The sequence below is a fragment of the Staphylococcus sp. FSL W8-0774 genome, from assembly GCF_038006785.1.
Lineage (GTDB): Bacteria > Bacillota > Bacilli > Staphylococcales > Staphylococcaceae > Staphylococcus > Staphylococcus pasteuri.
The window spans coordinates 230,687-288,357 of sequence record NZ_JBBOVW010000001.1 but is presented as its reverse complement, the minus strand read 5'-3'; the positions used below and the strand labels follow the sequence as shown (position 1 = coordinate 288,357).

Annotated in this window: 49 protein-coding genes (2 of these 49 running past the window's edge); 16 read left to right on the top strand and 33 right to left on the bottom strand. The window is 30.9% G+C overall.

From position 1 onward, the window contains the following. The 17 genes from NSQ15_RS01255 to NSQ15_RS01175 form a co-directional block, all read right to left on the bottom strand. Nucleotides 1–1,547 carry the 5' portion of a BCCT family transporter gene (locus NSQ15_RS01255; RefSeq protein WP_017636654.1) on the bottom strand. Its footprint begins 76 nt before the window's first position, so only the first 1,547 of its 1,623 coding nucleotides appear in the window; the start codon lies at nt 1,545–1,547; its stop codon lies beyond the left edge, outside the window. Between the two features lie 349 nt (nt 1,548–1,896). Then, nucleotides 1,897–3,189: an anaerobic C4-dicarboxylate transporter family protein gene (locus NSQ15_RS01250; protein WP_070453286.1), complete on the bottom strand. Its 1,293-nt coding sequence runs from the start codon at nt 3,187–3,189 to the stop codon at nt 1,897–1,899. 432 nt (nt 3,190–3,621) lie between these two features. After that, nucleotides 3,622–4,185: an anaerobic ribonucleoside-triphosphate reductase activating protein gene (gene nrdG, locus NSQ15_RS01245; RefSeq protein WP_340746880.1), complete on the bottom strand. Its 564-nt coding sequence runs from the start codon at nt 4,183–4,185 to the stop codon at nt 3,622–3,624. Further along, the gene (gene nrdD / locus NSQ15_RS01240) at nt 4,182–6,032 is read right to left on the bottom strand and encodes an anaerobic ribonucleoside-triphosphate reductase (protein WP_340746879.1); all 1,851 of its coding nucleotides are present in this window, start codon (nt 6,030–6,032) and stop codon (nt 4,182–4,184) included. The genes nrdG and nrdD overlap by 4 nt, the downstream gene beginning before the upstream one ends. A gap of 283 nt (nt 6,033–6,315) precedes the next feature. Continuing rightward, nucleotides 6,316–7,107: a CHAP domain-containing protein gene (locus NSQ15_RS01235; RefSeq protein ID WP_017636659.1), complete on the bottom strand. Its 792-nt coding sequence runs from the start codon at nt 7,105–7,107 to the stop codon at nt 6,316–6,318. Nucleotides 7,108–7,462: 355 nt separating this feature from the next. Continuing rightward, entirely contained in the window at nt 7,463–8,680 is a 1,218-nt protein-coding gene (locus tag NSQ15_RS01230; RefSeq protein ID WP_046467181.1) for an ArgE/DapE family deacylase, read from the bottom strand. Nucleotides 8,681–8,931: 251 nt separating this feature from the next. After that, entirely contained in the window at nt 8,932–9,549 is a 618-nt protein-coding gene (locus NSQ15_RS01225; RefSeq protein ID WP_017636661.1) for an NAD(P)-binding protein, read from the bottom strand. Nucleotides 9,550–9,569: 20 nt separating this feature from the next. Beyond that, nucleotides 9,570–11,435 carry an assimilatory sulfite reductase (NADPH) flavoprotein subunit gene (locus tag NSQ15_RS01220; RefSeq protein WP_154835639.1) on the bottom strand — a complete coding sequence of 622 codons (1,866 nt, stop codon included), beginning with the start codon at nt 11,433–11,435 and terminating at the stop codon, nt 9,570–9,572. Between the two features lie 528 nt (nt 11,436–11,963). Then, a complete protein-coding gene (locus NSQ15_RS01215; protein WP_070453374.1) occupies nt 11,964–12,731 on the bottom strand; it encodes a zinc-ribbon domain-containing protein in 768 nt (255 codons plus the stop codon). 177 nt (nt 12,732–12,908) lie between these two features. Further along, nucleotides 12,909–14,030: a 5,10-methylene-tetrahydrofolate dehydrogenase gene (locus NSQ15_RS01210; protein ID WP_124760346.1), complete on the bottom strand. Its 1,122-nt coding sequence runs from the start codon at nt 14,028–14,030 to the stop codon at nt 12,909–12,911. After that, nucleotides 14,030–15,214, bottom strand: coding sequence for a 5,10-methylene-tetrahydrofolate dehydrogenase (locus tag NSQ15_RS01205; RefSeq protein ID WP_017636665.1), 1,185 nt, complete (start codon nt 15,212–15,214; stop codon nt 14,030–14,032). The genes NSQ15_RS01210 and NSQ15_RS01205 overlap by 1 nt, the downstream gene beginning before the upstream one ends. 358 nt (nt 15,215–15,572) lie before the next feature. Then, on the bottom strand, nt 15,573–16,367 hold the full coding sequence (locus NSQ15_RS01200; RefSeq protein ID WP_029055924.1) for a DUF4064 domain-containing protein: 795 nt from the start codon (nt 16,365–16,367) through the stop codon (nt 15,573–15,575). Between the two features lie 122 nt (nt 16,368–16,489). Continuing rightward, nucleotides 16,490–18,496 carry an FtsX-like permease family protein gene (locus NSQ15_RS01195; protein ID WP_124760341.1) on the bottom strand — a complete coding sequence of 669 codons (2,007 nt, stop codon included), beginning with the start codon at nt 18,494–18,496 and terminating at the stop codon, nt 16,490–16,492. A 5-nt stretch (nt 18,497–18,501) separates the two neighbouring features. Further along, nucleotides 18,502–19,254: an ABC transporter ATP-binding protein gene (locus NSQ15_RS01190; RefSeq protein WP_107999988.1), complete on the bottom strand. Its 753-nt coding sequence runs from the start codon at nt 19,252–19,254 to the stop codon at nt 18,502–18,504. 106 nt (nt 19,255–19,360) lie between these two features. Next, a complete protein-coding gene (locus NSQ15_RS01185) occupies nt 19,361–20,254 on the bottom strand; it encodes a sensor histidine kinase (protein WP_046466949.1) in 894 nt (297 codons plus the stop codon). A gap of 5 nt (nt 20,255–20,259) precedes the next feature. Beyond that, nucleotides 20,260–20,925: a response regulator transcription factor gene (locus NSQ15_RS01180; protein ID WP_046466948.1), complete on the bottom strand. Its 666-nt coding sequence runs from the start codon at nt 20,923–20,925 to the stop codon at nt 20,260–20,262. A 21-nt stretch (nt 20,926–20,946) separates the two neighbouring features. Further along, nucleotides 20,947–21,114 carry a hypothetical protein gene (locus NSQ15_RS01175; protein WP_017637236.1) on the bottom strand — a complete coding sequence of 56 codons (168 nt, stop codon included), beginning with the start codon at nt 21,112–21,114 and terminating at the stop codon, nt 20,947–20,949. Nucleotides 21,115–21,380: 266 nt separating this feature from the next. On the opposite strand from NSQ15_RS01175, the gene NSQ15_RS01170 reads away from it, so the two are divergent. Continuing rightward, the gene (locus tag NSQ15_RS01170) at nt 21,381–22,835 is read left to right on the top strand and encodes an alkaline phosphatase (protein WP_029055919.1); all 1,455 of its coding nucleotides are present in this window, start codon (nt 21,381–21,383) and stop codon (nt 22,833–22,835) included. Nucleotides 22,836–22,925: 90 nt separating this feature from the next. Here NSQ15_RS01170 and NSQ15_RS01165 read toward each other — a convergent pair whose 3' ends face one another. Next, complete coding sequence (locus NSQ15_RS01165) at nt 22,926–23,027, bottom strand: SE2200 family small protein (RefSeq protein WP_017637237.1); 102 nt, start codon at nt 23,025–23,027, stop codon at nt 22,926–22,928. 233 nt (nt 23,028–23,260) lie between these two features. Next, nucleotides 23,261–23,710: a MarR family winged helix-turn-helix transcriptional regulator gene (locus NSQ15_RS01160; RefSeq protein WP_070453304.1), complete on the bottom strand. Its 450-nt coding sequence runs from the start codon at nt 23,708–23,710 to the stop codon at nt 23,261–23,263. Between the two features lie 166 nt (nt 23,711–23,876). Here NSQ15_RS01160 and NSQ15_RS01155 point away from each other — a divergent pair, with 166 nt between their 5' ends. Then, entirely contained in the window at nt 23,877–25,517 is a 1,641-nt protein-coding gene (locus NSQ15_RS01155) for an alpha-keto acid decarboxylase family protein (protein ID WP_124760339.1), read from the top strand. 86 nt (nt 25,518–25,603) lie between these two features. Here the strand turns inward: NSQ15_RS01155 and NSQ15_RS01150 are convergent, their stop codons facing one another. The 5 genes from NSQ15_RS01150 to NSQ15_RS01130 all read right to left on the bottom strand — a co-directional run bounded on the left by NSQ15_RS01150 (nt 25,604) and on the right by NSQ15_RS01130 (nt 30,902). Next, nucleotides 25,604–25,816: a hypothetical protein gene (locus NSQ15_RS01150; RefSeq protein WP_070453311.1), complete on the bottom strand. Its 213-nt coding sequence runs from the start codon at nt 25,814–25,816 to the stop codon at nt 25,604–25,606. Nucleotides 25,817–25,839: 23 nt separating this feature from the next. Continuing rightward, nucleotides 25,840–26,847, bottom strand: a complete 1,008-nt coding sequence (gene argF / locus NSQ15_RS01145) for an ornithine carbamoyltransferase (protein WP_070453314.1) — start codon at nt 26,845–26,847, stop codon at nt 25,840–25,842. Between the two features lie 411 nt (nt 26,848–27,258). Beyond that, entirely contained in the window at nt 27,259–28,782 is a 1,524-nt protein-coding gene (locus NSQ15_RS01140) for a M4 family metallopeptidase (protein WP_070453317.1), read from the bottom strand. Nucleotides 28,783–28,942: 160 nt separating this feature from the next. Further along, nucleotides 28,943–29,506, bottom strand: a complete 564-nt coding sequence (gene isaB, locus NSQ15_RS01135; RefSeq protein ID WP_154873984.1) for an immunodominant staphylococcal antigen IsaB family protein — start codon at nt 29,504–29,506, stop codon at nt 28,943–28,945. A 160-nt stretch (nt 29,507–29,666) separates the two neighbouring features. Then, nucleotides 29,667–30,902: an ArgE/DapE family deacylase gene (locus NSQ15_RS01130; RefSeq protein WP_070453323.1), complete on the bottom strand. Its 1,236-nt coding sequence runs from the start codon at nt 30,900–30,902 to the stop codon at nt 29,667–29,669. 137 nt (nt 30,903–31,039) lie between these two features. Between NSQ15_RS01130 and NSQ15_RS01125 the strand changes: the two genes are divergently transcribed. Further along, on the top strand, nt 31,040–31,564 hold the full coding sequence (locus NSQ15_RS01125; protein WP_029055911.1) for a hypothetical protein: 525 nt from the start codon (nt 31,040–31,042) through the stop codon (nt 31,562–31,564). A 285-nt stretch (nt 31,565–31,849) separates the two neighbouring features. Here the strand turns inward: NSQ15_RS01125 and NSQ15_RS01120 are convergent, their stop codons facing one another. Next, nucleotides 31,850–34,711, bottom strand: coding sequence for a YhgE/Pip domain-containing protein (locus NSQ15_RS01120; RefSeq protein WP_070453327.1), 2,862 nt, complete (start codon nt 34,709–34,711; stop codon nt 31,850–31,852). A gap of 252 nt (nt 34,712–34,963) precedes the next feature. On the opposite strand from NSQ15_RS01120, the gene NSQ15_RS01115 reads away from it, so the two are divergent. Next, entirely contained in the window at nt 34,964–37,021 is a 2,058-nt protein-coding gene (locus NSQ15_RS01115) for an amidase domain-containing protein (RefSeq protein ID WP_340746878.1), read from the top strand. 64 nt (nt 37,022–37,085) lie between these two features. Here NSQ15_RS01115 and NSQ15_RS01110 read toward each other — a convergent pair whose 3' ends face one another. After that, nucleotides 37,086–39,104: a cell wall anchor protein gene (locus NSQ15_RS01110; RefSeq protein ID WP_154873981.1), complete on the bottom strand. Its 2,019-nt coding sequence runs from the start codon at nt 39,102–39,104 to the stop codon at nt 37,086–37,088. 230 nt (nt 39,105–39,334) lie between these two features. Here NSQ15_RS01110 and NSQ15_RS01105 point away from each other — a divergent pair, with 230 nt between their 5' ends. The 6 genes from NSQ15_RS01105 (at nt 39,335) to NSQ15_RS01080 (ending at nt 46,600) form a co-directional block, all read left to right on the top strand. Next, complete coding sequence (locus NSQ15_RS01105) at nt 39,335–39,763, top strand: organic hydroperoxide resistance protein (protein ID WP_017637249.1); 429 nt, start codon at nt 39,335–39,337, stop codon at nt 39,761–39,763. Between the two features lie 479 nt (nt 39,764–40,242). Continuing rightward, nucleotides 40,243–42,957 (top strand): MMPL family transporter, encoded by a 2,715-nt coding sequence (locus NSQ15_RS01100; RefSeq protein WP_070453336.1) that lies wholly within the window; start codon nt 40,243–40,245, stop codon nt 42,955–42,957. Between the two features lie 23 nt (nt 42,958–42,980). Next, on the top strand, nt 42,981–43,907 hold the full coding sequence (locus NSQ15_RS01095) for a glycine betaine ABC transporter substrate-binding protein (RefSeq protein WP_154873977.1): 927 nt from the start codon (nt 42,981–42,983) through the stop codon (nt 43,905–43,907). Between the two features lie 212 nt (nt 43,908–44,119). Next, entirely contained in the window at nt 44,120–44,710 is a 591-nt protein-coding gene (locus NSQ15_RS01090) for a TetR/AcrR family transcriptional regulator (RefSeq protein ID WP_154873974.1), read from the top strand. A 51-nt stretch (nt 44,711–44,761) separates the two neighbouring features. Further along, entirely contained in the window at nt 44,762–45,319 is a 558-nt protein-coding gene (locus NSQ15_RS01085; RefSeq protein WP_017637253.1) for a TetR/AcrR family transcriptional regulator, read from the top strand. Nucleotides 45,320–45,406: 87 nt separating this feature from the next. Continuing rightward, nucleotides 45,407–46,600 (top strand): MFS transporter, encoded by a 1,194-nt coding sequence (locus NSQ15_RS01080; protein ID WP_017637254.1) that lies wholly within the window; start codon nt 45,407–45,409, stop codon nt 46,598–46,600. A 50-nt stretch (nt 46,601–46,650) separates the two neighbouring features. Here the strand turns inward: NSQ15_RS01080 and NSQ15_RS01075 are convergent, their stop codons facing one another. Next, on the bottom strand, nt 46,651–47,337 hold the full coding sequence (locus tag NSQ15_RS01075; protein WP_017637255.1) for a flavin reductase family protein: 687 nt from the start codon (nt 47,335–47,337) through the stop codon (nt 46,651–46,653). 162 nt (nt 47,338–47,499) lie between these two features. Then, nucleotides 47,500–48,675, bottom strand: coding sequence for an MFS transporter (locus NSQ15_RS01070; protein ID WP_070453348.1), 1,176 nt, complete (start codon nt 48,673–48,675; stop codon nt 47,500–47,502). 249 nt (nt 48,676–48,924) lie between these two features. On the opposite strand from NSQ15_RS01070, the gene NSQ15_RS01065 reads away from it, so the two are divergent. Together NSQ15_RS01065 and NSQ15_RS01060 are read left to right on the top strand one after the other, a co-directional pair. Next, complete coding sequence (locus tag NSQ15_RS01065; RefSeq protein ID WP_070453351.1) at nt 48,925–49,977, top strand: LLM class flavin-dependent oxidoreductase; 1,053 nt, start codon at nt 48,925–48,927, stop codon at nt 49,975–49,977. A 14-nt stretch (nt 49,978–49,991) separates the two neighbouring features. Next, the gene (locus tag NSQ15_RS01060; protein ID WP_029055901.1) at nt 49,992–50,351 is read left to right on the top strand and encodes a hypothetical protein; all 360 of its coding nucleotides are present in this window, start codon (nt 49,992–49,994) and stop codon (nt 50,349–50,351) included. Nucleotides 50,352–50,389: 38 nt separating this feature from the next. On the opposite strand, the gene NSQ15_RS01055 is transcribed toward NSQ15_RS01060, so the two are convergent. Continuing rightward, nucleotides 50,390–50,866, bottom strand: a complete 477-nt coding sequence (locus NSQ15_RS01055) for a peptide-methionine (S)-S-oxide reductase (RefSeq protein ID WP_029055900.1) — start codon at nt 50,864–50,866, stop codon at nt 50,390–50,392. 215 nt (nt 50,867–51,081) lie between these two features. On the opposite strand from NSQ15_RS01055, the gene NSQ15_RS01050 reads away from it, so the two are divergent. From NSQ15_RS01050 to NSQ15_RS01035, 4 genes are all read left to right on the top strand, one after another. Next, on the top strand, nt 51,082–51,381 hold the full coding sequence (locus NSQ15_RS01050; protein ID WP_340746877.1) for an LPXTG cell wall anchor domain-containing protein: 300 nt from the start codon (nt 51,082–51,084) through the stop codon (nt 51,379–51,381). Nucleotides 51,382–51,673: 292 nt separating this feature from the next. Beyond that, the gene (locus NSQ15_RS01045) at nt 51,674–52,558 is read left to right on the top strand and encodes a trypsin-like serine peptidase (protein ID WP_070453360.1); all 885 of its coding nucleotides are present in this window, start codon (nt 51,674–51,676) and stop codon (nt 52,556–52,558) included. A gap of 54 nt (nt 52,559–52,612) precedes the next feature. Continuing rightward, a complete protein-coding gene (locus tag NSQ15_RS01040) occupies nt 52,613–53,803 on the top strand; it encodes a C47 family peptidase (protein ID WP_017637262.1) in 1,191 nt (396 codons plus the stop codon). A 40-nt stretch (nt 53,804–53,843) separates the two neighbouring features. Further along, a complete protein-coding gene (locus tag NSQ15_RS01035; RefSeq protein ID WP_017637263.1) occupies nt 53,844–54,167 on the top strand; it encodes a cysteine protease inhibitor staphostatin B in 324 nt (107 codons plus the stop codon). A gap of 83 nt (nt 54,168–54,250) precedes the next feature. Here the strand turns inward: NSQ15_RS01035 and NSQ15_RS01030 are convergent, their stop codons facing one another. The 4 genes from NSQ15_RS01030 to NSQ15_RS01015 all read right to left on the bottom strand — a co-directional run. After that, nucleotides 54,251–54,592, bottom strand: a complete 342-nt coding sequence (locus NSQ15_RS01030; protein WP_017637264.1) for a hypothetical protein — start codon at nt 54,590–54,592, stop codon at nt 54,251–54,253. 122 nt (nt 54,593–54,714) lie between these two features. After that, the gene (locus NSQ15_RS01025; protein ID WP_070453363.1) at nt 54,715–55,752 is read right to left on the bottom strand and encodes a glycosyltransferase; all 1,038 of its coding nucleotides are present in this window, start codon (nt 55,750–55,752) and stop codon (nt 54,715–54,717) included. Between the two features lie 100 nt (nt 55,753–55,852). Continuing rightward, entirely contained in the window at nt 55,853–57,064 is a 1,212-nt protein-coding gene (locus NSQ15_RS01020) for a glycosyltransferase family 4 protein (RefSeq protein ID WP_340746876.1), read from the bottom strand. 48 nt (nt 57,065–57,112) lie between these two features. After that, a protein-coding gene (locus tag NSQ15_RS01015; protein WP_029055892.1) for a hypothetical protein crosses the window boundary here: on the bottom strand, nt 57,113–57,671 show its final stretch. Its footprint extends 761 nt past the window's final position; 559 of the gene's 1,320 nt are visible here — the last part of the coding sequence; its start codon lies beyond the right edge, outside the window; its stop codon occupies nt 57,113–57,115.

Sequence of the window (57,671 nt, the reverse complement as noted above, 5' to 3'; positions counted from 1 at the left end):
TCAGCACGCGTTTGTAACTTGATACGATCGTTACCTAGAGTAATCAAGAATGAAATCATCATAAATATAAATATAACTATAAGCGGTACACTGGCTAATATGGAAGCTGTTTTTAGAACTTCTAATGCTCGCTCCCCGCCTACTAACATTAATGAGAATGGTAATAGACATAATGCAAATGCCCAAAATAAACGATTGGCTCTTAATGGTTCGCCTATTACTTTTTTCTGAGATGCAGCAGCTAAAATATATGATCCTGAATCAAATGTTGTTGCTAAGAATAAGAACGCTGATACTAGGAATAGAACAATAATCAGTGATGGGAATGGTAGTTGATGCATCACTTCAATAATTGTCGACTCTGTACTGTGATGATTTAAAAAATCTACTACGTTAAATTGTCCTGAAATTTGTAAATAAACAGCATAATTACCAAAAATACCGAAGAATAGAACACAACCTAAGGTACCATATAACATTGTACCCAGTACTACTTCTTTTAATGTTCTACCTTTTGAAATTCGAGCAATAAATAACCCTATAAATGGTGCGTAAACTAACCACCATGACCAATAGAAAATAGTCCAATCTTGTGGGAAATGAGACTCTTTACGGTGCCCTATTCCTCCAAATGGTTCAACCCAAGTTGCCATATGGAAAAAGTCATTAATCATATTCCCTAATCCAGTAACTGTTGTTTCCATAATAAATATTGTTGGTCCTACGATGAATACAAATGCTAATAGTAGGAACGATAACCAAACGTTGACGTCACTTAATTTTTGAATACCTTTTTTCAGTCCAGTATAAGAGCTAACTGCAAAGACAACAGTAATCGTCAAGAGAATGATTGAACGCATAATCATGTTATGACCATCAAGTCCTGTAAGTCTTTCAATACCTGCTGAAATCATAGGCACACCTAATGCTAAGGATGTTGCCGCGCCGCCTAATAATCCAAAGATAAATAAGATATCAACTACTTTACCGACAAATTTGTCAGTTTGGCCTTTTAAAATTGGACGGCATGCTTGGCTAATTTTATAAATTGGTTGCTTTTTAACAAATACTAAATATCCAATTGGTAATGCTGGTAGCACATAAATTGCCCACGCTATGGGTCCCCAATGGAACATGCCATATTGAGTCGCGTATTGGAGAGCCTCATCAGACATACCTTTAGCACCGTTTGGTGGCACTTGATAATAGAATGCCCATTCAATGACACCCCAATATAAAATATCTGAACCTATTCCTGCACAGAACAACATTGCTGCCCAAGTGAAAGTATTAAATTCTGGTTTATCAGTTGCTTTACCCAAAGTAACATTACCGTACTTGCCAAATGCTATGTATAATACGAAACAAAATATAACTAAACCTAAAAACAAATAAACAGAACCAATGGAATTTGAAATAGCACTATTGATATCTGTAATAATTGTTTCACTTGCTTTCGGGAAAACCATCATAGGTATAACAGCTATAAGTAATACTACGACTACACCTATAAAGGTCGTCCAGTCCATAACTTTTTCCTTTTTCAATCGTGATCCCCCTAATACTAAATGATTTATGAATCTTGATGTTCTATAAGTTACACGCTCAAAATTATTCGATTCACAAAATTGACAATAACGAACATTTAATAATAATGCAAATTACATACAAACAATAATAGCAGTCAAATTGAATATTTATATAATTTTCGTCATATAATTCATCACTATTAATTGTCTTGACAACAGTGTTAAGTTTAGATTTAACGTATTGAACAAACTTTACTTTAGTTTAATATTGAATTTTTATACACAATAAAAGAATATTTATTTATTTTAAACAAAAAACTATCTTCCATACGAATGATGAAAGATAGTTGCTATATTTATATATTTGTTAATAACCTAATAAGAATTTTAATGCAAAACCAATGATGATAGATACGACAATGACAAAGAATCCTGGAATGATGAAACTAGTTGGTCTTGTTCTACCTGTTTCATCTAATTCAACTGCAAACAGTAATGTTGGTTGTGCAGGAATTACAAAGTTAACATTAAGTGTTTGGATCATTGCGACAAAATAAATAGGCGGAATACCTAAACTCATAACGATAGGTACCATTATAGATGCAGTCGCAGTTTGAGAAATAACAATCATCGCAACAACTGAAACTAAAATAATAACTAACCAGGGTGTATTACTAATTGTTGCGCCAATATCTTGTTTTAATATTTTCAAGTTATTCGGTGCATTAAATATAGTTGCACCTAACCAACCTGGCCCTAACACAGCAAATAAAGCACCAAATGCTGACTGTGTAATATGAGAAGTTAAAATGTCAGAAGTGTTAATTTTCGCTAGTAATAAGTTTGTTGCTGCACTTAAATACATAAAGAATTGAACAATATCAGTCATTTCAACATTAACGGTTTTACCATTCACATTAAATGATGGCATCAAATTCGGAAAAATGCCGAATGTTAAAATACACAATACACATAATAAGAATGCTAGCACGCCAAATTTAACCTTTTTAGAAAATTGACTTTGCAACGTTTCTTCAGGTAACTCAACTAACTTATGTGATGGTATTGGATCTTTTTTACCGACAAACGTACAAAATACACTTAATAAAAGCATACTCAATATAGCAGTAGGTAATACGATACTTAAATATTTACCCATTGAAATTTCATAACCTGCTAATACAGAAATGATGTATGCTGTAGCTGAAGCAGCTGGACTACATAAAAGTGCTAAATTAGCTGTCAAAACTGATGCAGTTAAAGCATTTTTAGGCTGTATATGGGCTTTTTGGGCAGTCTTTGCAATAATTGGTTCTAATGATAAAGCAATATTTGCAGTACCTATACCAAAAACAAAGATAAATACAATCATAGGTGCGATAAAAATGATTGATTTAGGAAATCTTTCGATAACTTTTGATGCAATATATACTAGATAATCAATCCCGCCAGTAGCTTGTAACGTACCTCCTGCTATACCTATTGAAAGTATAATTAATACTGCAGTTACTGGTGCTGAACCTGGTGGCAATTGAAATCCGAAGATCATAATAAGTTGGGCTACGATGGCAAAGATTCCACAGCCAAGCGCGCCAGCTGTTCTTAAACCGAGTAGCACTGCTAAAATCATAATGATGATTTCTATTATAAATAGTAGCAATTCATGAACCCCTAATCTTTATTGAAGTTAAATTTTGGAACATTAATATTTTATCACTTTAATATGTGATAAGTATATATTTTCATATTTGATTATAAAATCAAAATCATGTTTTTTTATGTATAAAATATCTATCAGAACTGTTGTATCAATGGTTTTAATACAGTCAAAAATTAGTAACAATTGAGAAAATACATAATTTTAACCTGAGACATTGGCGTATGTCTCAGGTATGTCTCATTTCACTTATTCATTTATTCTGTTTCTTCGCTTGACGTCGCTTTTTATAAATAGTTTCTTCGATGATTGAACCTGCGATAAGACCGATGGCGATAATCCATTTACCAATTAGTAACCACATAATGTCTCACCTTCTCTATCATTGACTTACTATTATATTTCCCTATTCAACTATTTTAATTCATCACATGATTATACATACTCAAATGTTGATGGACCGCTATAAATATATTCAACTACATGATGGTTCTTTAAAGAAAGTGGCACATCAATGACTCTTTGATTTAATGATCCTTTATAAGGTAAGTTAGGACGATACAATTGTGTTATAAACATTCCATCCACTAAAACGTCTACATATTCTAATAATTGATGACGTTTACCTTTATTTTGCGCTAAATATTCATATTGAAACCCAGTCCATACCCATATAGACTTTTGCTGTCCAAAATGTTGTCGAAACGTTTGTACTAACTTCAAGGTTACGTCTAAATTACAAAATGGTTCTCCACCTAAAGTACTTATGCCACTTATAAAATTAGGTTCACAATATGTGATAATTTCTTCTAATATATCATCTGTAAAAGGTTCTCCATATCTAAAATTTTGTGCAGCTTCGTTATAACTATTAAGACATTGAAATGGACAACCAGAAACGTAGACACTACAACGTACGCCTTCTCCATCTACAAAACTATGCGTCTCTATTTTAGCGATATATCCACGCCCATTTTCAATTTTCAAATAAGATTTCATGCTTTAGATTCCTTCATATGTTTAACACGGGCGCACATTTCTTTATGTCTACCTTCAATGACAGGACGTTGTACTGGATTACCTAAATAGCCACATGTACGTTTAACTACATCTACTGTTTCTGGGTTATCATTGCTGCATTGTGGACATTTATAACCTTTCTTAGTAGACTCAAAATCTCCATCAAAGCCACATTCATAACAATGGTCAATAGGAATATTGGTTCCTAGGTACCCTACTCTTTCATAAGCGTAATCCCATACTGTCTCTAATGCCTTAATATTATGATTCAATTTTGGGTATTCGCAATAATGTATAAAGCCACCGCTCGCATAATATGGATAATCCTTTTCAAAATCAATTTTTTCAAATGGTGTAATATCTTTTCTTACATCATAATGAAATGAATTTTGGTAATAACCTTTATCTGTGATATCTGGAATGTCACCGAACCGTTCTTTATCTAATCGACAGAAGCGATCTGTCAAAGATTCACTCGGTGTACTATAAATACTGAACCAAATATCATATTGATTGGTCCATTGTTCTTGAAGACGTTTCATTTCCTTTAATATTTCTAGCGTAAATGCTTTTGCTTCTTGATTATGCTCCCATTCAGGGCCATAAAAAACTGTTGCAGTTTCATATAACCCAATGTAACCCATAGAAATGGTAGCTCTTTTATTTTTGAATAAAGTATCGACTTGTTCATCATCGTTAAGTTTGTATTTAAATGCACCACTTCTATACAGAATAGGAGCATTATTGACTGTAGCACTTTTTAGTCGTTCAATTCTATATACTAATGCATCATGCATTAATGTCATTTTGTCGTAAAATAGTTTCCAAAACGTCGTCATATCCCCTTCTGATTCTAAAGCTATTCTAGGTAAATTTAATGTCACAACACCTAAATTACAACGACCATTATTTTCAAATTCTCCTTTGTCATTGCGCCAACTTGGTAAAAATGATCGACATCCCATTGGTGCCTTAAAATCACCTAATAATTCAACAATTTTATCGTAATTTAAAATATCTGGATACATACGTTTCGTTGAACATTCTAATGCGAGTTGCTTAATATCATAGTTAGGATTATTTTGCTTCAAATTCACACCATCTTTAATCGAAAATACTAATTTTGGGAAAATAGCTGTTACCCTATCTTTACCTAGTCCTTTAATTCTTGTATTCAAAATAGCTTGCTGTATTTTTCGACTTAATCGATCAGTTCCTAATCCAAAACCTAAAGTCACAAAAGGTGTTTGGCCATTTGATGTATATAAAGTATTAATTTCATATTCCAAACTTTCTATAGCATCGTTAATATCTTTTGTAACTTGTTCGTCTATATACTTTTGAATCTGGTCTTCTTTCACATAATTATGAGCCATTTCACTATGATGCCGTTCATTACTTTCTGCGTATTTACTAAGTAATTCGTCTACACGATCAACTGTACAACCACCGTATTGACTACTAGAAACATTAGCAATAATTTGTACAAGTTGTGCTGACGCTGTTTGAATGGATTTAGGAGAAGTTACATTAGCATTACCGATTTCAAAGCCATTTTTTAACATACTTTCTGCATCTATAAGACAACAATTCGTTATAGGTTGAAATGGATGATAATCTAAATCATGAAAATGAATATCACCACTTTCATGTGCTTGCGCTATATGTTTAGGTAATAAGTAATTTAAAGCATATGATTTAGAAACAATTCCTGCTGTTAAATCTCTCATTGTGGAAAAAGTATTACTATCTTTATTAGCATTTTCATTTACTATAGTTGGGTCTTTTTCTATAAGTCCAGTTAATGATTGTTCTAGTTGATTCATCTTTTCACTCTTTTCTATATATAGTGTCTAATTTAAACTTAATCCACTATATATAGTTATTCAATGGATAACTCGACACTTAACCAAACTGTCATAAAGTTTTTACCAATTAATGAACAACTATAAAATAATTCTTACATTATTGATAGCAATCCAATTGATAACAATTCGTGCGCTACTATATTAGTACTCTTATTTTAATCAGCATAAATAACTTATTTTTTAAAATAAAAAAAGACAAACCCACCTCATGGTAAGTTTGTCTTAATAAACTCAATCTATATTATGAAATATAGTTGTATGAACCAGCTTGGCTAGCTGAAATTGTACGAGTTGATACGTTACCTGGTCCACCATTATAGTTCATTTCTGAAACTTTAATTGAACCGTCAGAATTTACATTTTCAACATAAGCAACGTGACCATATGCACCTTGTGATGTTTGCATGATTGCACCTTGTTTAGGTGAATTACTTACATTATAACCATCTTGTGCAGCAGCGTTTGCCCAGTTGCTAGCGTTGCCCCAGTTAGAACTAATTTTTCCGCCAACTTTGTCATATACATAATAAGTACATTGACCAGCTGTGTATGCATTTGAACCAGAGCTTGATTGACCTGAAAATGCAGTTGAATTATTTGATGATGGCGCATTTTGTGTAGTTACTTTAATATTTTTATCTGATGTTGAATAATCAGCACCTAATCCGCCACCTTGGTTATTTGAATTATTTGCTGTATAAGATTGTGTAGATTGATTATTATTTGTTGTAGCGTTATTTGAATTGTAGCTTTGAGTTCCTTGGTTACCATATGAATAACTATAGTAATTACCTTGTTGTGGTTGTTGAGCTTGTTGTTGATTTTGTTGGTTCTGTTGGTTAGGACTCCAATTACCTTTCCAATCGTAATTGTAATTACCTTGTTGGTCTATTGTGTATGTGTATTCATATGAATAAGGATCATTAGGATTATATCCATTATTATTGTTTTCTGCTGCATCTGCATCATGTTGCATTAAACCAAAAGTTGCGAAACCTGCTGTTGCGATTGTAGCTGTAGCGATTTTTTTCATTTTAAATATCCTCCTAAAGATTGATATAACTGTTTATTCTCTTTATCTCGTGGCTACCTTCAATTTTCAATTAATAAAAGTTTTTTACTCGTTAAATAACGACAAGTCACACTCTAACAGACATACAAGAGTTTGTGGTCAATGTTAATGTTTTGTAAATGAATCATAATAATCCAACATTTTTTGTAAAATTGTTGGATATCGTTGTAATGGCTTTCAATTCATTGCCTAGGCTATTATTTAATTATATTTATATTATTTATTACTGTTTATGTAATTTATCTGACAATTACAGACATAAAAATACTAAGATAATAGCTTTATTTCTACTATTATCTTAGTATTTGATAATCTATTAATGTTGATTCAAATAATTCAATATAACTTGTTGATACATATCTATATAATCTAAATATCTAGATTTATAAACATATTCGTCTGTTTGATGTGCCAACGTTATATGTCCTGGTCCAATAATAGCTAAATCAAAATCTTCATCTTTATCCCCTAGTAATTCTGCTGCATCTGTTGCACCAACCATACCTGATACTTTGAAGTCGTGATTATATTCTAAAAATGTGTTTATTAAACGATTATCTTTATGCGTATAAACTGTAGGATGATTAACAGTGACTTCTACAGATAATCTTTCACTGTCTATTTCTTTTACAGTATCTTTAAATAACTTTTCAATAGCAACATTATCATATTCTGGCACTGTTCTTATATTAAATTCTGCGTAGGCAGATTCTGGCACTGTATTGAATTGCTCGCCTCCTCTAATAATTGAGTTTACAATTACTAGGCCTGCTGCCACATCTTCCTTTAGGTCACCATCATTATAATGACCTTGCTCTCTAATACATTCATCAATATAAGGATGAACATCAAGCGAATGTTCTTTTTCGTTCTTTTTGATTTCAACATATTTTTCTTTAATCCTTTGTATGAATGCAATTAATGAATTGATTGCGTTGTGCCCTAATGATGGTAAAGATGAATGTGCCGGTATGCCTTTAGATGTTACTTTTAATCCCATAGATCCCTTTGTTGCGTAAAAAGCGAAACCATCTGATGGTTCAGCAATGATCATTCCATCTAAATCATTAACATATCCTTGTTCTTTAAATAATTGAGCACCTGACATTTCTTTTTCTTCTGCAGCAGTAGCCATTAATCTAATTGTCCCTTTTTGTAAACGACCCGATTCCTTAATCTCAATCATGGCTATAATTAATGCTGCTAATCCACCTTTCATATCTGTTGTTCCACGTCCATACAACTTGTCATCTTCTTCAGTTAATTTAAAAGGATCATATTTCCATTCATTATAATCTCCTGCGTCAACTACATCCATGTGTCCTGATATAGCAATTTTAGGCTTTCCTTCACCTATTTCAGCAACTAAATTAGCACGACGATTGTCAACTTTTATTATTTTCGAATCAATATCATATTTGTTCAATAATGCTTTAAAATAATTACAAACCTCAAGCTCATTATCATTTTCAGTATTTATTTCTACAATATCAGCTAAAATTTTTATTTTATCTTCTTCTGAAAATACACTCATGTCATCATCCCCATTGTATTCCATGTAATTAATCACTTTACATTAAATATTTCACTTACAACCAATAAATAAACACTATTTTAAATATGTATTTTACTGTGTACCGATTTTTTGGGAAAAAACGAAGAGGATACGATGAAATGTCAACTTTCTTCATCGTACCCTCTATTAATTAAATAACGAATTATTTACTGTTTATAAACATAGTTAAATGTATTATTAAAACTCTTATACATACTTCAAGACGTCCTCTATCTATATGAATTCATAGATTCAAGCCAACTTATAAATGATTGTTGTTCTGCTTGATTAAAATATTTTTTAGACAAAATATCTTTAAGTAGTTGCTGTTTCTTAGACGAATCTATTACTTTCGCCTTAATTAATTGTCTTGCCTCATATAAGAAATCAATATAATTCTCATAAGATTTGTCATATGTTTCAGATAAATCTTGAATAATTTGTTTTCCTAATTTGGGACTTGCACCTTCTGTGGAAACACTGATAGTTAATCTTCCTCTTCTAAGTTGATTAGGAAACGTTATATTACCTTGTTGGGCATTACCAACATGATTAAATAGTGTGTGAGGGGATATATGATTTTTAATTTCATCGTTAACATGCGCTTGATTTGTAGCGGCAATCACTAGGTCGGCATTGTTTACATCTGATGCTTCAAAAGATTTTTCTTCCCACGTAATCTGTTGCTGTCGTACTAGTTGTTCCAATATATCTGTAATATGCGGACTGACTACATGAATTTGTGATGTATATTCAAGGAGCAAACTTACGCGACGAGTGGCAATTTTTCCGCCTCCAATAACAACTACATTCATATTTGTTAAATCAATCATTATTGGCATTTGCATGCGTAATCCCCATTTCTATTTTAATAGACATCTCTTTGATATCTATTTTCTTTTTTCATTTGTTTTAGATAATCTTCAGCTTCTGTTTCAGATAAATTTTGTTCTTTTATCAATACTTCTTTAATTGTTTGATGTACATCTTTAGCCATTTGTTTTTCGTCTCCACAAATGTAAATAGCCGCTCCGTTTTGAATCCATTCATTAAATTGCTCACTATTTTCTAAAATACGATGTTGTACGTACACTTTGTGTTCAGTATCTCTAGAAAAAGCAACATCTAGTTGAGTTAGATAACCTTTATCCAACCACTCTTGCCAATCTTCCTGGTATAGAAAATCCGTTTCAAAATGTTGTTCACCGAAGAATAGCCATGTATTTCCTTTTAACCCAAGTTCTTCTCTTTCTTGCATATAACTTCTAAATGGTGCAATGCCTGTTCCTGGTCCAATCATGATAACTGGAATATCACTATCTTGAGGGAATTTAAAATTCGGATTACGTTTTAAATAAATTGGTACTGTATCACCCGGTTGAAGGCGTTCTGCAAATTCTACAGAGCATACACCTTTTCTATTACGACCATGTGATTGATATCTAACTGCACCGACCGTAATATGTACTTCATCAGGTATCGCTTTATAACTACTTGAAATTGAATACTCTCTAGGCGGTAATTTTCTCAATAATTGGAATAGGTTTTCTGGTTGTAATTCTGTTGTATCAAAATCATTTAATAAATCGATAAGGTCTCGACCGTCAATATAATTTTGAATCCATTCTTTATCTTGAACTTTCTCTTTTAAATCATCATTATCAAATAACACAGCAGCATTTTCTAACAATGGCTTTGTTAGTTTCGTAATTTCAAAATAGGATGATAAGGCTTCTTCTAAGTTAAGTGTATCTCCATCATCGTTGATAAGTACTTGATCTTCATAATCCCAACCTAATGTACTGATTAATAACTCTACTATAGCTGGATCGTTTTGTGGTAACACAACAATACAATCCCCTGGTTCAAAGTCTTCACCAAAATTATCTAATAGTAATTCAACATGACGTGTTTCTTTATTTGATCCTTCACCATTTAAATTAATATTTTCTAATACTTCCGCTTCATAAGGATTTGATTTAGAATATTTTCTTTCTTTTGCTAATTTTATAGACTCACTTACCACCTGTTCACTCTCTGTATCTTCAGGTTTAGAACCAATTGAATTAATCACATTGGCCATCCATTTTTCAGCGTCTTCTTCATAATCTACATCACAATCTATACGGTCATAGATACGTTCAGCACCTAATTCATCTAATCTAATGTCAAAATCTTTACCAGCTTGACAGAAATATTCATAGGTTTGATCACCTAAAGCTAATACTGAAAATCTTACACCATCTAATTTTGGTGCTTCGCGTCTATGTAACGCTTCGTGAAATTCAAATGCATTGTCTGGTGGGTCACCTTCGCCATATGTTGAGGTAATAATAAATAAGTCTTCTACTTTCTTAAGATCAGAAGTATTGAAATCTTCCATTGATTTTAATGTGACATCGTTCCCTAGGTTCACAAGTCTTTCTTCAAATATTTCAGCCAAACTTTGTGCATTTCCTGTTTCAGAACCATATAAAATGGTAATTGTTCGCGATTCTGGAGTAACTTCTGGTTCCTTTTCAGCTAGTAGCGCTTCAGTCTGTTGGTTACTTTGTACTGAATCACTTGAGTTCAACGTGGAAGTTGATTCTTTTTCATTATTTGACACTTGTTCACTAGCTAAAATGTATCCACTTAACCACATTTTTTGTTCGGGTGATAGTGTTTGAAGTAATTCATTAAGTTGTTCTGCTTGTTCCTCATTGAAAGGACTATTTGTGATGTTAATCTTCACTGTTTCCACCTCTTATCTTCAATACTAAATTCTTTAAATCCGTACTTTATATATGAAATGATTTGTCGTTCTATATTTTTTATTAATTTTAAATTTAAACGTTCAATCTGTAAGCGTTCAAATACTAATAGCTAATCATCTTAAAATTCTATTATACATATTAATTTTTAAGTCGGATTCGATTACTTTCATTATGTACCAAAACGTTAAAACAGTAAATGATAGTGTAATTACATCTCTTTTTTAGTACCATTTGATACGATTTGATTTCAAATTTAAAGATAAGTGGTTTATAAACAGTATCTTACTTAACATTTCTCAGGAAATATAATACCTTTATTGGTAAGAGTTATGCACTAAATCCCTCATAAATAATGTTAATACTCTAGTCATTTTAATAGATGTAACTTTGTAGAATGCTAATCTAAGATAGTTTCTACGAAAACGAGAGTATAAAAAAACTGCCCACAAAGTCATATACTTTGTCGACAGTCTGATTCAACCAGATTTAACTGATTATTTATCCAATTACAATTGATCCATATTTTCAATTAAAGTGATTTTGCCTTTTTTACTATGCACAACGACTGAGAAATCATTATTTTTATTACTATCGTAAATCAATTCATCGCCTTTACGTTCATCTGGCTCATTATATACGTCTGTAAAATCATCTTCTGATACATTCGAAGGTGCTACACCCACTCGATCAACTTTATCACCAGAATATAACACGGCTAAATCACCATATTTTTCATAATATGTTTGGCCCCCATCAACTTTGCCTGTAGGCTTGCCAAATTTACTTTCAACTTCTTTTCTCGTCATATCTTCATAAATGCCTTTGTAACCATCAGTAGAAGCAGATTTCATATAACCTTGATCGAAGTTACTACTAAATACATCAATCGTTGGTGCTTTTTCTGAACCTTTTTTATCATTTGATGCGTTATCATTTGATTTACTAGTATCTTTAGATTTTTTATTTGTCTCTGTAGTTTGATTATCGTCAGAACTATTATTGATTACATTGTTATAAAAATAATAAGCGCCATATAACAATGCTGCTATCAATAGAATAAAGATAATTGATAAAATCACGATCCATATCGGTTTTTTAGTCTTTTTATTTTGTTGAGGGTTATATTGATTACGATCTGGATACTGTTGATTAGTTTGTTCATTTTGTGATGCCGATGAAGTTGCTTTATCCTGATTATTTAAAGACTTCCCACATTTATTACAAAATGCTTGCCCAGACTTTAATTCATTTCCACAATTGGGACAATATTTCATTTTCATCGTTCCCTTCTCTCAATAATCGTTCACAGTTTATAGTTTTAAAAATATTGTTATACAATATTTTAAATTAATTTATGTAAAATGACTATCTTTTCTTTTACATTTTTAAAATTAATTGTTTTAATCCTATCAATTAATAAAAAAGTACCGCTCCAAAAAGGGCGATACTTTTTATGAATCCTGGTCTTGATGTGTGTCTTCATATCGAATGCGTTGTCGATAACCATACGTACTTTCTTTTATTAATTTTTCATCGAGTAATCCAGCACCAATAGCACCTGCTACTGTGGAAATAGATGCTGCAAACCAAGGAATGCTTAAATATAAATCATGGCCAGCTGGACCTTTAAGACTAATTTGTTTTCCTAAGAAATCTGCTGGTAAAAGAACTAATTCTGCGAATAAAAACATTAAATAGAGAATAATATAATATATGATAATTGCAATAAACAATGTCATAACAGTTGTTAAATTATATAATAAGGTGATTCTTTTATTTTTGCTGTGCTTTGAAGATTCCCACAGATCATGTGACACCATAATCCATAGCAACATACCTAATATTGCAATAATAGAGATACCAAATAATCGCCACATTGAGAAATTGTCAGCCATCTGCCACATGGTAGTAAATATTAAACCAAAGGCGCCTGTAGTAAAAGCGATAGCTACAATATTACTTAAACTAGCCATCATATTGAGTGGATTGTTCGCAAATGTCATGCCGCTAACTAACCTAAACATACCTCTTGTTCTAGAGCTTGATAAATATCGTGTATGATGAGTCTCTGTATTTTCTAAATATACTTGCGTTTTATCGATTTTAGATAAAGGAAACTGTTGCTTTATACTTTGTTCAATATTGTTATTTTCATCATAGTCACGATGATCTTGTTCAGCATGATGCACTTCATTGATAATTGTTAAAATCGCACTTTTAAAACGCTTTTTAACTGGTCTCCAACCAAATGCAGGATAAGAAAAGATAGCAGCACCATTTTTCATATTAATATCTACAGCCATCACACGATGTTGATGAAAAATAGGTAAATCTGTAATTGCAAGAACGTAATCCCACTCACGTTCATCGTGATACTCTTGAACTTTACTAAATATATCTTCTACATTTTCAGCATAACCAGTCAGAGGATCGACAACTAAGTCAATTTCCCATTCATATTGATTTTCATTTTGATCAGATAAAATATCAGGAACATCTTCCATTATTTTTTCTGCAAGTGCTTCTGTAACACCAGGTGCTACTACTAAACCAATCATTTTTCGTTGCGACATTAGCGTCCCTCCTCTCTGTGCTCTTGTTTCTTGCCTTTGTTTAAATCATCATTACGATCATCACTTGAAGATTGCTGTTCCACTTCTTGATGTGATGGATCATGTTGCTGTTCTTCCTCTTGTTGTTCTTCTTGAGCTTCTTTATAACGTTGGTACTGACGATATGAATAAGTAATCTTACGGATTTTTTCTTCATTTTCAACTGTTGATCCCATTGCACCAGCTAATAAACCAAGTGAGGAAACAAACCAAATTAATCTAACGTAATTCATAAATGTAAATTCAGCTTGTGCACTTGTCCAACTATTAAATAAACTTACTGGTACGAATAAGGTAATACTTATAGTTAACAGTATATATAATACAAAATAGTTAATAAGAGTAATGACAACAAGTGTCAACATTGTAGTCGCATTATATATCCATCTATAAGTCCTTTGAGATTTAGCTGTTTTTCTTTCAATTAATCTATGGGCGTAAAAAAGCCAACCTGCCATCCCAACTATTGATATAATCATTAAGATAATAAATCTTAATGGTGAATAAATAACACTGAGTTCCCATGGCATTGAAAAAATTGAGACATATGTTCCAGTCGCAAAGGCTACAGAAATAATTTTTTTAAAGTTAAATACATTCTTCCACGGCTTATTTGCTCGTGTTAAGCCACATATTAACTGAATCCAACTTATTAACATTAATGTATTGATATAGCGTCTTTTAGCGGATTCATCTTCTGCAGGTTCAACAGAACGTAAATGTATGAGGGGGTGTGTACTAGGTTTCTTTAAGGGTTCATTATAATAAAGTTGTTCAATCATAGTTGTGATACTACTGATTAACTTTCGTTTTAAATCAATTGCTCCTAATGAGGGTAATGACAACATTGCAACTTGTTTGTCATTATCAAAATCACTCACTACAACTCTTTTTCCTGAAATACTTGGAAGATCCGTCACACATATTGCAAAATCCCAATTTTTTTCATTTTTAATTTGTTCAGCTTTATCAACACTTTCGTGTACATCTTCCGCAGATCCAATGATTAAATCTTCTTTTACATCAAAGTTCCACTGACTATCATCGTTAATTCGTTGTGATAATAAGCGTTTTACTTTAGGAATGATTTTTGTCACATGCTCGTGCGCTACGCCTGGAGATGGTACTAAACCTACTGTATACATCGTCATACCTCCTTTCTTTATATAATTTTTGAAACTTTGGTCTAATTACCTATTATTAATAAAAATAGCAGAAACTATTTTAGTATATATAAATATAATGATATGCAAATCTTATTATTACCTAACTTTTCCTTTTTAAACCTTTTAAAAAGAATTAGCAGACAATAATACATAATAACTGTATTTATTAACATTTACAAACAATCTTTTTATACATTTACTTTTTTTAGCAAATAATAGTCTAAAATAAATAAGTTTAATCTCAAACACAAAACACATTGAAAGGAACTCAATTGATTTCCTTTCAATGTGTTGAATTAAAAATAAGCCTATTTACTTTTTATAGATATTACTTTAATTATTTCTCTTTATTATCGTTAAAACGACGTGTTACTTCGTCAGTGAAATCATCTTTGTTAGAATCGTCTTTTTTTAATTTATCTTTTTGACGACTTAATTCTTCGTGATGATTATGTTCATTAAAGTGATCATCTTCTCTATGTTCTTCTTCATATGAATCACGATGATTGTCTACATTGTTATCTCTTTGTTTATCATCTTTTAAATGATTATCTATATCTTCACGATGTTCTCTATGAACATTGTCTTCTTTACGTTGATTGTCATAATCATTATGATTATCTACTACACGGTCATTTCTTTTTTCATCAGTTTCATGATGACGTTGATTATCGTTATGTTGATCATTAGTATGATGTTCATTATTTCTATGCTTGTCATCATTATGATTGTCTACTTGTTTGTTTTTTCTAACTAATAACATAATACCAGCAATTATCCAGAATAATGCTGCTATCCAGTTCATCACTAATGATAGGACTCCTGCAATTAATAATAAGATACCTGCTAATTTTGCATGTTTTTTTATTAATAACGTTGCAATTATTGCAATTACAAAAATAACTAAACCGTATATTAGACCTACTTTAAAGATTGAAGGTAATAATTCAGACATGTGTGATGTTGAGTCTACGGCCGGATTAGAAGCTGCTTGTTCTTTCGCTTGTCTTTTTATTTCACTTTGCACTTCACTTCTTCCACCAAATAATGATGCTACCCCTAAAATTAATATTACAAATAATTGAGTAATGATCCCTAACCAAGCAAGGATGCGTTCAATTGTTCTTTTCATCAATTTACACCTCTTTCTCTATTTCTTAATCATTACCCAAATGAATATTAATATATGCTTAAATTATTAAATTAAATTCATAAAATTTTAATTATCCCTATTATATCAATGTTTAATAAGTATTATTTCTTTAATTGTTTTACTAATTTTGTAAATAAATAAGATGTCATTTTATACATAATAAAATAAATTATACCTACAATGAGAACAATACTTATAAAGCTTGTAATATATATACCTATGTATACTTCTCCAAACAAACCTAAAATTTCATATATAATTTTAGAAGCAAATAATGTATGAATGATAGCTACGATAAAAGGAATACTAAATAACCATATTAATTGTTGATCCAATATGTGTTTGATTTTCTGATTATCAATACCTAAATGTTCCATAGTAAGATAATTTTGAACATCTTCTTGTGCTTCAGAAACTTGCTTGTAATAAATAATTAAAAATATGCCAATAAATAGAACTAATGATACTAAACTTCCAACAAATATAAGTCCTCCATTAATGTTGTACCAAACGTTCTTAAATTGCTCATAAGTACTAATATCTATATCATGTTTTCGTTCAATCTCATGTATTATCGGTGAATCATTTCCTTTTAACTCATAGTCATTAAACTCTATCGTCGTATTTGTTAAATGCATGTTCGATTGTGATGTCGACTTGTTATAGTAGTTAACTATTTGATTTAATTCCCTATCATTTTTCACTATCAAATTAATATTTTCACTGAATCTTAGAGAATTAACGTTAGTCTGATGGACACGTTTTATATGGTAAGGTTTACCTTGTATGACTATTTTGTCAGAATCATCTAGAATATTCATATTAGTGTTTACGCCAACTTCATTATCTTTAAGATGGAGATGACGATTAAATTGATTATAGTCATTTAAATTCATAACCGTTATAAATATATTTTTATTACTCCCTGGATCAATATTAAATTTATTTGGTGTTTCACTCGGTTTTAATAATCTTTGATATTCTGAATTAGCATCCAAATATACATTAAACAATGATTGCGTATAAACTTTAGACGTATCAGCATTCGTCTTCTGTTTAATATCATTAATTACTTTTTTTACTTTTTTAGCCGTTTGTTGATTATGATGATAGTCGCCATCTACACTTGTAACGTATTGGTTTTTCCACATTTCATTTACATTTTTATCTAAACCTCTATATGTAGTTACTGTCATCCCTAAAGTAACAATTAAGAAAGTACAAAGTAGTGCTATGCTCGCCAAACCAATAGCATTAGATTTCATGCGTGTTCTTAGACCAGAAATTAAAAAGAAATGCTTAGGTTGATAATAATACTTTGGCAATTTTTGTAATCTTTCTATTATAAGCACACTGAATGAAACAAATAATAAATAAGTACCAGAAAACACGAAAAATATAGCTATAAACAATGCAAAAAAAGATTCAACAGGCGTATTGTCCTGCAATGCAATTCTATAACCATTGCCCACAAGAATAATGCCTACAAGTAGAAGTATATAATTGATCACTTTTTTATAACGTCGCTTGTGATAAACCTTTTTATTAATTAATTGCATAGGATTTTGTAGCGTGATTTTAAATTGATTAATCATAAAAAGTAATAACATCACTATAAATAACAACAATAATGTAATCCACATTGCTTTAACATCAAATGGATATGCACGTAAACTAGTTTGATGACCTGTCGTAATTTTATTGATTAACATAAAGAATAATGATCCAAATAAATATCCACCCACGATACTAATTATCGTTATAATGCAGTATTTTATTATATGTTCAATAAGTAACATCACTCTAATATGTTTCTTTTCCATTCCTAAAATAAGATACAGTGAAAATGTCTTTTGTTGTTGTTTCATTACAAATTGATTGGCATAAATGATAAAAATGACAGCTAATAATGACATGAATACATTACCAATAATTGCAAACATACCTAGCATTTGGTGATGTTGTTGTATATATGAATTAGTCGTAATAGATAATAATATGTATTCTATAGCAAATATAATACTTGAAGATAAAATAAATGGTAAGATGATATGTCGTTGTGTTACAAAATGACGCTTAACCATAGTCCAAATCATCGAAAAGGGCATCTCATTTACTCCCTCCCATTATTTAAGATAGCTAAACTATCAGCAATTCGCTTTTGATATTCTGATTGTCTTTCTTCTCCACGATAAATTTCATGGTACAAACGTCCATCTTTTATAAATATGACTCTATTCGCATATGAAGCATCAATATTAGAATGAGTCACCATCAAAATCGTTTGTAATTGTTGTTGATTAATTTGTTGAAATAATTGCATTAAATGTTTTGAACTTTTCGAATCAAGTGCACCAGTGGGCTCATCAGCTAATAAAATTTGGGGTTGTGTAATAAGCGCTCTTGCTATAGCTACTCGTTGCTTTTGTCCTCCAGAAATTTGGTTAGGAAATTGATTTAATATATCACTAATATTAAGACGCTGAGCTAAGTTATCAATACGCTGTTGCATAACTTTAACTGGTTTATTAGCTAAAACTAATGGCATTAAAATATTATCTTTGTTAGTCATTGAATCTAATAAATTAAAGTCTTGAAAGACAAAACCTAATTGTTCCCGTCGAAATGAAGCGATATCTTTCGATTTCAGTGATGCTAATGATTGACCATTGATTTGAATCGTTCCTTCTGTCAATTGATCGAACGTCGCAATAAGTTGAAGTAAAGTTGTTTTTCCAGAACCTGATTCTCCCATAATAGCTACAAATTCACCTTTATCAACAAATAAATTCATATCACTTAATGCTTCTGTCCTATTTAGCCCCTTGCCAAACACTTTTTTAACTTGCTTCACTTCTAATAACATATGGACGCTCCTTTCCTAATCATTACCTATTTTATATTAAAAAATAACCAACAACATTTATAATTTCTTACAAATGTTGTTGGTTACCTTACAATTTTGAAAGTTATCATTCTCTTGGAAAATCAATCGTAAATTGCGTACCACTGTTTAATTTTGATTCTACTTCAACGTTTAAATTAAGATGTTGAGATATGTGTTTAACAATAAATAAACCTATACCACTAGATGATTCATTAAGACTCCCATTATATCCAGAATATCCTTTGTCAAAGATTTTCGGTAAATCTGCTTGGCTAATACCTATACCATTATCTTTGATATGTAATTGTTTTGTTTCTGAGTTAAAGTTAATCCAAATATCTTTGCCACGTGCATACTTTAATGCATTATTTAACAACTGTTCTATTAATATAGATGCCCATTGTGCATCGGTTAATACGTTATCATCAACTGATTGATAATGGATTTTAGTATTTTGTTCAATAAAATGTACACGATACTTCATAATTAAAGGCTTGATTAACTCGTCAATTTTTACTTCTGAAATACTCATATCAGAAGCTTCATTAAGTAATTTCAAATAACTTAATGCTAGACTAGTATAATTATCTATTTGTACTATTTCTTGTCTTACTTGATTAACAACATTATGTTCATTACGTTCTAATAATAATTGGGTGGCAGTAATAGGTGTTTTAATTTGATGTACCCATGTTAAAAAATAACTTTCAATATCTTTTTGATATTCAGCTTGTCGTTTTTTTGTTTCAAATAATTCTTCTTCAAGTACCTCTATTTTATGTTTAAGATTAACTTGTTTTTGAAATCCTAAATAACTAATCCACCAATAAATCAGCATAATAAATAAAACAATAGCAATACCAAGCAGCAATGCACTCATTGAAAGTGAAAATACAAAAAAGATCACAGCAAATAATAATAATATTAATGTGACGATTGCAATTTCATTTTTAATTGTTTTTATAAAAGGTAACATCATTTTATTTACACCCTATATCCAACATTTTTCTTCGTTTCAATAAAGTCTTTTAAACCAATTTGATTTAATTTCTTGCGCAGTCGCGTCATATTAACGGCTAATGTATTATCATCTATATAATTTTCAGATTCCCAACATTTTTCAATCAAAGCATTGCGTTTAACGAATTTCCCTTCATTTTGGAATAATAACTTTATGATTTGAAGTTCTGTTAAAGATAATTGTATTGCTTCTTCGTTATAAATAATTTTGGCCTCATCAATAATTAACTTACAACCTTTGACAGTTAATTCATCATTGGAAACTGCTAAATCATAGGTACGACGAAGTAAAGCTTGAACTTTAGCAACCGTTAATGATAAATTAAATGGCTTTTCTATGAAGTCATCGCCACCCATTTGGATAGCCATAATTTGATCCATATTATCCGTTCGAGAACTGATAAATATAATAGGCACATTAGAAATCTTTCTTATTTCTTGGCACCAATGAAATCCATTTAATGTCGGTAGATTAATATCTAACAATACTATGTCAGGTTGATATGTGATGAAGTCATCTAAAATATTTGAGAATTGTTTAGCTATACTTACCTCATAATTCCAATTTTTAAGTTCATTAGCTAAACTTTCTGCAATGACAAAATCATCTTCTACTATAAAAATCTTCATTAAGATACACCTTTCGTTGCGCTAAATTGTTTTATCTTGATGTTTATCTTTTTCATCAGTTTGATGTTGAATATGATTTTCATTTTGATTGTTTTTAGCTTCTTGGTTCTTTTTTCTTCTTTTTTCTTCATAAATACTTAAAGCAATAAAACCTACTATAAATAATGGGGATAACATGACAAATATCATTTTCTTCACCTCAGTCATATTAGCTTAAGAAGTTACGATGGTAAATACACACCTTAATTTCTCTTACTACACTGTATTTATTATCTATTTTACATCTTTATTATAAAAAATACATTTGTTATGAGTGATTTACTTTTACATTTCTTAATGTAATTAAAATTTATTATAGATTTACAATCTATTTACATGAATATCATAAACAGTCAAAATTATTTTCTTATAATTAAAATGTAATGAGTATATACATATTTTAGGAGGCTTTTTTAATGAAATCTTTTAAACATATTGGTAAGTATTTGTTGTCGGGTAGCATAGTCGCTGCAACATTATTAAGTACGACAAATATATCTTCAGCTTCAGAAACAAATGCTGATAAAAGTAAGGATAAAAACAAAGATGACGCAGTAGCCTTCGGTAATACTAAAAATCCAAAAAATGTCATCTTTTTAGTGGGTGATGGTATGGGTCCATCATTTAATACGGCCTATCGTTATTACCAAAATGATCCATCTGCAAAATCTATGAATCCTACCACTTTTGATAAATACTTAAAGGGTACGAATCGTACATATCCAAACGATCCTAAAGAAAACGTGACAGACTCAGCTGCAGGAGCAACTGCATTTAGTTCTGGTCATAAAACGTATAATGGTGCCATTGGTGTAGACGAAAATAAGAAAAAAGTTAAAACAGTTTTAGAAGACGCTAAAGAAAAAGGCAAATCAACTGGATTAGTATCAACTGCTGAACTCACTGACGCAACACCAGCTGCCTATGCTTCTCATGTAGATTCAAGAGATAAAAAAGACGAGATTGCTAAACAATTTTATAAAGATAAAATTAATGGCAAACATAAGGTAGATGTACTTTTAGGTGGTGGCTCTAAATACTTTGGCAAAGAGAACGGCAATCTTGATGAAAAATTTAAAAAAGATGGCTACGATGTAGTATCTAACAAAAATGAGCTTAATCAATCTAGCAAAAAACAAGTATTAGGATTGTTCTCAGAAGAAGATATGCCGCTTCAAATTGATGCGCCAAATAGTAACCCATTATTAGTTGATATGGAAAAAAGTGCTTTAAGTAAACTTGAAAAAAATGATAAAGGATTCTTCCTAATGGTAGAAGGTGCTTCTATTGATAAATCTGCTCATCCAAACGATGTAACAGGTGTCATGTCTGAAATGCAAGGCTTTGATAAAGCATTTTCAAATGCTATTGATTATGCGAAAAATCATAAAGATACACTAGTTGTGGCTACAGCTGACCATTCTACTGGTGGTATGACAATTGCAAAAGGCAAAGATTATAAATGGAATCCTCAAGCCATACATCAAATGAAACATTCTGGCTCATATATGACTAAAGAAATCGCATCAGGAAAAGATCCTGAAAAAGTTATTAAAGAAGGCTATGGCATTGATTTCCCTAAAGAACAAATGGATAAAGTTAAAAAAGAAGCTAAAAAGCTTAAAAAATTAACTAAAAAAAGTAAAGATGACGAAGATCCTAAAGTAGAAGAACAAACAACACATCTTCAAGATGCAATCCAAAAACCAATTAATGATGAATCTCATACTGGTTGGACAACATATGGTCATACTGGTGAAGATGTTAATACTTATGCATATGGTCCTGGTTCTAAAAAATTTACAGGTAATAAAGAAAATACTGATAGTGCTAAAAACATATTCGACTTTTTCGCTAATGACGTCAAATAATGATTGAAAAAAATGATTGAAAAAAATCCGGGATGAGTAATACCTCATCTCGGATTAATTTCATGTATACAGTTATATTAAATATCTAAATTAATATTCAATATTTGGCGCTTGGTTTACATGGTTTTGATATCTTTTAAAAGCATAGTAACCTGCACCAACTAAAGTTAAAAGTATAGCTAATTTTTTCATCATCAAAACTCCTTTTCAATTTATTCATTTCAATTATCGCTTTGAAATTCTTATGACATAATTATACACTTTTTTCCAATAATTTTAAAAACCTTAATCTAATAGGATTGAAAAAACATAAATTAAATTTAATATACTTAACACAAATATACAGAATGAGTATGAATGACAACTGTTTCAGGAGAACTTTTTAATTAGATATAAAACGATATATGTTTATAAAATATCTTTTATTACTCTTGTCCTTTTAAATGTTCTATATGTTTAAAACCATCTCTTTGAATTGCTAGTTCTTCCATAATATCGTACCAATTATGACCTACTTTTTGTTGGATTGTTTGTAATAAGTGGTCTTGAGCATAATTAAGTTCATTGATTAACGCGTTCCCACTGTCAGTTGAATATAACTGTTTTACTCGACGGTCTTTGTCGGACGTTTTCTCTATGATAAGTCCCTTTTCTTTTAGAGTTTTTAATGTAGCATGCGAACCTTGTTTTGAAATTTCCAAAGTTTGTAATAACTCTTTAATAGTAATACCTGGTAATTTATTGATAAAAAATAAAAACCGGTGATGCTGACGACTCATGCCATATTGTTCAATAATGTCGTCGGCAGTTGTAACAAAGGTTTTATATGCGAAGTAAAACAACATATGTTCATAATCATTTTTATTTGTCGACATTTGCTTTCTTTCCTTTTCTTATGTTTAAGACTTATTATAATAAAAATTCAGTATTTCGTCATGTTTATACTTATAACTAGAAAGGTCAAGTTAGTTGACTTTATAATCTTAAAAAGTTATCTTTTAAATGTAATATACAAATACATAAACGAAGGTGGAATGAGTTATGAAACAACGTGTAGGACAATATTTGATGAATGCAGTACACGCTGCAGGAGTAGATAAAATATTCGGTGTCCCTGGCGATTTTAACTTAGCCTTTTTAGACGATATAATTTCACATGAACACGTAGAGTGGATTGGCAATACGAATGAATTAAACGCTAGCTATGCTGCAGATGGTTATTCACGAATCAATGGTTTAGGTGCATTAGTCACTACTTTTGGTGTAGGTGAATTAAGTGCTGTCAATGGTATTGCAGGTTCTTATGCCGAACGCGTACCAGTAATTGCAATTACTGGGGCACCTACTCGAGCGGTTGAATCTGCTGGTAAATATGTTCACCACTCATTAGGTGAAGGTAAATTTGATGATTACAGAAAAATGTTTGAACCCATTACTACAGCTCAAGGATACATTACACCTGACAATGCAACGACAGAAATTCCAAGACTAATTCAAGAAGCTATAAATGAACGTCGCCCAGTTCATATCCACTTGCCTATTGATGTAGCTATGACTGAAATAGATGTGACTTCAACGTTCCAACCTAAACAATCAACAGAACAGGATATCTCTAGCTATATCAAAATGATTGAAGATAAATTGAATGCTGCTAAGCAACCTGTTATTATTGCAGGTCATGAAATTAATAGTTTTGGATTACATTCAGAGCTAGAACGATTTGTTAATCAAACAAATATCCCAGTAGCACAACTTTCTTTAGGTAAAGGTGCCTTTAATGAGGAAAATGAACACTATCTTGGAATCTTTGATGGTAGTATTGCTGAAGAAAATGTTAAAAACTATGTTAACCAAAGCGATGCCATCTTAAATATTGGTGCTAAATTAACTGACTCTGCAACAGCAGGTTTCTCATATGAATTCGATATAGATGATGTCGTTATGTTAAATCACAACTATTTTAAAATGAATGAAACAACTTCAAACGATATTGCTTTACCTAACTTATTAAAAGGATTAATGAATATTTCATATAAAAATACATCTGATTTCCCTTCATATGTTAGAGAAGAAAATAACGATTATATATTAGATGATCAACCTTTAACACAAGCAACTTATTTCAAGATGATGCAAGAATTCATACAACTTGATGATATTTTAATAGCTGATCAAGGAACGTCATTCTTCGGTGCATATGACTTATCTTTATATAAAGATAATACATTTATAGGTCAACCTTTATGGGGCTCAATTGGTTATACATTACCTGCCACACTAGGCACTCAAATTGCTGCGCCTAACAGAAGAAATATTTTATTAATCGGAGATGGCTCATTACAATTAACTGTCCAATCATTATCTACTATGATTAGACAGCAATTGAAACCTGTTATATTTGTTATTAATAACGATGGTTATACGGTTGAAAGATTAATTCATGGTATGAAAGAACCTTATAATGATATTCATATGTGGGATTATAAAGCGTTACCTGCTGTGTTTGGTGGCGATAATGTTGCAGTTCATGATGTCAACACATCCCATGAACTTAAAGATGCTTTTGAAAACATAAACGCTAATAATGATCGTATGCATTTCGTCGAAGTCAAAATGGCTGTTGAAGATGCACCAACTAAATTAAGCGATATTGCAAAAGCATTTGCTTCACAAAATAAATAATTAAGCATTAACTTCATATAACAACTTACTTGTATAGAAATCCTCTTGAATAATGAAATTTAGATCATTATTCAAGAGGATTGTTTTTATTGATGCTGAATCATTTTTTCTTCTTCTAATTTTTCAATAACATGATTAATAGTCTGTTCCTGTATTTCTGATTTAATATCTTCATGTATTTCATCTTTAATCATAGGATATAAATGATCAATAATTTGTTTACTTGCAATTTCACCTATCTCTATTTCATATTTTTGATAAAGAAACGATTTTAATTCTTTAGAGACTTCTATAATCATATATATCACCTCTTTTTAATGATTTATTTTAATCCTCCTAAAGTTAATGCCATTATTGCTTTAATTGAATGTAAACGATTCTCTGCTTGCTTAAAAATAATAGAATACGAACTATTAAATACTTCATCAGTAATCTCCATTTCAGAGAGTCCATATTTCTGATAAACTTCGTTACCTACTTTAGTTTGTGTATTATGGAAAGCTGGCAAACAATGTAGTACTTTTACATTCGGATTTTGAACTTTTTTAATTATTGACATGTTCACTTGATAAGGTTTTAACATTGCTACACGTTCTTCTATAACATTTTCAGGTTCTCCCATTGAAAACCAAACATCAGTATATAGAGCATCTGTTTGATATATTGTATTATCTATTTCACTACTTAATTGTATTGTCGCCCCAGTTTGTTGTGCGTATTCTTTAGCCATAGTCACTACTTTTTCTTGTGGTAATCGTGACGTAGGTGCAACAATGTTTACATTGACACCTAATAAAGCGCCTGTAACTAATAAATCACTAGCAACATTATTTTGAGCGTCACCTATAAAAGTCAACGTTTTCCCTTCCAATGTACCCCATTCCTCTTTTAAAGTCATGAAGTCAGCTAACATTTGAGTAGGATGCCATTCATTCGTTAACCCATTCCAAACTGGTACATTTGCATATCTTGCTAATGTTTCCACATCATCATGTTCATGCCCTCTAAATTCAATACCATCATACATACTTCCCAATACTTTAGCAGTATCATAAATAGATTCTTTTTTACCTAAATGAATTTCATTTTGACCAAAATAATCAACATTCATTCCTAAATCATGTGCCGCTACACTGAAAGCAGCTCGAGTACGTGTTGATGGTTTTTCAAAAATAATAGCTATATTTTTATTTGGAAGTAATTGATGTGATTGATTATTTTTCTTTTCATCTTTTAATTGTCGTGCTTTTTCAATAATATAATTCAATTCTTCTTTAGTATAATCAGTCGATTTTAAAAAACATTTACCTTCAAAGTTAAATTCTCTCATGTCATCAACTCCTTGATAACATATTACAATAAAATTAATATAGATTCAATATAATGATTATTTATGCATGAATTAAAAAGCGCTTTTCCCTTTGTTATTCTGATTAGTTGCTATCTAATCTGAAGCAAAATACGTTTTCTATGTATATATGTTTTTGTAATATAAAACTATTTCATGATGTTTCTCATGAAACATTTTAAAAGAAAAAGACTAAGCAACAATCATATTATTATCTTTCAAAAATAATTTTCTACATTTCAAGCAAGTTAATCTATTTATTTATATCTTCTTGTTTTTACTTTGAAATTAAGACTACTCGATGTCTACCGTAAGACAAACCTAAGTGTGACGTATATTAAAAAAGCCTTTCATTGTCTCATTCACAATGAAAAGCTTTTAACTATATAAATATTATTCAACGCCGACATCTTCCCATGATTGATTTACTTTGTCTGCAGTGGATTTATCATATAAATCAAGTGCTGCTTGATGTAATGATTTCTTTGCATCTTCAAAATCAGAATTTGAAGAAAGATATTGTGTTAATGTTCGATAATAAATTTGTTCTGCTTTATCTTTACCAATACGTTTGATAGTTAAGTACGCAGCTTTGTTAGGTATACCAGAATTGGTATGTACTCCGCCATTATCTTCTTGAGTTTTTGAATAATGTTTCATATTAGATGGTTGATCATATTGTTCAGGTTTAGACATACTTCTAAGTGCATCGCCTTTAACATTAGGTGTGTATATATCTTCACCTATTAAAAAGTTATCACTATCAATAAAGTATGCAAAGGTATCAGAAATACTTTCATTTAAGGCTCCCGGTTGATTTTCATATACTAAATCCGCTGTTTCTTGGGTGATTCCATGTGTAATTTCATGTGCTACAACATCTTTAGCACCAGAGAATGGTAAATAATTTTCATTATCGCCATCACCATAAATCATTTTGTCTCCAATCCATGCAGCATTATTTCGATTGTCTTCATTCTCAAATTGGTTAACATGTGTCAGTGAATCGATAGTACTTCCTTTATCATCATAAGATTCTCGCCCAAATTTATTTTTATAATACTCGTAAACGTCTTTAGCATAGTCATTAGCGTCTACGCCAGCTCGTTGGGACTGACTTACAAAGTTTTTATCTTTATCAGTCATTAGTTTCGAATCACCTGATTTATCATTATAGTCATAAGCTGAAATTTCACCTTGATGTGTCACATCTTGCAGTGCATATCCTTTTTTCTGACTATTGATATTAATTTTTTTGTTTTTATTTAGTACACTTTTGCCTGTACCTTTAGTAGCAGCATGTTGCATATTATTTAATTTATCAACGACCTCACCTGTTTGGGCATCTACTTGTATAGTCCAGTGAGATATTTTAGGGTATGTTGTTACGATTTCAATATTATAAACATATTTATTATGTTGACCACTAATTTGGATATTATTCTCTTTAACAACATTATCTTTAAAGTTTTTAGCTTTATTTGATGACATAGAAATAGATTCGAATGCTTTATTCAGAGCTTCGTTTTTATTAATTTCAATACTATTACTTGGCTTAATTTCACCACCACTCGTATTTCCATTTATAAGAACTACTTTCCCTTTTTGATCTGTATGTATTTTAACTTCTCTATCAGGCACATATGTATTTTTAAACTTTGGCTGTAAAGTGTAATGTGTATAACCTAATTGGTCAGTTTTCACCTCAACAGTTTTGTAATGTTTATATTGTTTTTTCGCATTTTTATCATTAGGTAATACTTTTAATGCTTGGAATGCTTTATGTTTTTCTGTAATTTCTATTTTACTTTTAGTTGATGACTGTTCGATCTTAGCATCGGCATTTCCACTATAAATAGAACTGCTTAATGTTAATAATGAGATGCCTGAAATAGCAATTTTTGAAATTTTATTCATAGAACTCCTCCATTTATTCACAAAATTTATAATCTCCCCCAATAATATTTATATTTTTCAAAAAAGTAAATGCAAATTTCATAAAATACTTTGAATATTCTTTATAAAACACAATAAAAAAGACGTCATTTAATATATGACGTCTGTAAAAAATCTTATTTTATTTAATTTTTTTGATAGCTTTATCTTCTTTTACAGCTACTTTAGTTTTTTCATAACCAATTACTATACGGTCAATTTTACCTTTAGAAGAGTCAAACCATACTGTTTCACCTTTTTTATTAGGTTGGTAATAATAGATACCAGTATTATTATTTTTACCATTATTTACTTTTTTCAAATCTTTACCATATGATTTTTGTAAATCAGTTAGCTTCAATTGTTTTTTCAATGGAATATCAACTAGTGAAGCCTTTTTAGTTTTTTTATCATATTGGCGGAATAATTGATCTGATTTAACAATATTTTTTGTTGAATTTGTTGATGCAATTTTTATACCATTAAATGTTACATTTTGAGCTTTGATAGCATTTTTGAAGTTTTTATCTAATACGAATTTTGCATCGTAGCCTGCGTCACCTTTATAAGTATAATATGCATTATGTTGTTGTGTAGTTGCTGCATGAGCAGTAGTATTTACAACTGGCGTCGCACTCGCTGATGCACTTAATAATGTTCCAAAAGCTAATGTAGACGCAATAATTGTTTTAGTCTTTTTATTCATGAGAGTACCTCACTTTCTTTATCTGTTACTATGTCTCTCAATGAGACTTCTAAATTATACGCTATCGGTCAAAGACATACAATTAAAAGCAGTTGTTATTACATATTTGTAATATTCAAATTGTTGATGAACATAAAACACTTGTAAACATAATTAATTTTTAACATTCTTCTAAATATGTAGTTAGCAGTTGGATATAATAGTCTATGAATTTTAAATAATCCGCTTTATTTACACACTCGTCGATTTGATGAGGTCCTTTTCCTGGTCCAATCATTAAAAATGGAAAAGCATCTGTTTTACCTTTTAATAAATTAGATGCGTCTGTAACTGCAACAGTTGGTGTAATCACTAATTCTGATTGATTGAAGTAATTTGTCGCTAACTGATGTCCTAATTTAAACAAACGATTGTCTCCAGTAGTCACTACAGGATCCAAATCTAAATATATGTCGTGCGTTAATTTTGCTCCTTTATCATTTGCCATGTTGATATATTTTTCAAATAAAGCTTTAACTTTTTCATTATTGTATTCAGGAATCGTTCTAATATTAAATTCAGCAGTTGCATAATCTGGAACTGAATTTACTTGAGTGCCACCTTTAATGATGCTATTTGTCATAACAAGACCTTGTATTCTAGTTTGCACTTCTTCTTTACTAACATAACTAGGTAACTGACTAGCCATTTGGTCGACCATATTACCATAGTTTAATGCTGTACCTTTTATATTTTGAGTGATTTCTTCATATTCTTTATTAATATTTTGAATAAATTCGATCAGTGGTGTGATCGCATTTTCTCCCATAAACGGTGTTGAACTATGGCTCGAACGACCTTTAGATGTAATTCTAATATCCATAGAACCCTTATGTGCATATACAATACTTGGATATGATGGCTCAGCTATCACTAGTGCATCTACGTCATCCATATAACCTTTACGATATAATTGCTCTGATCCGGCTTGTTCCATTTCTTCTCCAGCAGTTGCTAATAATTTAATTGTTCCTTTAGGTAATTGGCCACTTTCTTTAATTTCTATCATTGCTATCACTAATGCCGCTAGTCCTGATTTCATATCGGCAGCACCTCTACCGTATAAATAGCCATCTCGTTCTGTTAACTCAAATGGAGGCGATGTCCATTCCTCATGATTTCCTTCATGTACAACATCCATGTGACCTGAAACTGCAATTACTGGCTTTCCTGAGCCAATTGTTGCAATAAGATTTGCACGTTTATCTGATACTCTGTCTATTTCAGATTCAATATTATATTTGTTAAGACATTGCTGTAAATACAACGCTACCTCTAATTCATTATCATTAACTGTAGGAATAGATACAATATCTGATAAAATTTTTACCTTTTCTTCGTTAGTTAATACGGCCATAAATTTCACTTTCTTTCCTATCATATTTGAAGTCAATTAACATTCTTCATTAAAAATATAATTAAATGATATGTTCTTATTCAGAAAATTGATTATAATATAATTAATTATCATCGAAGTTAATGGAGGATATGCTTTTGAAAAAAATATTAGCAAGTATTGTCGTTTTAGCACTTGTAATAGCATTAGGATTTTCTGTTTTCGCAGCTTTAACTCATCAAAATAAATCATCACATCACAAAACAAATCATCAAACTGAAGACAAAGATAAAAAGAAAGACTCTAAAGATAAAAAACAAACAACTACTAAACAGCAGGAGCCTGTTCAAACTGAGCCTTCATCGTCTCAACAACCAAGTAATACACGCTCTAATAGTTCAGCTAGTCAACAAACGATTCAAAAATCAAATAAAAATAATAATCAAACGTCTCAAAATCAATCAACACAAGCCAAACAATCAACACAACCTGCACAATCTTCACAACGTAGTAGTAATCAACCAACTCGTTCACAACAACCATCAGCATCTAAGAAACAAAATCAATCTAATACGAGTACAGAAACTCCTAAAGCTAACAATGGACAAACTACTAACCAAAATGCGAATCACTCATCGCAGAATAACAGTAGTAATTCAAATAAACAGAACAAATCAGAATAAAATAAGAAATAGGGTTAGGTCATTCTCACACAGGCTCAATGAGCTGAATGTCTAATCCTTTTTTGTTTTGATTTTAATTAAATCTCACTTCAATCTTTCCACTTAGCGCTAACTATTTCATCAAAATCATCACTTATTATCTTCATATCAATGAATTATATTAATATATTATAATATTATTTAAAAATGATTTTGTGTGCAAGTAACTTCTCTTAAGAAAATCACAAAAAAATTCTAGCACCAAGACATTAATTAACTGTCTTAAGTGCTAGAATCTAATTGTTATTATTCGGTTACATTACTTTCATCAACTTTAGCTGAGACTTTTCTCATTAGAGGATCAGTAATCGGTTTAAGTACTACACCTATAATTATAAACGCTAATCCAAATGCTGCTAAAATAATCACTTTTGTAATTAAAATTTCAGGCACAATACCTCCTACTGTTTCACGTAAAGCGTCAATAGCGTAAGTAAATGGCAAGTACGGTGATATCGTTTGGAAGAATTTAGGCGTTGTTTGAATTGGGAACGTTCCGCCACCGCCTGCAATTTGTAATACTAAGAAAATAATGGCAATTGCTTTACCTGGATTTCCTAATAACGATACACATGTATAGATAATTGAGTTAAATACTAACGAGCAGAACACTGCTATCGTTACGAATAATAATGGTGATTCAACAGCTGCTTTTAATATTACCAAATCTCCTATAGATACAATTAATGATTGAACAATACCTAATAAGAAGAAAAAGCCTGCTTTGCCCATGAAAATTTCGCGTGGTGTGAGTATCGGTTTCAATGATTCATGTTTATTGTCTACTGATAATAAACTCACCATCAATAACCCACCTACCCATATAGATAATGCAGTGTAGAATGGCGTCATTCCTGATCCATAATCTTTAACTGGGAAGACATCTGTTGTCTTTTTATTAATTGGATGAGCAATGACATCAGCTTGTTTTTTCAAATCATTTTTTAGAGTATCGATTAAATTATCAACAGCGTCATCTTTATCCAATTGCTTGAAAATTTTATTTGCTTTTTTCAAGTCTTTTTCAACGCCTGGTAATTTATTTTCAGAGAAGTCAGCTAAGTTAGACAATGCTTCTTTAGCTCTAGGTTGATTTTTATCTAGTAGATTAACTGCATTATCATACCTACTGAACAATGATGGTAAATTATCATTTACTGATTGTGTTGCATTAGCTAAGCGTTGTTCTAATCCAGGCAAGTCATTTCTCACAAAGTCTGCAGCCTTACCAACATCTTTTTTCACAGTTGGGAAATACGCTTGCGCTGTTTTCATGGCATTAATATATGCTTGTTCAATGCTAGGCAATACTGTTTGAATACGCTCAATTCGTTTTTGGCCGCTATCTAAAATACTTTGACCTGAATTGATCACTTGGTTAATTGAATTTAATTTAGATTGTACATTTGATAATGTTTGTTGTCCTTCAGATAATTGTGAAGTAATGTCATTTGAGATGTTTAATAAGTTTTGATTTAATTCTTTCTTAATATACGTACGGAATTGACTTAATGCACTATTTGTATCTTTGATATTTTTTAATACATTAACCGCTTCTGCTTTACCAGAACTTCCATTTGATAATGCATCGATTAATTGATTTGTAGTTCTTAATTGTTTGTTCAATTGATTGTTTGCAGATTTAATTTGTTTAATTTCTTTAGACAAATCAACATCTTCATTTTTCTCAAGTTCTGATAAGATATCGATAAATTGTTGATTATATTTTGTAGCATTTTCTAATCTTGATTTAATATTATCTAATGGTTCTTTAAACTCAGATGGCTTATCTGATGACAAAATACCATAAGATACATTTTTCAGCGCATCCATATCTTTTTGTGATGCGTTTGCTTGTACATCACTCATATTGGATAGTGATAATAACGATTCAGTCAATGCAGTATTCATTGATTTCACATCATTTGAAGTAACAAACTCATTAGAATTACTATTTTCATTATTACCAGATGTACTCAATGATTTCGTTTTAATATTTGAATTATAACTATGTCCTTCATCATGCTGTTTACCATGTGCACTCTGTTGACTTGTATTAGTTTGTTGTCGTAAGTCTTGGTTCACATTATTATTAGCATTTTGTGCTCGTCCAGCTGCGTCTTGGTAATCACCAACTCTATTTTGAACTTGAGTTAAAAATCCTTTAGCATCAGTCAATTGATCGTTTGCTTCATCAATACCTTGTCCTGCAATAGATACCCCTTTATTTATTTTAGGGAATTGTGCTGGTACATCATTCGCTGCAACATTCAAGACGCGTTCAATGTTAGGCATATAATTATTTAAAGCTAAAATTAATTTTGCCCTTTCGTTTAATGCAGGAATTGATGCATTGACTTGATTGAGTTTTTCTTGTGCATCTAAAATATCACCTTTATAATTACCAAGATTTCTAAATTGATTCGCATATTGATCAAGGTCATCCTGATGGTCATTTAAGTAGATAATTTTATCTTTAAATTTATTTATTTCTGGTAATGATTTATTAGCTGCGTACACTGCATTTTTAATTTTATTAATTGTAGGTACTTCGTCTTCAATTTTCAATCCTACTTTATTTGCTTCTGCAAGTAACGCTTTGGTCACAGTTTGGTTAAATTGTTCATTGGCTTTTTCTACTACCATCGAAGAACCTGTATCTGTTAGTTTTGCAGCTACAGCATTAATTTTTTGATTAACTTTGAAATCAACATCCGCCTTTTCAGGATGCTTTCTTAAAGTACCTGTAATTTGGTGTGTAAACTTACTTGGTATGTATATGCCTGCATAGTATTTCCCCATTTTTATTTCATGATCAGCTTTTTCTCGACTTACAAATTGCCAATCAAAGCTATCATTTTTCTTAAGTGTTTGTACCATTTTGTTACCGACGTTAATTTCTTTTCCTCTTACTTTGTCACCTTTATCTTCATTAACAATTGCCACTTTAATATGTCCAGTATTACCATACGGATCCCACATTGCCCACAAGTTAAACCAAGCATAAAATGAAGGTAATATAGCTAAACCTGCTAAAATCACCCAAACTGCCGGTGTCTTAGCAATTTTCTTTAAATCCGTTTTAAACAGTTTCAGTGCGTTTTTCATTGTCACACTCCTAAAAACAATTTATTAACTTTTCTACCTATTTTGTCACAGTCTTTATACTCATTTTATCAAATGTTATTTTACATTTTTCTAAAAACAATTTATTTTTCTTATAAAGGTTAGTATAATACATTTTGTTAGGTTATTATAATTCGTTGATATGTATCAACTATAAATGCCATAAATTAAATTATATCAAATTCAAGGTATATAGCACAATAATATTTAAATTTTCAAGGGAGCTTAATATAGATGTCTAAAGACAAATTCTTAATTTATTTACTTTCAACTACTTTAATCGTGCCATCTCTAACAACAGCACCCATAGCCCATGCTGAAGATGATCAAACACCTACACATTCGTCATCTTCACAACGCACTCAATCTCAAAGTAATGCTGATAAAAAGAGTGGTCAAGTTACTTCATCAACAAATGATAATAATGACGAAGAAGATAAAGACAAAGATCATGATACCTCTCAAAGTGATAAAGAAGCTAAAAATAAATCTTCACGTCATGATTCTAAAAATAATCAATCAAAAGAAGAGAATCATTCATCACATCATTCTACACAAACATCTGTCACTGATGATAATTATAAAAAATCCCATCAGCCAACTAATGTTATCAATCAATTTTATGATGGATTATCTTTTTCACAATCTGATTTCAATCGTTTGTGGTCACCAGATAAATATGACAATAGTTTTAGTTTAACGACATTAATTCAAAATCTATTTCATTTTGACACTGATATTTCAGACTATGAACAACCAACTCGCGATGAAGAGAAAGATAATCAAAATTCCGATGATCAAGATACTAACGATGATGTAACGAGTGACGAAAGTAAAAGCAATTTAGATAACGCATCATCTAATAACAATTTAGAACAAGATGACAATAATCAAAACGATCAAACTACATCAAATGATGATCAAACAGATCATGATAACAATGATTCTGATAATGCAACACAAGAAACAAATGATGATGCATCTCAAAGCTCAAACACAAGCCATTCAAGTCAATCAAATACTAAGAATGACGATAATACTGATTCATCAAATCAAAGTATCTCAGATTCTGCGATTGATTCTATTTTAGATGAATATAGTGAAGATGCAACGAAGACACAAAACCAATATCAATCTTCTAAAAAGAAAGAAACTCGCGATGAGAATCATTCAGAAGAACAACAAAAAGACGATACACAACAAGATATCAAGAATCCTCAATTACCAACACCTGACGAATTAAAACACAAGACGAAACCAGCACAATCATTTGAAAGTGATTTTAAAAAGTCTAATACACGTTCAACTGGTCTATTCCAACAATTACCAACATTACAAGATGGTCATTTAACAGATGGGGATATCAATGTTGTAGATAGTAAAAACACAAGAGACTTTATAAAATCTATCGCCAAAGACGCACATCAAATAGGCCAAAAAGAAGATATTTATGCTTCGGTTATGATGGCACAAGCAATCCTAGAATCTGACTCAGGTAACAGTGCGCTTGCCCAAAAACCTAACTTCAATTTATTTGGAATTAAAGGCGATTATCATGGTCAATCTGTTTCATTTAACACATTAGAAGCTGATAGCTCAAATAGTATGTATAATATAACAGCTGGATTCCGTAAATACCCTAATACCAAAGCTTCATTAGAAGATTATGCTAATTTAATTAAAGGTGGTATCGATGGTAATCCAACAATTTATCAACCGACATGGAAAAGTAAGGCATCTACATATCAGTCAGCAACATTACACTTATCACGCACGTATGCCACTGATCCAAACTATGCTAAAAAATTAAATAGTATTATTAAACATTATCATTTAACTGACTTTGATAAGAAAAAAATGCCAAGTTTAGATAAATATAATCATTCTATTAAGAATGACGATCAGTCACAATCAAGTTTCAAACCATTCGAAGAAAGTCAAGGTAGTGCTGGCTATCCGCAAGGTCAATGTACTTGGTATGTAGACCAACGTATGAAACAATTTAATGAATATATCCATAATAATATGGGAGATGCTCATAATTGGAATAACCGTGCAGAAAAAGAAGGCTACCATGTATCATCTACACCTAAAAAGCACACTGCTGTTGTTTTTGAAGCTGGTCAATTAGGTGCAGACACACAATATGGCCATGTAGCTTTTGTAGAAAAGGTTAATTCAGATGGTTCAATTATTATCTCAGAATCTAATGTTAAAGGATTAGGTGTCATTTCATATAGAACAATTGATGCGAGTGACGCTTCACAACTTGATTATATTACTGGTAAATAATTTCAAACTATAAAAAAATGGACGAGACAATATTAAATTTGCCTCGTCCATTTTTATTTTGATGTTACTGTTGATGATGTTTTCGTTTATGTCTGCTTATCCAAATAAGACTTGCCCCGAATAATGCAACAACAATTGAAATTGGCATCCAGTGTTGTTTGATTGTTTGTCCTGCTTCTGGTAATGATAGATTACCGTCATCATTAAATAACCCTTCTAACAGACCATCTCCAGAACCTAGTGTCAATCCCTTTTCTGGTGTAGGTGTTGGTATATCTTCAATTCCATCCAATAAACTACGTCCTGAATTTAATTGATCCAATAAGCTTGAATTATTATTATTCGAATGTTGATTGATTCTATCAAAGATACTCGGTCTATCTTTAATAGGAGATATAATGTAATCTAAATCTTTCTTAGCACTATCAACTTTATGTTGTAATTGTAGTAAGTCATTTGCTTTACCGTTAATTGCAGATTTAATTAAGTCTAACGTACTCGCTTTATCGGTTTGAATACGATTAATGATGTCTGCCAACACTTTGGCTTTTCCTTGTTCAATACGAGTGGCTAATATCGTTTCAATGGCTTGTCTTTTATCTTTAGCATTATTTAATACGTCATTTAAGATATCATCTGCAGTGACGTTCCCTTGTTTATCAATTTGCTGTTTTAACTGATCTATAATTTGTTGATTATTTAAATTTCCATTTGCTAGTTGATTGGCGATACGTTCTGCTTCTTTGTCACCTAATCGGGTAGAAAGTAATTGTTTAATCAATTGTTGCTTATCTTTAGACTGGTCTAGCATTGATTTTAAAATGTTATCTGATGAAGTATGGGATAAGTTATCAAATTGTTTTGCAATTTGATTAGCGATTTGTTCATCTGATCGACCTTTGGTTTGTATTTTTTTCAGTGTTTGATTCGCTTCATTTTGGCTCATAACGTTATTTAATATCGCTTTAACTGATTTATTTTTGTCTTTAGAGTTATTGAGCTCATCAAGTATTAAATCACGTTGTTGATTTGTACGATTTTGAGTTTGACGAATATCTCGTTTCAATTCCTTTTTACTTTGAGTAGATAATTCACTTTGTTGATTAACATTATTTTCTAATTGCTTTAAGGCATCTTGTTTATTATTCAAATATTGACCATTATTTGCATGACTTTCAGCTAATTTTTTAGAAATATCATGATCAATTTTGTCGCTGCCTTCTAACTTTTTAGTAACATCATTCACTTTATCTTTAGCTTTATTATTAGTACTCTCTGAATTTGTATCTTTGATTAATTGTTGAACTTGAGATGATGTTTGATTTTCTTTATCTTCAACATTATTTTGCTTTTGCAAATTACTCTTCGTTTGTTCTTTATGATTGGATTGTACTTTCTTAGAATTGTTTGATGGTTCAACTTTTTCCAGTTGATCATTGTTGTTATCTTCTTCGCCATTTATTGTTGCATCTTGTTTGATTTTATCCAAATCATCGATGATATTGCCCTTTTTATCATCTGAATTCGTTTTATCAAGTTGTTGATTTTGTTCCTCGGTTACATCTTTATCATTATCGGAATAGGAATCTCCTTCACTTAGTTGACTATTATCAACTTTCGAGGATGAAATGTCTAAATCCTTTAACATTTTGTCTAAATTCTCTGTCACATCTTTATTATCATCAGTATTACTGGAATGATTTACTTGTGAATTTGATTTTTCATTCTCAGTACTCTTAGCAGTCTGTTTCTTTATTGTTTTTATTTTTGTATCTTCTTGCTTAGCATTTTTAATAATTTTGTCCAAATTAGTATTATCAGTCACGTCATCCAATTGTTCTAGATAATCTTGCTGTTTTTCTTCATTCAAATGGCTGAGTTGTTTAATGTCATGTTTAGCTTTTTTGATTTGACCTTGCAAACTTTCTTCTTTCGATTCAAGTGTGCTATAAGATGATGAATCCTTTGCTTGGACTTTCATATTATTTGTAAAACCATATCCAATCATTGAGCCACTGATTAAAAGCGCTGAACAAGATAGTTTCAAACATATGCTGACTTTATTTGTTTGTTTATATTTCATGTTTTCAATCTCCTTTAGCCGATTAGCAATTTTAAATTTGTTTTTATTATATAACAAACTCCTATAAAATTACACTTTACATTTTAAATAGAAGGTATTTGATATCCTTATAAATTTTATCAAACAAATACGTTGTATTTCTATGTATATAGCTTTATAATTCAACCAAGCTAAATTAATTGGTTTTTGTATATAATTTAACTTAATTAAATTTAAAAGGAGTTTTTCAGATGGCAGAGTCAATTTATTCTACTACTATTATTAGTAATGGTGGTCGAGATGGTCGTGTATTTAGCCCGGACAATACTTTCGTACAAAATTTAGCGACGCCTAAAGAAATGGGTGGTCAAGGCGGTAACGACACTAACCCTGAACAATTATTCGCTGCAGGATATAGTGCTTGTTTTAACAGTGCTTTGTCTTTAATTCTATCTCGTAACAAAGTCAACGATGCAAATCCTGAAGTAGAAATAACGATTGAATTAGTTAAAGATTCTACGGATAACGGTTTTAAATTAGCTGCAGACATTCAAGTTACTTTAGAGAATGTATCTCAAGAAGAAGCAGAACAATATGTTGAACAAGCTCATCAATTCTGCCCATATTCTAAAGCAACACGTGGAAATATTGATGTTTCGTTAAAAGCAATTGCTCAATAATAGTAGATAATTTTTAATTACCCCTATGATTTCATTAATATATATTAAATATCTTGAAAGTGGTGGAGAATGAATGATTCTCCCCACTTTTTTTAATATTTTATGATCTTATTCAAAATATAATGGTAAACAAGTACATCCCTATCCCAATTTTCAACAGTTATATTCAAAAACATCCTATTTCACTAATTATTTATATAAATTAAGGGAATAAGGTACAACAAGCTCTATAATTAATTCCCTATTCAATGAGAACAACAACGTTACAGCTAACATTATCAATTAATTTTCCAACAATTTTTGCAATCTGTTTCATTTTTCAACGCCTTAAAAAAATTAATGGTGTTTCATATAGTTGAATCTTGTTAAATTGATAAATGTAACTTTTACACACCATAGATTTCACTCAATTAAATTGAGCTTAACTTCATATGTACGACATAAGTTTACTAATAAAAAAACAAATAGGAGGAAATGTCTTGGCAAAACTTTTATACAAATTAGGCAAATTTATCGCTGAGCACAAATGGTTAAGCATTATTTCATGGCTTATCATTCTTGGCGTAATTATCACACCACTATTGATAAGCTCCCCAAAATTCGATAGTGATATCACTATGAATGGACTTAAATCATTAGACACAAATGACAAAATGTCTAAAGAATTCCATCAAGATAGTGAGAAGGCATCGATGAAAATTGTGATTCATTCTGATAAAAAGAATGGCATCACTGATAAAAATACTAAAAAAGACATAGAAAAAGCTTTAGATAATATTAAACAAGACGATGATTACGTACAAAATGTAAGTAATCCATATGAAACAAATCAAGTAAATGATGATAAAGATACTGCTATTGCAACAGTAAACTATGTTGTAAATCAAACATCATTACAAGATTCTTCTAAAAAAATTATCAATCGAGAAATGAAAGATGTTAAAGATGACCACAATGTTCAAATAGAACAAACAACTGGAAGCTCAATGAATTCTGAAATTGGTGGTAATTCAGAACTTGTTGGTATCATCACAGCATTTATTATTTTATTAATTACATTTGGCTCATTAATCGCTGCAGGTATGCCGATTGTAAGTGCCTTAATCGGTTTAGCTTCAAGTGTGGGAATCATTTCATTACTAACTAATGTATTTGACATTCCAAACTTCACATTGACGCTAGCAGTAATGATTGGTTTGGCAGTTGGTATCGACTACTCCTTATTTATTTTATTTAGATATAAAGAAATTAGGAAAAAAGGTACACCTCCTGTTGAATCCATCGCTTTAGCAGTTGGAACAGCCGGAAGCGCCGTTATCTTTGCCGGATTAACAGTAATGATTGCTGTCTGTGGATTATCATTAGTAGGTATTGACTTCTTAGCAGTTATGGGATTCTCTTCTGCACTTAGTGTTTTATTTGCTGTATTAGCAGCCTTAACACTATTACCTGCATTAATTAGTGTATTCCATAAACAAATTAAGATTAAAAACAAACCAGAAAATAATAAAGACCCTAAAGATCATAAATGGGCAAATTTCGTAGTTGGTAAACCTATAATTGCAATTATTATTAGTTTAATCATTTTAATTATCGCTATCATACCTGTATCCGGAATGAGATTAGGTATCCCAGATGATAGTCTTAAAGCTAATGATTCATCAGCACATAAAGCTTACAACTTAATCACAGATAACTTTGGTGCAGGCTATAATGGACAAATTGCAATGCTTGTTAACACTAAAGATGGCGGTAGCAAAAAATCTATCGAATCTGATTTAAACAGCATGAGAAAAGATATTAAAGACATGGATAATGTAGATACTGTGGAAAAACCACAATTAAATGATAATAATCATTATGCACTTATCCAAGTTATTCCAGAAGATGGTCCTAACGCTAAATCTACAAACGATTTAGTTTATGATTTACGTGATTACAATAAAGATGCTAAAGAAAAATACGATTTCAATTCTGAAATAACAGGTCAAAGTGTTATTAACATTGATATGTCAGAAAAACTTAACAACGCTATTCCAGTATTTGCAGGCGTTATCGTATTATTAGCCTTTGTATTATTAGTATTTGTCTTCCGTTCAATCCTTGTACCATTAAAAGCAGTACTTGGTTTCGTACTTTCATTAATGGCTACATTAGGTTTCACAACTTTAGTAATGCAAGATGGTTTCTTAGGTGGCTTATTCGGTGTCGAAAACACTGGACCAATATTAGCCTTCTTACCTGTTATAACAATAGGCTTACTCTTCGGTTTAGCTATCGACTATGAATTATTCTTAATGACACGTGTTCATGAAGAATATAGTAAGACTGGCGATAACGACCACTCTATTAGAGTAGGTATTAAAGAAAGTGGCCCAGTTATTGTTGCTGCAGCATTGATTATGTTCAGTGTGTTTATTGCTTTCGTTTTCCAAGATGATATGGCAATTAAATCAATGGGTATTTCTCTAGCATTCGGTGTTTTATTTGATGCATTTGTAGTACGAATGACATTAATTCCAGCATTAACAAAATTATTCGGTAAAGCTTCATGGTACATGCCTAAATGGTTGCGTAACATCCTCCCTGAATTAGATATCGAAGGTAAAGCATTAGAACAAGATTCAAATAGAGCTAATTCTCAAGCACATTATAATGAAGATGATTATAATGCTTATGCCGATGACCGTCGTCAAAGAGAAGATAGAAATAGTGTAAGCAACCAATATCGTTTAGATGAGCAACGTCGTTTCCATAATGAAAATGGACAACATTATAACGACAACCGTGATCATTCAACATATACTAGTGAATCACACTTATCTCGACTTTCTTCAAACGAACCTAATGATGATGTAGATTATGAATCTTTATATAACAAAGAAGGAAATGGACAATATGTTGGTAATCGCAGAAATGATGATTACAGACACTACGATAGTCCAAATAATTATGATAACCATAACACTTCGTACGCACGTCGTTCTCAATCAAATCAACAAAGCAATGAAGTACGTACGACTGAATTATTTAAAGATTTATCAAGTAAATCAAATGGTCAAGATGTGTTATTCCATGCTCTAATGTTATATGCAAGAGAAAATGATCACGATGTTTATAATCAATATAATCATCACTCTGATCAACAATCTCATGACGACACTCACCGTAATAACGATAGAGATAGATATTAATTTTTAATAGGAGGAAATGCTGAATGTTTAAAACAAGAAGTTTAAAACTTTTAAGCCTATTTGCCACTATTGCCTTAGCCATTGTGCTAAGTGCATGTGGTAACGGTGGCGGAAGTTCATCAAAAGAAAAAGACACATCACTTGGTAATAAAGAAATCGAATTACCTTACGTTGCTAGCGATAACTCTGCACCACGTACATTAGTCATTGCTGAAGTTTTAAAGAAAGCTGGTTATGATGTAACAACAACACCTGTTCAAGCAAGTGGCCCGTTATATGCTTCTGTAGCTGAAAATCCGGATTCATTCCATGCATCAGGTATTTTCCCATCTACAGATAAAAGCTATTATAATAAATTCAAAAGTAAATTATCAGTTTATGACAAAGAAAATTTTGTAGATGACGTTAAAGTTGGCTTGGCCGTACCAAAATACGAACAAGATATCGATTCTATTGCTGATCTTAAAGACAGTAAAAAATTCGATAAAGACATTCAAGGTACTGACGCAAGAAATGGCGTTATGAAACAAACTAAAAGTGAATTAGATGAAGATAATTTAGACGGCAATAGTCTTAAAGAATCTTCAGACCAAGATCAATTTAAAGCGATTCAAAAAGCTTATAAACAACAACAACCAATCCTATTTACAGCAATGGATTCAAGTTGGTTCTCTAAAGAATTAGATGTAAAAATGTTAAAAGATCCAGATAAAATCTATGGTAAAGAAGATCAACATATCAATTTAGTATTCAACAAAGAATTTAAAGAAAATCATCCAGTTGCGTATACAATTGCAACACGCATGTCAGACGACTGGAGCAAAAAAGATGAAGATCAATTAGCTAAGAAAATCTTCAAAGACCAAAAAAATCCAGAACAAGTTGCAAAAGATTATGTAGATGACCACGACAATAAAGTAGACGAATGGTTAGAAGGCATCGACCACTAATCTTAGCTACGAATTAATAACTCCGAGTAACAATCATGTAAAGGACTTGAGAATGAAGACATTCTCAAGTCCTTTTTTGTGTATTTAACTGAAGATAATTGTTTAGTTTATGTAAAAACCATTTATATTTGGTAAGATAAAATTATTCGTGATACATTACGAAATAAACATTGTTATTATTAATTAACATTATTACTTGAGGAGTCATAGTTATGCCAACATCAACACAAAAACGCATGATTAAACATATTAATCAAACTGCCTTTGAATTGTTACACCATAATCATTTTGATGAAATTACTGTACAAAAGATTTGTGATGCAGCCGAAATTAACAGAAGTACATTTTATCGATATTTTCAAGATAAATATGATCTACTTCTACCACTTACAGAATTCTTAATGGAAGAAGAAGTAGTGAAGTATGATGGCCATAATGCTTCAACAGATGCGTTCGAACTGTTTATCCATTTTATTGATAGTAACAAACGCGTTTTTAAAAATTTATTAGTAGCTTCAAGACAAGAAGATGTATTTCGTCTGTTCACTCGATATGGTAGTGAAAAAATGATTGAAGAAGCACAAAACAATAATGACCCTCTTTCTAATAAAATTAATAATAGTAAATTCCCACAATTAATTACTGATTTTTATAGTAGTGGTTTAATAGAAATTATTCGTCGGTGGGTTGAAAATGACTATAGTTATTCAGCTGATGAAATTTTAGAAGCTTTATATGATAGTTTGGATATCAATATCCCCTCTTGTTATAGCAGACAAACACAATTTGACAACCAAAATTGACAGTGTTAACTTTAACTAGAATGACTATTCTATTTTTAATGAGTGATGAAGATGTCCAAGAAGAAACAAGATTTATTAGAAGTAGCTGAACGATTATTTTATCAACACGGTTTCCATGGTGTTGGTCTCAAACAAATTATTCAAGAAGCTAATGTAGCCACAATGACACTTTATAATCATTTTGATTCAAAAGAAAAATTAGTAGAAGCTGTCCTTAAACAACGTGAATCACGTTATTGGCATTATTTAGAAGATGGTGTTAATCAATCTCCTCATCAACCTTTTATTTCAGCTGTTGATGCACATTGTAAATGGTTAGAAGACTATTCTTATACTGGAGATATGTTTATGAGAGCTATCGAAGATTATAGTGACAGTGATAGTAATATAGAATCTATCGCTCGTGGTCATAAAGAGCGTCTTTTAAACTTTCTTGAAAATTTAGCTACTCGATCTAACTTTAAAAATGGTCGTGATTTAGCGATTAGATATACTTTACTTATGGAAGGTACAACTTCTATGACAACACTATTAGGTGTAGATGAAGCGACAAAGCATGCACGTTATATTGCACATCTATTTATAGATGAAGCAACCAAATACAATTAATATTTGAGATTGATGTTTTCATCAATCTCTTTAATTTCAACCTAAAATAGAATGAACGTTCTATATAAAAGAGGGAGTGATCATATAATGAATTTCTATAAACTTGTATTTCCAGGTATTGCCATGATTGCTACAATCTATGGTTTAGGTAGATTTAGTTTTGGCCTATTTCTCCCTGATATTTCTAAAGATTTACATTTAAGCGCTTCAAGTGCTGGAATTATATCATCTTTATTTTATTTATCTTATTGTTTTACCATCATCTATGCTACGTTAAGAACTGCAAAAACTGGTCCTAAATATATGATTATGTTAGCTAGCTTATTAGTTATTTTAGGTTTAATCACCATTAGCATAGCCTCCAATGCATTGACGCTTTCTTTAGGTGTTATATTTGCTGGAGCGAGTTCGGGCCTTATCTCTCCACCTTATGGTTATGCTATTTCATTATGGATTAAATGGGAACAACAAGGTAAAGCTAACACATGGATTAATTCAGGTACGAGTATAGGTTTAGTGTTTACTGGAATAACTGCTATGTTAGTTTTTATAGATTGGCGTTCAGTATATTTAATTTATGGGATTATCGCCATTTTAATTACCGTATGGAACTTCTTTATTATTCCGTCTTTAAAACACAACATAAACATAAATCCAGGTTCTCTTAATATTCTAGATATAAGTGCCAGTAAAAGAATTATCTTTGCATCTACAATATTAGGTATTTCAACTGCACCATATTGGACCTTTTCAAAATCATATGTTCAAAATACTGATCACTACTCGCCTATCGCTTTATCTATATTTTGGATACTTATTGGTGTAGCTGGTGTATTAGGCGGTATTTCCGGTCGAATGATTGATCAATACGGACTTAAGTTCTCATATTTTTTAGGTGTCATTTTAATGGCAGCTGCATCTATTCTACTGGCATTAACACCTTTTATTTGGATAGTACCTTTCCTAGCTTCTTTACTTTTTGGAGCAAGTTATATATTTATTACAGGTGTATTGCTTGTTTGGGGAGTTAAATTGTTCGTTAAAAACGCTTCTCTTGGTATAGGAATTCCATTTTTAATGTTAGCAGTAGGACAAGTCATTGGTTCTGTTTTAGCAGGCCCTATTGTAGAAGAATTAGGTTATACATTCACCTTTGTAATATATGGCATTATTGGTTTAACACCAATCTTAATCTATCCAAAAGTTGAAGTTAAACCTCCGAAAGTTAATATCGACGATGAATATACAAAACTACAAAAAGCAAATAAAGATTTACTATAGATATAAAAGAAAGCTCCTCAAAGCGAATTGAGGAGCTTTCTTTATTTATATTAATCTTCATTTTTATTATCGAAATTTCTTCCTTCTAGTCCTGCTAATTCTTCTTTAGATGCATGTGGTGCTTTCATCTCAAACACTTTATCTACAACAGTGTAATCATAATATCCTAAACGTGCAATTGGACGAATTGAAGGTATATCTAGCTTTCCATCTTCAGTAATCACTTTATCATCGATATGAACTTGAGCAACACGACCAATTACAATATCCACTGTAGATACCGGGTCACCAGTTGGTATACGAATAGTTTGAACATATTCACATTCAAAATGAACAGGAGATTCCTTAACTCTATATCCAGGTGCTTCAATACATTCTTCTTTAGTCACACCAGCATATTCAAATTCATCTTCTTCAGGTGCTAATGCTTTGGATGATAAATTAACAGCTTCTCTTAAATCATAAGTCGCCATATTCCAAACAAACCAACCTGTTTCTTCTGCATTTTTCACTGTATCTTTACGTTCGTGGTCTCCTAAAACAGATTGATTAGCGGCAAACATAACCATTGGCGGGTCCCATGTTAGATTCTGATATTGACTATAAGGTGCTAAATTATCTTTACCATCCTTAGAAACAGTTGATATCCATCCTATAGGTCTTGGTACTGTACTACTTTTAAATGGATCATGTGGTAATCCATGAGATTTAGTGCCTTGCTTTGGTGAATAATTCATTGTTCCTCACCCCTATTAAATATTTATATTTCTTCAATCATACAATAACTTCATTGATAATTCTAATACTAAAAAACGATTTACTTATAGTCACATGCTATAAATAAATCGTTTAAAAATAATTAATAACTATTAATCTAACAATATTCCTTTAACTTTTATTTAATAAGCGTTAGCATCACTAGGCATAAATAACGATACGATAAATGCAACAAAACCTATACAAGCGATTGAAGCAAACATCATAAAGTAACTAGACATCTCACCAATATAAATCATTATTATTGGAGCAATGGCTGTTCCCATAAATAATATCACTGTATTTACAGATAAAAAGAATCCTTGATTACGATTAACTGTAATTCCTACTTTTGAAATGACTGAAGGGATTGCAAAGGCAATACCAGCTACAAACGTAACGCTAAAAATAGTTATGCAAATAATGTTAGTAGTCATTCCCATAACTAAAAGTGAAATTGTACTTATTAATAAAGCTAATGAGATCAATCGTTTGATACCTATGCGACCGCTCAAACGTCCAGCTAATAATGATAGCAACATACCAATAACACCAAATAGTTTTACTAATGATGCTGTTGAAATGTCACCATTCAATTTATCAGATAGTATATATAAATTTAAAATAGCGTACATACTAATAAACATAATCAATAAAGTAAATGAAATGAATAAACAGTAAATAACTTTTAAATTATCTCGAAAGTCTTTGAAGTTATTAAAAAATTTAAGTAATTTAACATCAGTATTTCTGCGAGGACTTTCAGGTACAAATTGATAAATAACAAATACCAATAACAAATATAATACTGTTAAAGTAAAATACACCCAATGCCAATTTAAATGATGAACTATCATTTCACTTAAATTTTGTCCTAACACACCAGATAACATAAAACTTGTACTAATAAAGCTAATTGCTGTAACTCTCTTTTTAGCAGGGTAAGTTTCTGTGGTATAAGTAATGGCTACTGGAGAAAATGCAGCGGCAAATATTCCTTGTAACGCACGCATAACAAGTAATAATGTAAATGAATTTACAAAGCCAATAATAAAGCAAATCAATGTCAAACCACTTAATCCTATTAATATTGTTTTAATTCTCCCGTATTTATCAGAAATGGTTCCATAAAATAGACAGCTAATTGAATACATAATAGAGAAAATAACACCATTTAAAGTAGCAACAGATTGTGGAATATGAAATGAATGAGCAAATGCTGCAGTAAGCGGAAGTGCAGTATATAAACTTCCCATAACGATAATTCCTGAGAAAAAGAGAATTATAGTTATAAGATTATAATGACGTTGTTCTTCCATTTATCTTTATACTCCCTTCCTATTTTTTATTAACGTTACCTATTATTACACTTTAACTCATAAAACTAAAGAACCTATTTAATTTGCAAAAAATTTAAAATTTATAGCAAATTAAATACCACGTTGATATACGCTGTAATTTGCTCATCTATCCCTTTTATAACCTACAAGCAATTCGTATTGACTTTCATCACCCCAAGATATATAATATATCCAGTATAAAAAATATATTAAATGGAGGTGACCCATATGAAAGTAGAATTAGGTTTAACATCTTTTGCTGATAACACTGTTATTCACATGCCAGAAGGTTCAGAATTACCTATCTCAAACGCGGAAAGAATTAGAAATATCGTTGAAGAGATTCAGCTTGCTGATCAATTAGGATTAGATGTGTATGGTCTTGGAGAACATCATAGAAAGGATTATGCAGTATCCGATCCTGTTACAGTATTAGCTGCAGCTGCTGCAAAAACATCTCACATTAAACTTTCTTCTGCCGTTACCGTATTATCGTCTGATGATCCAGTCAGAGTATACGAACGTTTTTCAACATTAGACGCCGTATCTAATGGTAGAGCTGAAGTAATGATTGGTAGAGGTTCATTTATCGAGTCATTTCCTTTATTTGGTTACAATTTAAATGACTATGAGGATTTATTTAATGAAAAGCTTCAAATGTTGCTAAAAATCAACAATCATGAAATGATAGATTGGGAAGGTAAATTACGACCTAGCATTGATAAGACAGGTATATATCCTAGAATAGAACATGGACAATTACCTATTTCAATTGCTACAGGAGGAACACCTGAATCTTCTTTAAGAGCTGGTGCATTAGGTTTACCAATTACTTATGCTATTATTGGTGGTAATCCTAAACGTTTTACTCGCAACATTGAGATTTATAAATCTGTTGCTGAATCATATGGTCACAATCCTTCTGAACTGCCGATTTCAGTCCATTCTTGGGGCTATATTGCTGATACAGATGAACAAGCTAAACGTGAGTTCTTCCCGTCATTAAAAGCACATCAAGATATACTTGGTAGAGAACGCGGTTGGCCAATTTTTGATGAACAAGCCTTTGAAAGAGAAATTGGAAGCAATGGTGCGATATACTTAGGAAGTCCAGAGACTGTCGCACAAAAGATAATTGAAACTATAGAAACTCTAGGTCTTAATCGTTTTATGATTCATACACCAGTAGGATCAATGCCTCATGAAAAAACAATGCATTCAATTCGTCTTTTTGGGGAAAAGGTTAAACCTATAGTAGATAAATATTTTAAAGATAAATAGGAGGAAATATTATTATGATATTACGTTATGCTACAAATTTAAAACTTGCTAAAGAATTATACGATGCATCAAAACCAAAATTACAAGGTGATCAAGGTATGGTTGATACATTCACAAATGTGTTCGGATTACCAGAACAATCTGTTAAATTAGCTGGTGGTGTTGAAGCTGCAGCTGCAGGTTTATTCGCAGTTAGTTTCTTAAGTAAAACAGCTTCACGTTTAGGTTCATTAGCTACTATTTCAGTATTAGGTGTAGCAACTTATAAACACTTTGAAGCTGGCCATGGTAAAAAAGGTGCACAACACGCATTAGACTTACTAGGATTAGCAACATTAAGTTTACTAGATACATTTGATGGTAAACGCAAATAATTTTGACCATAAAATAGACCACATCCTTGTGGTCTATTTTATTTATATTTATTTAACAAATGTAATGGAATATGACACATATGATGATCTTCAGGATAATGTTCTAATCTATCTTGATGTTCTAACGCACTTTTTACATAATTAGACAGAGGTAAGACTTCCACCTTTATTTTAAAACAATCTTCTCTTTGATTTATAAAGTCTTTCGCTTCTTGCAAATGTTGATCATCCTTACTATAAAAACCTGTTCTATATTTTTTACCTACATCATGCCCTTGTTTATTTACACTATATGGATCAATGACTTCAAATAAATACTCCATAATTTTATATATTGTTAACACTTCAGGATCATAAGTTAATTTTACGCATTCTGCATATCCATCATAATTCCCATCTAATGTTTGAGTCTTTCCATTGGCTCTTCCAGCTTCTGTTGAAATAATGCCTGGTATTGTTTTAAAAAATGCTTGCACTCCCCATAGACATCCACCAGCCACATATACTGTTTCCATACTATTCACCTCTTTAGTTGAATTATACAAAAATAAATTAAAAGTACTTATTACTTCTCTATATAACAAAATATTCATAAACAACCAATGCAAAGTGACAAAACTGTTATTCAATTGACACCTCATACATAGGTCTTTTAAAAGTTTAAATGATATCTTTAATTTAGATATTAAATAGCTTTAATCATTTACCATTTACTCAAGGGGAGATCTATTTGTTTCATCAATCTATCAAATATTTTATCAGTGCTATTGTCATTGCTATAGCTTTATTACTTAATTTCAACCAAAATGTTTTAGCTACTACAAACGAAGATCCACATAAAAACCACATTTCAAATCAAAAAGATAATACATATACATTTAAGACAACAAAAGAAAGACATGTGCAACAAATGAAATTGTTGCCTGAAACTGGTCAAAACAGAAAGCATACACCCCTCCTAGGGTTAGTAGTGCTTTTAGTAATAGGTATTACTTTTATCTTTATAAAACGAACTTCATCTAAAAAATAATATATTTTATATTAATTTCTCCTTTCTTAAACTTTCATAAATTAATCTTTTTTTCATATAAGTATCGATAAATACCAACTTCTTATAGTTTTTATCGATACTTTTTTCTATAGTTAAATCGAATTAACGACAATTAAATAATATTAAACTCCATTTAATTAAATAAAATAAAAAGAATTAGTTTCAAAACTTAAATGTCATAAATATTTTTAAAAAAATTATATATTTATATTGACTTAAAAATATCTGATGTTATATTTGAATCGTAAATAAATTTTTTGGAGGTTTTTATATGAAAGCAAAATTTTTCACAGCTAGTTCTTTGTTAATTGCAACTTTAACGTCCGCTACTCTTCTCAACTCAGCACAAGCCGACACTATGTCCACGCAACATCAAGATAATAACCAACAAGTTAAACAGAGCCAACACCAAAAGAAATCTAACATTCAGAACAAAGACAACATTAAACCTATCGAGAAAAAAGAAAGAGCAAATGTTATATTACCTAACAATAATAGACACCAAATTACAGATACGACTTTAGGACACTATGCACCAGTAACTTTCATTCAAGTCAAAACTAATGGCGGTACTGCAATTGCATCAGGTATCGTAGTTGGTAAAGATAAACTTTTAACAAATAAACATGTCGTCGATGCTACTAATGGTAATCCACAAAATCTAACTGCAGCCCCTTCCGCTATCAATGAAAATGACTTCCCTAATGGTAGCTTTACTGCTGAAACTATCACTAAATATCCTGGTAATGCTGATTTAGCCATCGTAAAGTTCTCTCCTAATCAAAACGGTGAAAATATTGGAGATGTTATTCAACCAGCAACAATAGACGGTAATGTAGATTCAGAAACTAACCAACCTATTACTGTAACTGGATATCCTGGTGACAAACCACTTGCTACTATGTGGGAAAGTAAAGGTAAAATCACTAAACTTCAAGGCGAAAATATGCAATATGATTTAAGTACTACTGGTGGTAATTCCGGTTCTCCAGTATTTAACTCAAGAAATGAACTTATCGGTATTCATTGGGGTGGCGTTTCTAATGCTTATAATGGTGCGGTTTACTTCAATGATGATGTTTTAGATTTCTTAGAACAAAACATTCAAGATATTAACTTTGCAAATAATGACGATGGCAATGATGACGCCGCTTAATTTTGAAATATTTTAAATATAGCTATACAATATCCATCCAATGGAGGTTTATTAATGCAAACTACATCTAAATATAAATTATTTAAGTTACTTACTTTTTCTATCATTGTTGCTTTACTGTTATCACTAAGCGCTATAACTAATATTAAAACAGCTCAAGCTAATCAAGATTCAGATCAACTTGAAATTAATGTAAAGAGTAACAAAGTACCTCAAAAAGTAGAACAATTAGCACAACAACAGTATGTTGGCTATGCACAAGCACTTGATAAACAACACAATAAGCAAAGTGGGAAATATCAATTAGGCGAACCTTTTAATATTTATAAATTTAATGGCGAAGAAGATAATAGTTATTATTATCCTATTTTGAAAGATGGCAAAATTGTATACACACTAACAATAAGTCCAAAAACAAATTCCGACTTAAAAAAATCTAAAGAAGACGCTAATTATAGCGTGAAAATATCTAATTTTATTGCTGATGATTTAGATAAAATTAAAGATAAAAATTCAAAAATCACTATCCTTACTGATGAAAAAGGATTTTACTTTGAAGAAGATGGCAAAGTCAAATTAGTTAAATCTACACCACTACCTACTAACACTAAGGAAAAAGAAAGCAGTAAAACTGTTTCTTCAACACTCAAAAAACAATTAAACAATACATCTGAACCGACTAAAATTAAAGAAACTCAATATGCAGAAAATGAAAGTAATAATCAAGTTCAATATGAAAACACCCTAGATCATTTCAAAATTAGAGAACAACAATTTGATAATTCTTGGTGTGCAGGATTCAGTATGGCTGCCCTACTTAACGCTACAAAAAATACAGATAAATACAATGCATATGACATTATGAGAACTTTATATCCTAATGTTAGCGAAGCAGAATTGCCACAATATTCTACTAACCCAAATCAAATGATAAGATACGGTAACTCACAAGGTAGAGATATCCAACATCAAAGTGGCATGCCTTCTTATAACCAAGTTGATCAATTAACTAAAGATAATAAAGGTGCTATGATTTTAGCACATAGTGTTGAAAACAATCCAAATGATCCTCATCTTGGTCACGCTCTAGCCGTGGTTGGTAATGCTCAAATTAATAATGAAGATAAAATTATCTATTGGAATCCTTGGGATACTGAACTATCTATTCAAGATGCAGATTCTAACTTATTACATCTGTCATTCAATAGAGACTATACATGGGATGACACAATGATAGGTTATTAATTAACATAGTCATTGATATTGATTAGAGGTAGGTGAAAGTATGTATCAACTTCAATTTATTAATTTAGATTTCAATCCATCAACACTCACAAAGGAACAGCTTAATTTGATTCAACAATTTTTAGGTAATTGGAAAAACCAATCACTTAAAAAATCAATTAGTATTCGATATGAAAGACATACTCTTCTTAATCAATATCAAATAATTCAAATTGATTCTAACCATCAGCGTATCAAAATATTACCTGAAGATAATCAGCAAATAATATATACATTAGACTATGAAGACTCACAACATATTTTAATACAAACATCGATTCATCATTCTTACGGCACTTCAAGACCAATAAGATATGAAAAATAAATTACATTAAAATCACAATATGAATAACGCCGTTCAAAGAAAGATACATTAAAGCATCTCCTTTGAACGGCGCTTTAATATGTTTAATTAATAAGTAGTTGAACTCCTCTTACTATATTAATGATAAATAGTATGCCTGAACCAATGATTAATATAGTAGCTAAAATAAATAATAGTACCATTAGTATAGTGTTACTATCGTAAAATGCTGGTGCCATTGCAAAACAAATTAAAGACACGACGATAAATAACCACGATAAAATATGATTGAATAATGCATTTCTAGAATGTGTAGATGCAGGTTTTTCACCCACAATCCAAACAATAAGTGGGAACAGTACGGGTGCAAAAAAGATACTTAAATAGCTTAACGATCCCAGTACATTATTGGTTCTATTATCCAATTCTCTATTGTTATCTTCCATCTGTTGCCACCTCTTTTTTCATTTCATTTCTTTGTATATACTCAATTATTTCCTAGGTTATTTATTTATACCTCTAGTAGCGTTGATTTACACATTATCATCTATATATCCCATTTAATTAACTATCTAATAATATAACCCTGTTGACCTAATATATTTAAAATACTTTTAGCCTGTATATTCATACCTTTAGTACTGATAATTGGATAATTATAAAAATTTAAAACTTGTTGTTCTAAATTTGCATCATTAAATAAAAATTGATGAGGATAATGTTCTAATAATTCTTCGGTGACAGCTTGTTTTAACGCTAGTATTTTAGCACCGTAATGCATACCTTCTATAAGCGGCAACCCAGTACTTTCTACTTCAGAGGTAAACAACAAATGATTACTACGGTAATAAGTCTGCATTTTCAAACAATCAATTGAACCAATAAATCTTACTGGTAGTTTTTCTTTACGACATTGCTTAAACATTCGTTTTATTGAACGTGTTTCATCTCCGTTTAATGTGATTTGTATATAAGAAGGAATTTGAAATTTCTTAATTGCTTGTCCCACTTTTACTACTAAATCAAAACGTTTATAGTTTTCAGTATTAGTCGGATAAAATAAATGGATGGCTTCATCATGTACTTCAGGGTACGAAGTAAATAGTTTTGGCTGACAAACTTGAACTTGGTCGTTATATGGTTCTACTAACTTTTTCATTTCATTAGTCTGAACAATAATACAATCTGCATCACTCACGCTTTTTCTAATCTTTTTCTTTAATATATTCATTTTCAATCGCTTAAGCATACTATCTGATTGTTTGTACGATTCGTTTATGAATGCAAGTGCTTGATGAACATATAAAATCTGCTTTCCACTAAATCCCGAGACACCATAATTTAGTAATGACACAATACAATCTGGTTGTAATTTTTTTATCATGCGCTTTAATGTAACAAATTCAAAATAGATTCTGTGCAAAATTGAATATTTAATAAATGGAAACGTCATGCCTTTAACGTGTTTAGATTCATAGACTCGTCTTTTACTTGTAATAAATAGCCATTCATTATGTTTATCTTTTAATACTTCCTTATTAAAATAATCCGATATGGTTTTTGCTCCTCCATATTCACTTGCATAATCTAATACTAAAATCTTCATCTTTCCATCTTCCTAATCTATCATTAGAGGCTAACATTTAATCTTTCGAAATATTCACCATTAGAATTGATTTCAGTATATTTATAGCTAAACCCTACATTCATTTCTTTAATTGTTTGATCTGTTTCATCATCGCTTCTACATTTTGTTCAATCTTAAATTCACTTTCATAAAATCGGCGGGCATTCGTACCCATTTCTGCTCTCAATGTTTGGTTATCAGTTAATTGACTTACATATGTCAAACATTGGCGATAATCACCATTATTAACCCAATATCCGCATTGCTGTTTGACAATTTCACTGCCAGCATCTGTATTACTATCAGTCATAGCAATCACTGGTTTACCAAACATAAAATAACTTGTTAGTCGTTGAGGGTAATTAGGTATAGTAAAACGTTCGTCTAAAAATATAAATCCTACATCACTTTCTTTTAACAGTTGATGATAGGCATGTTGAGATAATCTCTGTATAGTAATTACATTGTCAATATGTTTAGTAGCTTGAACAACATCTTCAAATTCAGTGCCATTACCTACAATCACCATTTGAGCATTGGGTATTTGGTTAAATCCTTGTGCAACAGCTTTAATCTTGTCTGGTGATTGTGGTACACCAATATTCCCACCATAGATAAATGTAACTTTTTCTGCATCTAAACCATATTGACGAAAGATTTTTGCCTTTTTATGACTAAATTTTTGTGAAATATCGTATAATCCATTTCTAAAAATGTGTATTTTATTTTTCACAATATTAGGATGATGATTTGTAATAAATTTCTCATTAGCTTCTGACATTACACCAATATAGTCTGAAACTTTGTATAGTAATGTTTCTTGCTTTTTAAAATATCGATACATAAAGCTATCTTCTTTTAACATATTTAAATCAACAGCATTTTGTGGAAATATATCCTTTAACAATAAAGCCGTTATTGCATTAAATTGTTGCTTCAAATCTCGAACTAGTGGCCCAATTGTGACAGGTGGGGTTGGGTATAGAATCAACTGAAACGTATCGTTAGGAAAATATTTACCAATGGCACGTTTAAATAATCGACTAATGATTAGCATACTAATGCCTCGTTCAATTGCATTTGTTTGATTAATATTTGTGGGTAATTTCACTCTTAATATCGATACATTATCTTCTTTAATTACATGCGTCTTTTCTACGTGTCGTCTCTCCAAAGGACAGAGCACAACAACGTCTTCATAATATTGTTTTAATTCATTAATTAAATAAGGATATAACCCAATGTCTTTAATCGTTGAAATATTGACTACCGTTAAAAATATTGCTTTCATGTCATCACCAAGTTGTTTTTATAAATTTATCATCGAAAGGCTATAACACTATAGTTTCGATTGAGTATATTGAATTGATAATTTATGTAAATTTTTTCTAAAAATCAAAGGCAATACTATAGCTGGTATACATATACCGCTATTAATCGCTAATAAGAAATAATAAGGACCTAAATTAAACACTTTGAGTAAAATAAACATTAATCCCAAGCTCACAATTACACCGCATAAATAAATGATTGCTTGTGAATAAACAATGTTCATTGCATTTAATAACGTTTGATAAGTAAAGGCAATAATAGATAACATCACTATAGTTGCGGTTAAAAAAATAAATATCCATTCGATTTGATATGATTTACCTATCCAAATATTTATGACTAAATTCACCATCCATGTCATGAAAAACATACTTATCAAAATCATGCATATAATGATCATTAATTTTTTATGTATACGTTTAATATCTTGAAACTGTTGCGCTGTTAATTTAGCTATCATTAACGTCCAAAGTGGGGATAAAATAACCGTTGCCATAGTTAAAAATATTGAAAATAGTTTATACGTTAATTGGAATTCCACGGAATAAAAAGGACTGAAAAAATAG

Bases quoted from the DNA above. Each gene is read 5' to 3' on its own strand.
- nrdG (WP_340746880.1), bottom strand. From the start codon at position 4,185: ATGAAATCTTATTTGAAAATTGAAAATGGGCGTGGATATATCGCTAAA.
- nrdD (WP_340746879.1), bottom strand. From the start codon at position 6,032: ATGAATCAACTAGAACAATCATTAACTGGACTTATAGAAAAAGACCCA.
- NSQ15_RS01235 (WP_017636659.1), bottom strand. From the start codon at position 7,107: ATGAAAAAAATCGCTACAGCTACAATCGCAACAGCAGGTTTCGCAACT.
- NSQ15_RS01230 (WP_046467181.1), bottom strand. From the start codon at position 8,680: ATGAGTGTATTTTCAGAAGAAGATAAAATAAAAATTTTAGCTGATATT.
- NSQ15_RS01225 (WP_017636661.1), bottom strand. From the start codon at position 9,549: ATGCAAATGCCAATAATGATTGATTTAACAAATATGAATGTAGTTGTT.
- NSQ15_RS01215 (WP_070453374.1), bottom strand. From the start codon at position 12,731: ATGAAATATTGTCCCAATTGTGGAAATGAATTAAAGTCTGGGCAAGCA.
- NSQ15_RS01210 (WP_124760346.1), bottom strand. From the start codon at position 14,030: ATGTCGCAACGAAAAATGATTGGTTTAGTAGTAGCACCTGGTGTTACA.
- NSQ15_RS01205 (WP_017636665.1), bottom strand. From the start codon at position 15,214: ATGTATACAGTAGGTTTAGTACCATCTCCAGGCGTAGCGCACGAGCAT.
- NSQ15_RS01200 (WP_029055924.1), bottom strand. From the start codon at position 16,367: ATGAAAAGAACAATTGAACGCATCCTTGCTTGGTTAGGGATCATTACT.
- NSQ15_RS01195 (WP_124760341.1), bottom strand. From the start codon at position 18,496: ATGCCCTTTTCGATGATTTGGACTATGGTTAAGCGTCATTTTGTAACA.
- NSQ15_RS01190 (WP_107999988.1), bottom strand. From the start codon at position 19,254: ATGTTATTAGAAGTGAAGCAAGTTAAAAAAGTGTTTGGCAAGGGGCTA.
- NSQ15_RS01185 (WP_046466949.1), bottom strand. From the start codon at position 20,254: ATGATGTTACCTTTTATAAAAACAATTAAAAATGAAATTGCAATCGTC.
- NSQ15_RS01180 (WP_046466948.1), bottom strand. From the start codon at position 20,925: ATGAAGATTTTTATAGTAGAAGATGATTTTGTCATTGCAGAAAGTTTA.
- NSQ15_RS01175 (WP_017637236.1), bottom strand. From the start codon at position 21,114: ATGATATTTGTCATGTTATCCCCATTATTTATAGTAGGTTTTATTGCT.
- NSQ15_RS01170 (WP_029055919.1), top strand. From the start codon at position 21,381: ATGAAATCTTTTAAACATATTGGTAAGTATTTGTTGTCGGGTAGCATA.
- NSQ15_RS01165 (WP_017637237.1), bottom strand. From the start codon at position 23,027: ATGAAAAAATTAGCTATACTTTTAACTTTAGTTGGTGCAGGTTACTAT.
- NSQ15_RS01160 (WP_070453304.1), bottom strand. From the start codon at position 23,710: ATGTCGACAAATAAAAATGATTATGAACATATGTTGTTTTACTTCGCA.
- NSQ15_RS01155 (WP_124760339.1), top strand. From the start codon at position 23,877: ATGAAACAACGTGTAGGACAATATTTGATGAATGCAGTACACGCTGCA.
- NSQ15_RS01150 (WP_070453311.1), bottom strand. From the start codon at position 25,816: ATGATTATAGAAGTCTCTAAAGAATTAAAATCGTTTCTTTATCAAAAA.
- argF (WP_070453314.1), bottom strand. From the start codon at position 26,847: ATGAGAGAATTTAACTTTGAAGGTAAATGTTTTTTAAAATCGACTGAT.
- NSQ15_RS01140 (WP_070453317.1), bottom strand. From the start codon at position 28,782: ATGAATAAAATTTCAAAAATTGCTATTTCAGGCATCTCATTATTAACA.
- isaB (WP_154873984.1), bottom strand. From the start codon at position 29,506: ATGAATAAAAAGACTAAAACAATTATTGCGTCTACATTAGCTTTTGGA.
- NSQ15_RS01130 (WP_070453323.1), bottom strand. From the start codon at position 30,902: ATGGCCGTATTAACTAACGAAGAAAAGGTAAAAATTTTATCAGATATT.
- NSQ15_RS01120 (WP_070453327.1), bottom strand. From the start codon at position 34,711: ATGAAAAACGCACTGAAACTGTTTAAAACGGATTTAAAGAAAATTGCT.
- NSQ15_RS01115 (WP_340746878.1), top strand. From the start codon at position 34,964: ATGTCTAAAGACAAATTCTTAATTTATTTACTTTCAACTACTTTAATC.
- NSQ15_RS01110 (WP_154873981.1), bottom strand. From the start codon at position 39,104: ATGAAATATAAACAAACAAATAAAGTCAGCATATGTTTGAAACTATCT.
- NSQ15_RS01105 (WP_017637249.1), top strand. From the start codon at position 39,335: ATGGCAGAGTCAATTTATTCTACTACTATTATTAGTAATGGTGGTCGA.
- NSQ15_RS01095 (WP_154873977.1), top strand. From the start codon at position 42,981: ATGTTTAAAACAAGAAGTTTAAAACTTTTAAGCCTATTTGCCACTATT.
- NSQ15_RS01090 (WP_154873974.1), top strand. From the start codon at position 44,120: ATGCCAACATCAACACAAAAACGCATGATTAAACATATTAATCAAACT.
- NSQ15_RS01085 (WP_017637253.1), top strand. From the start codon at position 44,762: ATGTCCAAGAAGAAACAAGATTTATTAGAAGTAGCTGAACGATTATTT.
- NSQ15_RS01080 (WP_017637254.1), top strand. From the start codon at position 45,407: ATGAATTTCTATAAACTTGTATTTCCAGGTATTGCCATGATTGCTACA.
- NSQ15_RS01075 (WP_017637255.1), bottom strand. From the start codon at position 47,337: ATGAATTATTCACCAAAGCAAGGCACTAAATCTCATGGATTACCACAT.
- NSQ15_RS01070 (WP_070453348.1), bottom strand. From the start codon at position 48,675: ATGGAAGAACAACGTCATTATAATCTTATAACTATAATTCTCTTTTTC.
- NSQ15_RS01065 (WP_070453351.1), top strand. From the start codon at position 48,925: ATGAAAGTAGAATTAGGTTTAACATCTTTTGCTGATAACACTGTTATT.
- NSQ15_RS01060 (WP_029055901.1), top strand. From the start codon at position 49,992: ATGATATTACGTTATGCTACAAATTTAAAACTTGCTAAAGAATTATAC.
- NSQ15_RS01055 (WP_029055900.1), bottom strand. From the start codon at position 50,866: ATGGAAACAGTATATGTGGCTGGTGGATGTCTATGGGGAGTGCAAGCA.
- NSQ15_RS01045 (WP_070453360.1), top strand. From the start codon at position 51,674: ATGAAAGCAAAATTTTTCACAGCTAGTTCTTTGTTAATTGCAACTTTA.
- NSQ15_RS01040 (WP_017637262.1), top strand. From the start codon at position 52,613: ATGCAAACTACATCTAAATATAAATTATTTAAGTTACTTACTTTTTCT.
- NSQ15_RS01035 (WP_017637263.1), top strand. From the start codon at position 53,844: ATGTATCAACTTCAATTTATTAATTTAGATTTCAATCCATCAACACTC.
- NSQ15_RS01030 (WP_017637264.1), bottom strand. From the start codon at position 54,592: ATGGAAGATAACAATAGAGAATTGGATAATAGAACCAATAATGTACTG.
- NSQ15_RS01025 (WP_070453363.1), bottom strand. From the start codon at position 55,752: ATGAAGATTTTAGTATTAGATTATGCAAGTGAATATGGAGGAGCAAAA.
- NSQ15_RS01020 (WP_340746876.1), bottom strand. From the start codon at position 57,064: ATGAAAGCAATATTTTTAACGGTAGTCAATATTTCAACGATTAAAGAC.